This is a genomic window from Candidatus Krumholzibacteriia bacterium, from assembly GCA_029865265.1.
Lineage (GTDB): Bacteria > Krumholzibacteriota > Krumholzibacteriia > WVZY01 > JAKEHA01 > JAKEHA01.
This window is the reverse complement of sequence record JAOUHG010000002.1, coordinates 1-57,671: the sequence shown is the minus strand read 5'-3', so window position 1 is coordinate 57,671 and position 57,671 is coordinate 1. Positions and strand designations below refer to the sequence as shown.

The window sequence follows — 57,671 nt, the reverse complement described above, 5'->3', positions numbered from 1 at the left end:
ACGCCGAATTCTCGTGGAACTTCGACGGCCGCGCACCCCGCATGCACGGGATGCACCGCCAGCCGGGCGCGATGTACGAGTTCCGCATGCCGCGGCAGGACCGCGACACGCTGCGAGACGAACTCGACGAGCTGCGTGAAGAATTGAAGGAGTTGAAGGAGGAGCTGCGGAGCGCCGACTAGGCGCGCGAAACCCAATTGATCGTTGGCAACATTCCAAGCACCCGGATCGGGCGCGTCACACACCGGTGGGCGCGCCCGATTCGTTTGTGATGTGCGTGTACACGGCGAGCAGGGCGTCGCGTGCGCGCTCCGCCGAAAAGCGTTCCGCCACCAGGCGCGGGCCCTGTATCCGCGCGGAATCGTGCAGGCGCGCGTCTGCCAGTGCGCGCACAATGGCGCCGGCCAGCGCATCCGGCGCGGCGCCCGCGCTGAAGCAGCCGGTGACCCCATCCTCGATGAGGCCGGGGAGATCGCCCGCCCGCACCGCCACCACCGGCACGCCCGCCGCCATCGCCTCCAGTGCCGCGTTGGGGAGGCCTTCGTATTCGGACGCCACCACCACGCAGCCGAAACCGCCAACCAGCCCCGCGGCGTTTTCCACCTCGCCGGTGAAGGTCACCGCGTCGCCCAGCGGGGCGGCGCGTTCGCGCAACGCGTGCATGTCCGGCCCCTCACCCACAATGGTGAGGCGCGCGTCCGGAATTTGCGCGCGCACAATCGGCAGCGCGTCGATCACCTTCGCGAAGCGTTTGAGGGGCACCAGCCGTCCCACGCACCCGATCATGTGAAGGTCCCGGGGGGCGCCGGGTAACGCCGGCGGGATGATATTGGGAAGGCCGTGTACCCGCGAGGGTGCCACACCCACGGAACGGAGCAGGTACTCCCGGCCCGCATGGGAGTTCACCACAACCGCGTCGGCGCGGCGGAACATGATGCGCACGATGGCCGCGCGCGGCCCGGTGACGGTGAGCCGGTCGCTGCGCAGCGACATGACGACCGGCGCACGCAGCCTGCGTGCGGCGATGAACGCATAGGCATTGGATGCGTCGAGAAAACCGTGGATGACGTCCGGAGAGAAGACGCGCAGCGCGGCGGAAAGGGCCCGCAGGCGCGCCAGCTCGAAGCCGGCGCGGCGCGGCAGGTGGATGACCTCCGCGCCGGCGTTCAGCAGGCGGGTGCCGTAGGGCTCGCGCACGCCGGAGAGAACAACCACGCGCAGGATCGCGCGGCCGCGCAATGCTTCCGCGATGAGCGCGAGCTGGCGTTGTGCGCCGCCGTGGCCGAGGTCGTCGATGACAAAGCCGATGCGCAGCATGCACGCATTGTAGCGCGTACCCGCTGTCGCCCCCCACATAAAACCCGTTGGGGGGGTGATCGGGGCGTGCTAGAGTGCCTGCGGGATGCGTGCGCCGCGGCAACGCTTCAAGAATAATGCAAATCATCTGGCTGGCCGAGATCAAGTGGGACTACCTGCGTACGCGCAAGCAGCAGCTCATCGAGCGCCGCCCGCGGGACGTGGACGTGGTCTTCTTCGAGCCCTTCGTGCGCAACCGCGAAAACCACTATGAGCTGCGCGACGCCGCCGGCGTGCGCGTGGCCACCATTCCCTTCGTAAAGAACGTGCCCGGCGGACCGGCGCGTCCGCTCATGGAGCGCGCCTTCGTGCGCCGCGCGCTGGATGTCTCCGCGCTGCGCCGCGTGCGTGCCCGCCTGCAGGAAGCGGCCGTCGACCCGCGCGAGAGCGTGTGCGTGATCTCCAATGTGTATGCCGTGCACGTGGCGGTGGCGCTGGGCGCGCGTGCCATCGTGTACGATTGCAACGACGCGCACGCCGAGTTCCCGGGTATGCCGGCGTGGACGCGCGGTTACCAGGCCGAGACGCTGCAACGCGCGGACACGGTGATCGTGAGTTCGAAGGGACTGCTGCCGATCGCCGAAGAGACGCGTGGCTCGCTGGAGCGCGTGCACCTGGTGGGAAACGGCGTGGACGTCGCGCTTTTCTCCGCCGTGGCCGGCGCCGCGGCCGCGCCGCCCGAACCGGTGCGCGTGGGCTACGTGGGCGCGGTGGCGCCGTGGTTCGACTTCGATCTGGCGACGGCCATGGTGAAATCGCGCCCCGGCTGGCAGTTCGAGATTGTCGGACCGGTGCTGGGCGGGGTGGAAGAAAAACTCGCCGCACTCGCCGCGCATCCCAACGTGGCGGTGGGGGGAGCGGTGCCGCACGCGGAGGTTCCCGGCGTGCTGGCGCGTTTCACGGTGGGGATGATCCCGTTCGTGCGCAACGCGCTCACCGCCGGTGTCAATCCCAACAAGCTGTACGAATACCTGGCCGCGGGGCTGCCGGTGGTGGCGACGCCGTTCTCACCGGATGTCGAGGCCGAGACCGACGTGATTGCGCTCGCCGGGGATGCGGCGGCCTTCGAATCCGCCTGCGGGCTGCTGGCGGCGGCGCGTCAGGACCCGCAGCGCTCGGCCTTGATGCAAGCGCGCGCGGCGCAGATTGCGCGCGCCCACGACTGGGACGCCATTGCCGCCGAGTTCTGGTCGCGCGTTGCGGCCGCACAGCCTTCGCCGTGACGCCGGTGCGCCGGGGTGGTACACTGCCGGCGCGTATCCGAGAGGAGGAAGCATGACCTTCATCAACCGATTTGTCTCCATGCTCACCGCGCCGTCGCGCGTGTTCGACGACATCCGCGAGAGCCGCGTGGGTTGGAAGCAGCCCTGGCTGATCATCTCCGTGATGTACATGGTCCTCACCTTTCTCAGCCTGCCCATCCAGGTGGCGCTGCTGGAGTTGAACCCGCAGGACGTCTCGCCCGAGATACTGGACCAGCAGATCCGCATGGTGGACTCGTTCGGCTGGGTCTGGGTGGTGCTGACGCCGCTGGGTGTGCTGGTAATGCAACTCATCGTGGCCGGGCTCACCTACATCCTGGTGACGATCATGTCGCAGCGTGCGACCTTCAAGCAGTACCTCTCGCTGAACTTCTTTGCCGGCATCCCGGCCATGATCGGTCAGTTGCTTTCCGTGGTTCTCATCCGCACGCGCGGTCTGGAGCGGATCATGGGACCCGAGGATGCGCGCATGTCCTTCAGCCTGCGCGCCCTCGCGCCGCCCGACAGCGCCGCCCTGAAGGGACTCTACGGCGGTGTGGAGTTCTTTACCATCTGGAGCCTGGTGCTGCTGGCGATGGGCCTGTCGCGCGTGTTCGGCATGAGCCGGGCGCAGGCCATCGGGGTTGTGATCCCGCTGTGGCTGATCATGGTGGTGATGCTGATCCTCGGCGAGATTTTCGGCGGGATGGGCGGCTAGCGCAGCTCGCCTTCGCCCGCCCGCAGCATCGGCGCCAGCGCGTCCGCGCACGCCTCGCCTGCCAGCCGGTTGCCGCGCCGGGTGAAGTGCCCGTCCACGCGGAAGTAGAGATCTTCGCCGTTGGCGCGGTAGTCCGCGACCAGCGCGGGGAGCACGTCGATCCACGGAAAACCGTTCTCCGCCGCCACCGCGCCGAGCCGCGCGTCGATGACGGTGGGGTCGATTCCCTCGAAGTGGTAACCGTGCGCGATGGTGAGCACCGCAAACTGCTGCGGGATGGAAACCACCGCGAAGCCGGTGTTGCGAACCTCACAATACGCGTTCATTTCTCCCAGGAGTTGTGCGGTCAGCTGGATCTGCCGCTGCACGTTCTCGTCGGGCGGGGTGGCGTAGTACTCCCTGCGCGAGGTGAGCATGAACAGGCGCGCGTAGGCGCGATCGTTGCCCATGAGCAAGCGCCGGGCCAGCGCCAGCGTGTGCAACCCGCCGCGACGGCCGCGGTGCTCGCGCATGGACTGCGGGGCGGGCGCGTCCAGGGGCGTGTTGGTGTACACGTCGTTGGCCAGAAATCCCAGCAGCACCAGGTCGGGCCGCACCTCGGAGAGAATCCGCGACAGGTAGTGCAGTTCGGCGCGCGTGTCGTAGCCCTCCACCCCCGCGTTCACCACCACAACGTCCAGGCCGCGTGCGCGCAGCGCCTGTTGCATCACCTCGGTCCACACGTAGGGCGCGTCGGTGGCGCACCCGAAGGTGAACGAGTCGCCCAGCACCAGGATGCGCACCGCCGCGGAGTCGGCCTCGGGTTGCGGAAACAGGCGCCGTCCGTCGGCGCCGATCTCGTAGCGCACGGTGAATTCGGGTGAGTGGTAGACGGAACTCGCCCCCGGGCGGTAGCGGTGCCCCAACACGCTGTCGGGTACGGCCCGCGAGAAGGCGGAGAGGTTCTCGGTGCGCGGAACCTGGGGGTTGAGGGCGCGCAGCAGCCCCTCGCAGACCAGCAACGCCACCATCGCCACCGCGGCGCTCACCGCGGCGTCCTTCACAAAACGCCGCAGGCGCGGCCAGAAGGGTCCGGTTCCCGGCATGCCGGCAACCTTACGGCCCGGGGCCGAACGGCGTCCACAGCGGCCTTGCGGGCCGGGGCGCCGCATTGACAGCGCCGCGACCCCGGTGCTAGAATGGCAAATTCCAACTCCAAGTCTGCATTGAGGTTGCGGCGATGCCGCGACATCCACCGGTTCGAGAAGGAGGCACATCGTGAAGCAGTTTCCCGCGGCCAACATCCGCAACATTGCCGTGGTGGGGCACCAGGAATCGGGCAAGACCATGCTGTCCGAGTCGTTGCTCTACACCGCGGGTGCGATAACCCGCCTGGGCCGCGTCGAAGACAAGAACACCACGATGGATTACCACCCGGAGGAGATGGCCCGCGGTATTTCCATCCACTCCGGGGTGGCGCACTGCGAGTACAACGACACCAAGATCAACCTGGTCGACACGCCCGGATACGAGGACTTCGTGGGCGACGCGCTCATGGGCCTCGACGTGGTGGAGGGAGCCATCGTGACCCTGCGCGCCGACGCCGGTGTCGAGGTGGGAACCGACCGCGTGTGGGGCTTCCTGCGCGAGCGCAACCTCCCGGCGATATTCGTCGCCAACCGCATGGACAAGGAGCACGCCAACTTCGACACCTGCATCGAGCACCTCCACGAGCACTTCGGCGCCGGCGTGCACGCGATGCAGGTTCCCATCGGCACCGGCGATTCCTTCCGCGGCATCATCGACCTGGTGGACATGAAGGCCTACGAACTGGAGCGCGACGGCAACGCGGTGAAGCCCATCGACATCGACATTCCCGCCGACCTCAAGGCGCGCGTGTTGGAACTGCGCAAGGAACTCATGGAGGCGGCAGCCGAGTCCGACGAAGCGCTCATGGAGAAGTACCTCGAGGCCGAGTCGCTCTCCGAGGAGGATTTCCGCACCGGCCTCACCGAAGGAATCCGTGCCGCCGAACTCTTCCCGGTGCTGTGCGCCTCGCCGGTGCACAACATGGGCGGCGCGCTCATCCTGGATGCCATCGTGCGCTTCATGCCCGCCGCGGATACCGGCGTGGGGCACACCACCGACGACAAGGAGATCAAGTGCGGGGACAAGGGCGCGCCGGTGGCGTACGTGTTCAAGAACATCTCGGACCCGCACGTGGGCGACATGCTGGTGGCGCGGGTATACCGCGGCACCATCACACCCGGGCTCGATGTGCACAACACCACGCGCAACACGGCCGAACGCACGGGGCAGCTGTTCCTGGTCAACGGCAAGGCGCGCGAGGAGGTCCAGCAACTGGTGGCGGGTGACATCGGCGCGCTGGTGAAGCTCAGGGCCACCAAGGTGCTGGACACGCTCGCCGACAAGGCCAGCGGCACCGTCATCCGGCCCACCCAGCTGCCCAAACCCTCCATCAACTCGGCCATCGCGCCGGTCGCCAAGGCGGACGACGAGAAGATGGGTTCCGGTCTGCACCGCCTGATGGACGAGGATCCCACCTTCGAGGTGGAGATGAACGCGGAGACGCATCAGACCCTCATCGCGGGCCAGGGAGAGCTGCACCTGGAGATCCTCGTGCACCAGCTCAAGGAACGCTACGGTGTGGAGGTGACGCTGGACAAGCCGCGCATCCCCTACAAGGAAACCATCCGCAAGGCCGCCCAGGCGCAGGGCCGCCACAAGAAGCAGACCGGCGGCCGCGGCCAGTTCGGCGACGTGTGGCTCAAGATCGAGCCGCTGCCGCGCGGGCAGCAGTTCGAGTTCGTCGACGCGGTGGTGGGTGGCAACGTGCCGGGCAAGTTCATCCCCGCGGTGGAGAAGGGTGTCGTCGCCACCATGGAAATGGGGGTCATCGCCGGCTACCGCATGGTGGATATCAAGGCCACCATCTACGACGGCAGTTATCACACGGTGGATTCGTCCGAGCAGGCCTTCAAGACCGCCGGTTCGCTGGCCTTCAAGGCCGCGGTCGAAAAGGCGAGCCCGGTGCTGCTGGAGCCCATCGTGAATCTGCGCGTCAAGGTGCCCGACGAGTACATGGGCGACGTGATGGGCGACCTGAGCGGCCGCCGCGGCAAGATCCAGGGCACCGAGAACCAGGGCAAGTTTGCCATCATTAATGCGCAGGTTCCCATGGCGGAGCTGTACAAGTATTCCACGCACCTGCGCTCGATGACGCAGGGGCGCGGGTCGCACACGCGCGAGATTTCGCACTACGAAGAAGTGCCGCGCGACCAGACCGAGAAGATCATCGCCGAGTACAAGGCGCAGCAAGAGGCCCTTCACAAGTAACGCACCAGGAGAGTCGAGCGCAGTATGTCCGGACATTCCAAGTGGTCAACCATCAAGCACAAGAAGGCGAAGACCGACGCCGTGCGCGGCCGGGTATTCACCAAGCTGATTCGGGAAATCACCATCGCCTCGCGCGAGGGCGGCGGCGACCCCGGCGGCAATCCGCGGCTGCGCCTGGCCATCCAGGCGGCGAAAGAGAACAACATGCCGGCGGAGAACATCGAGCGCGCCATCAAGAAGGGCACCGGTGAGCTGGAGGGGCAGATCCTCGAGGAGTTCTCCTACGAGGGATACGGGCCGGCGGGGGTGGCGTTGATCATCGACGTGGTGAGCGACAACCGCAACCGCACCACCGGCGAGGTGCGCCACGCGCTCACCAAGCACGGCGGCAGCCTGGGCGAGAACGGGTGCGTGTCGTGGAACTTCGAGACGCGCGGCGTGATCACCATCGACAAGAAGGGCGTCGACGAGGACCGCCTCATGGCGGCGGCACTCGACGCCGGCGCGGCCGACGTGAGCGACGAGGAGGACGTCTTCGAGGTCTACACCGAACCGGTGGATTTGTCCGCCGTGAGCGAGGGGCTCAAGTCGGCCAAGTTCTCGTTCGACGCGGCCGAGGTTCGCAAGGTGCCCAAGACCTACGTCAAGCTCGACGGCGAGGACGCGCGCAAGGTGATCCGGCTGGTCGAGGCGCTGGAAGACCTGGACGACGTGCAGCGCGTGAGCGCCAACTTCGACATTCCCGACGAAATCCTGCAGGGGTAGGGACGGCCGGACCATGCCTGGCGCCGGGAGGATCGGGGAAGAGGGAGCGGAAGCGGCGCGCGCGGCACGGGCCCGCAGCGTGGTCGGCTGGCGCATCCTCGGCGTCGACCCGGGCAGCACCTGCACCGGCTTCGGGCTGGTGCAGGGCAGCGGCGACGACGTCACCTACCTGGCCTCCGGCACCATCCTCGCGCCCCGCGGCGCTACCCGCTACCAGCGCCTGCGCGGCATCTACACCGGCATCGAGCGCGTCATCCGCGAGCACCGGCCCACCCACTTCGCCATCGAGGACGTCTTCTACAGCAAGAACCCCAGGAGCGCCCTGGTGCTGGGCGAGGCGCGTGGCGCGGCGATCCTTGCGGCTTCCCTCGCGGAAATCCCCATCTTCGAGTATTCTGCGCGTGAGGTGAAGCAGTCGGTGACCGGCAACGGTGCGGCCGACAAGAGCCAGGTGAGCTACATGCTGGGCAAGATACTCAAGCTCGCGCAACTACCAGAGCGCGCGGACGAGTCCGACGCCATCGCCATCGCCATGTGCCACGCCTTCAAGCGTCGCGACTGGAGTGCGAAGTGATTGCGCGCCTGCGCGGCCGCGTGGTCTCCGCACACCCGGCGTGTGTCGTCGAGGTGGGCGGGGTGGGCTTCGAAGTCGCCATCCCGGAGAAGGACCGCGAAACGCTCTCGCCCATGGAGGGCGAGGTGGTGTTCCACACCCACATGGTGGTGCGTGAGGACCGCATGAGCCTGTTCGGTTTCCTGCACCGCGTGGACCGCGACCTGTTCTTGAAACTGATCGAGGTGTCGGGCGTGGGCCCCAAGGTCGGGCTGGCGGTTCTCTCCAACCACCCGGCCGCGCGCGTGGCGGGTGCGATCAAGTCGGGCGACACCGTGTTCCTGTCCAAGATACCGGGCATTGGCAAGAAGACCGCCGAGCGCATCGCCATGGAGCTCAAGGACAAGCTGGACGCGTTCGACACGCCCGCGGAGCGCAAGGCCCCGAAGATCGCCGTGCGCGAGGAGGTGCTGCTGGCGCTGACCTCGCTGGGCATGACGCGGGGTGCGGCCGAAAGCGCGCTGGACCGCATGGAGTGGAACGCCGACGAGACACCCAACGTGGAGGACGTGGTGCGGCGCGCGCTGCGCTACGCCAGCGGTGGATAGGAACGCATGACCAGTCACGACGACGAACGCATCACCAGCCCGGCCGATCTTCCCGAGGAGGCGCGCAGCGACGCGCTGCTGCGCCCGAAGCGGCTGGACGAGTTCGTGGGGCAGACCGAGCTCAAGCAGAACCTGCGCGTGTTCATCGACGCGGCGCGCCAGCGCGGCGAACCGCTGGACCACGTGCTGCTGTACGGCCCGCCCGGGCTGGGCAAGACCACGCTGGCGCACATCATCGCCGGCGAGCTCGAGGTGCCCATCAAGACCACGTCGGGGCCCGCGTTCCAGAACGCGGCCGAACTGCTGGGCGTGCTGAGCCACCTGGAGCACAACCACCTCGTGTTCATCGACGAGATCCACCGCCTGCCGCGCATCCTCGAGGAGCACATGTACCAGGCCATGGACTCGCTCAAGTGCGAGCTCATCGTGGACAAGGGACCCAACGCGCGCCACTACACGCTCAACATCGAACCGTTCACGCTGGTGGGTGCGACCACGCGCGCGGGCATGATCACCGCCCCGTTGCGCGACCGCTTCGGCGTGGTGATGCGCCTGGACTTCTACTCGCCGGAAGAACTGTGCACCATCATCAAGCGCTCGGCGGGGATTTTGGGCATCGAGGTGTCCGAGGACGGCGCGGAGGAAATCGCGCGCCGCTCGCGCGGCACGCCGCGCATCGCCAACCGCTTGCTCAAACGCACGCGCGACTTCGCGCAGGTGCAGGGCAAGAACACCATCGACCGCGAGGCGGCGGACTTTGCACTGGGGCGCTTGCGCGTGGACCAGCGCGGGCTGGACGAGATGGACCGGCGCATCCTGCAGATGATCGTCACCCACTTCGGTGGCGGCCCGGTGGGCATCCAGAGTCTGGCGGTGGCGGTGAGCGAGGAGCAGGAGACGCTGGAGGACGTGTACGAGCCGTTCTTGATCCAGCAGGGCTTCCTGCAGCGCACGCCGCGCGGGCGCATCGCCACCCCGCTCGCACTCACCCACCTGGGCCTCACGGCGACCTCGCAGGACGGTGAATCGCAGCGGTTGTTGTAAGGCCGGGCCGCGCGCTGCGCCGCGACTCGTGATGCCGCTCCTCCGCTCAGGGTCCTCGGCTTACGACCGTATGCGTCTCGACGAACTCGATTATCACCTTCCCGATGAACTGATCGCGCAGGGACCGGCGCGCGAGCGCGGCGCGAGCCGTCTGCTGGTGCGCGCGCGCGACGGGTCGCGCGAGACGGTGCATACCACGTTCGATCATCTCCCCGAGTTTCTGCGCGCGGGGGACGTGCTGGTGCTCAATCGCACGCGCGTGGTGCCGGCGCGCCTGCTGGCGCGGCGCGACGACGGGCTGGACGTCGAGGTGCTGTTCATCCGCGAGGCTGGCGACGGCCGCTTTGCGGGGTGGGTGCGCCCTTTGAAGAAACTCAAGCCGGGTGATGAGCTGCGGCTGTCGGATACCGCGGCTATCCGGTTTGTCGGGCGTGGAGAAGAGCGCGAAGGGATTTTCGAGGTGCTTGATGCCGGCGTGCGTGTGTTGGACCTGCTCGACGCGCACGGCCACGTGCCCCTGCCTCCCTACATTCGCCGGGGTGATGAGGGAGCGGATCGTGATCGTTATCAGACCGTCTATGCGAAGGAGCCGGGTTCGGTGGCGGCACCCACCGCGGGGCTGCACTTCAACGACCTGATGCTTCGGCGTGTTTTGGACATGGGCGTCGACGTGCAGACGCTGGTGCTGCACGTGGGCCCCGGCACCTTTCAGCCGCTGGATCACGACGTGCTGGAGGAGAACCGCCTGCACGCGGAACCGTTCACGATCGATGCGAGTACACTCGCGTCGATCGCAGCAGCCAGGAGCGAGAAGCGGCGCGTGATCGCCGTGGGAACGACCGTCGCGCGCACACTCGAGACCATCGCCGCACGCGGATGGATTGCGGAACCTGCCGTCGACCGCAGCGGCGAGACCGACCTCTTCGTATACCCCGGGTATTCGTTCCAGGTGGTGGACGCGCTGCTCACCAACTTCCACCTGCCGAAATCCTCGCTGCTGGCCCTGGTGTGCGCCTTCGCGGGAACGCGGCCCACCCTCGCGCTGTACCAGGATGCGGTGGCGCGCGGCTACCGCTTCTTCAGCTACGGCGACGCCATGTTCATCGCATGAGGACGCCCCGAACGCTTGTGCTTGGCGGCTGACGCGTTTCCCTGCTACCGTATCCACGCGGGCGACGTGCGCCGTTTCAACCGCCCCGGAAGGTCTTTCCATGAAGAAGAAAATACTGGTTTCGCTTGGGGTCGTGCTTGGGGTTGTCGTCATCGCGGTGGTGGTGCTGGTCGCCAACCTGGGCCGTATCGTCAACAGCAAGAAGGACGTGCTGCTTGCGCAGGCCGAGAAGCAGATCGGCCGTGACGTCTCCGTGGGGGACGTGGGCGTCGCGTTGTGGCCGGAGATCGGCGTGCGCGTGCGCGACGTCACCGTGTCGGAAGATCCGGACTACGGCACCGAACCGTTCGTGCGCGTGGCCGACCTGCGCGTGAACGTGGCGCTGATGCCGCTGTTGAAGAAGCGCGTCGACATCAAGCGCTTCGTCTTGAACGACCCCGTCATTAATGTGATCAAGGGCGAGGGCAACCGGTTCAACTTCACCAGCATGGTGGAGGCGGCGGGCGGCGGTGCGGCGGGCGCGGGCGGCACCGGCGCATCAGGATCGAGCGCGGCTGCGGTGCCGTTCGTGCTGGCGGTGGCCGACATCGAGAACGGCGTGGTTCGTTATGTCGACCCGGCGCAGGCGATGGATCGCACCATCCGCGACATCGACTTCTCCGCCCAGAACGTGAGCCTGGACTCGAAGATCACCGCCACCCTGGCGGCGGCGGTGTTCGGTGAGACCCAGGATGTGCGCATCGAGGCCGTCATCGGCCCGCTGGGTGCCGGGGCCAACCCCGCCGACCTCGCGGACAAGCCGCTCGGTGCCACCGTGTCCATGGGACCGGTGAAGCTCTCCACCCTGGCGGCGCAGAAGCCCGGCGCAAAGCCCCTCGACCCCGCGCAGGACGGCACGCTCACGGTGGACGCGACGCTCTCCGGCACCTTCGGTGCCGCGGTGTTTGACGAAGTATCCTTGGAGATGATGGTGCTGGGTGCCACCGAACCCAACGTCGAGATCACCTCCACCGCGGGCCCCTTCAACCTGCTGGCCGAATCCACGCTGGTGTTCAGCGGCGCGCGCGTGAAGGGCGACCTCAAGACGGCGCCGATTTCGCTGGCGTCACTTCCCATGAAACCCACCGCGCCTGGGAAACCGGCGCCGAAGCTCGGCGGCGAGATCACCGCTACGGCGGCCTTCGAAGGCGAGGCGACGGCACTCGCGTTCACGTCGCGCGTCGACGCCACCCAGGCGACCTATGAAGTCGAGGGCGCATTCGCCAAGCCGGCGGGCATTCCGGCCGTGTTCGAGGCGCAGGGCACGTTCCACCCCGAGGGCACGCCCAACGAAGGCGTCGAATTCACATCTATCGACGCCACCGTGCACGCGCTCAAGGCGCGCGGATCCGGCACACTGGTGCCGTTCAAGGGCAGGGAGGCGATGCGCTTTTCCTTCGACGCCACCACCGCCATCGCCCCGTGGAAGGATCTCATGCCGTCGCTGGCGCCGTTCGCGCCGTCGGGCGACGCCACCGTGAAGCTCGTCGTCAGCGGCGCGCCCAAACCGGGCGTGGAACCCGGAATCACCGGCACCGCGACGTTCGCCAACGTGAGTGCCACCCTTCCCAATGTTCCCAACCCGCTCAAGGACGGCAAGGGTAGCGCGTCGTTCACCGCCAAGAGCGCGCGCGTCGAAGACGCCACCTTCACCATCGGCAAGAGCGCGTTTCGCGCGAAGGCGGACATCCCGTCGTTCGAGCCGATGGCGGCGACGTACAGCGTCGTTTCCAAAGAGGTGTGGCGCGCGGACGTGCAGGCGGCGGCGCCCAACGCGCCCCAGCTGCCGCGCCCCGAGGTGTTCCGCGACGTCACCGTCACCGGCAAGTCGACGGAGATTCCCGGTGCGGCGAAGCCGGCGCCGGGTGCGCCCAAGCCGCTGCAGAACGACCTCGAGATCGCCTCGAAAAGCGGCATCGCCTCCAACATCGACTACACCGACGCCACCGCGTCGGTGCGCGCCACGACCGAGAAGGTCATCATCGACCGCTTCAGCGCGAAGGCGATGGCGGGGACCATCAGCGGCAGCGGCACCATGGAGCCGCTCACCGCGACGTTCGACGTCACCTCCAAGGTTGAGAACGTGAATCTCGCCGAGTACTTCCGCTTCAAGTCGCCAGCACTGGCCGATGCGGTGGCGGGACGCATCAGCGCCGATTTCAACATTTCCGGATCCGGCAGGACGTGGGAGGACATCCAGAAGACGCTGGCCGGCAGCGGCGGTGCGGTGGTCATCGAGGGCGCGCTGCTCAATGTCAACGTGGTCAAGCAGCTGTTCGCGTCCATCCAGGGCATGCCCATGGTGCCGGCGGACCTGACCGCGAAGATGGCGGCCAGGAACCCCAAGCTCTTCGCCAGCAACACCACGGTGTTCAAGAACCTGGCCGGCAAGGTGACCATCGCCGACGGCAAGCTGCAGGTGCCCGACCTGAAGATCGCGTCGGCCGACTTCGCGCTCAACGGAACGGGCTGGTTCGGGCTGAACAAGGACATGAACATGAGCGGCACCTTCACGCTGTCCGACGCGCTCACGCGCGACCTGCTCGCACAGGTGCCGATGGCGAGGTACCTGCTGACGCCGGGTGGCAAGCTGGACGTGCCGCTGACGTTCTCGGGCGCGGTCATGAAGCCAAACGTCGCGGTGGACATGACGGCGCTCACCGCGCGCGCGCAGCAGTCGCTGGTCGACGAGGGCAAGCAGAACCTGAACTCGGAAGTGAAGGGGCTGCTGGACAAGCTCAAGAAGAAGGACTAGCCCGGAGGACGACGGGCGGGCGGCGGGCGCGATACCGATCCGACGCGATTTCCGCAGCGCGATTTCAAATGTTTCGCGCGAGGACCATGAGCGGAGGAGCGGTATCGCGCCCGCCTCGTGTGTGCCGAAGTCCCTAGCCGCCCGTGGCCCGCGCGCGGTCGCCCAGGAACAGCCTGAGCATGTACCACACCGTGCCGATCGCCACCACGAAGCACACCAGGAAGATTCCGAACACCGACCACTGCGGCGACACCGGAGTGGTGGCCGGGTCGAATTCGCCGCGCAGCACGATGAGCCGCAGCACGTGGCGGATCACCACCATCGACAGCAGCGAGACGAACAGCATGGCGCCGGCGCCAAGGAACTTCTTCTTGAAGAAGAAGTGCAGCGACCCCAGCGACAGCACCAGCGACACCAGGATGAGCCAGATGGCAATGGAACGCATTAGCGGCAGCAGCGCCTCTCCCAGTGTCATCATGTACGCCAGCCCCAGCACAATCGACACCGCCATGCCCCACAGGTAGAAGCCGCGCCCCAGTTTGTAGACGTTCTCGTCGTTGCGCCCCAGCAGTCCCACGCAAAACGCACCCACGGTGACCGCGCCGGAGAGCATGTGCAGCCAGCGGAAGCCCCACGCGCCCGCGTCGGGATTGGCCACGGCGCCGGACTGGTTGGCGGCGTACAGCAGACGGTAGAGGTCCGGCCGCTCCGCCATGGCGAAGACGGTGCTGTACACCCACGACACGTAAGCCAGCAGCAGCAGCGAAATGCCCAGGAACAGCGGCACGCGCCTGCCGCCGCCGCGGGATGAGAAGGCCGCGCCGTACAGGAAGTAGTACGCCACGATCACTGCCACCACGATGAACAGCCACAGCCAGCCGCTCACGATGGAGGCGGCGTAGGCCTGCTTGTGGTAGACCAGTTGCAGGAACAGCAGCGGCGCCACGCCCAGTGTCACCGTGGCCGCGAGTGCGGTGGGGAAGAGCTGCACGAAGCGGCGCACCACCGGGTTCTGCCACTTGTCGTCCAGCTTTCCGAACAGCAGCACGAACATCCCGCCAAACAGGAAGTTCATGGCCACGAAGTGCAGCGTCAGGGTCACGATGTGTAGAATCGTGACCAGCCACAGCGGGGCGGACAGGAAGTTGTAGTCGGGGAGATTCATTACTCCGCACCCCCTTCCGGCAGGCTCTTGAACCAGGCGATGAGCGCGGCCCGCTCGGCGTCGCTGCCCGTGAAGTCGGGCATCCCCTCCCCGTAATCCTCGCCGTTGTCGAAGATGTCGTTGTAGTCGGCATCATCCAGCCCGGTGACCGAGTCCAGGTTTTCGCGGTAGCCGCCGATCACGTGGCAGCGCCCGCAGCGCACCTCGTACACCTGGCGGCCCAGCGCGGCACCGGCGAGGCCGTGTATCTCCTCGAAGGGGCGCTGGTCGACGCGCTCCCAGATGTGGTCCGCAATCATGCGCGCCTCCTCCTCGGTGCCGAGAAACGGCGGCATGTTGCCGTGCAGGAGTTCGGTGCCCATCACGATGCCGGCAATGAACTCCGGATCGGTACCATTAAAGACGGGCGCCAGCGGCTTGTAGCCGTCGATGGTGTGGCAGCTGCGGCAGGCGCGGCGGAACAGGTCCGCGCCGTCGTCGCCGGTGCGGAAGGCGATGTGCGGCAGCAGGCCGTCGGAACGGTAGCTATCCGCCATGGAGACTTCCGTCGCGTTGCCGTACATGAAGCCGTAGATCACGTACGGCTTGCGGATCGATTCGCGCATCCACTCGAAGCCGCCGAAGAAGCCCAGCCCCAGCGCCATCATCACCACGGCGACCGCCGTGGTCATGCGCTTCGGAATCAGCAGGCCGAACACCACCGTCACCGCGGTGAGCGCGCCCAGGAACCACAGCGCCGCGTCGATGGCGGTAAACGGCGTGCGCATGCGCTCCACCGCCGCGGCCATGAGGTCGTCCGGAATCGCGCCGAGGAACCAGAACCACGACGGCACCATCACCGCGACACCGGCCAGTATCCACAGCGCGTTGTCGCGCACCAGGCGGCCGCGGAAGTCGCGGTCGCGCTCGCGCGACGCCACCAGCATGGCGTATACACCCGCCAGCGTAATGCAAAGGCCGGTGCGGAACACCAGCGAAGAGAAATAGGTGGGATTGAGGAAGCCGTGCCAGAAGCTCCCCGTTTCCAGCCAGCGGCCGGGGGTGAGCATGAAGCTGATGATGCCGTCGATGACCACCAGCGACAGCCACGCCGCGATGAAGTAGATCCAGCCCACCACCACGTGGTTGCGCGCGGACATGGTCTTCCAGCCGTAGAAATAGATGATGGCCGCGGCAATCTCGATGACGAAGAAGGTCCACTCGATGGCCCATCCCCACACGAAGTTGTGGATGAGGACCTCGGTGGCAGCGGGGTTGAGCAGCCCAATGATGAACCAGATGCCCACCCCGGTCAGCGCGCCGAAGACCACGCTGACCAGCACGAAGAACTTGCTGAGCGACCGCAGGTAGGTGAGCCGGCGCGCGTCGTTGTGGCGGCGGGCGGAGATTTCTACGAGGACAAGATAGAGGCCGCCGCCGATGGCGAAGTGCGAAACGAACACGTGGACGACGGCGATCACGGCCATCAGCACGCCGTACCCGATGCCGACATCCCAGAACGGATAATTCACGTGACATGCTCCCGGTGCGCGGCCAAATCTGGCTATTTGCGCCCATGCAACCACACCCGGCCCGCACCGGGCAACGGGAAATGCGGCGTGGGCGCCGGCGGTCTCCCGTCCGCCATGAAGCCACCCCAACCGCAGGGATGGCGCGAATGCCCCGGACCGTGGTACATTGTTGCCCACATGCCGTTTGCCTTTCGATTGGAAGCGACCTCGCACGGCGCGAGGGCGGGAACCCTGATCACCGATCACTGCGAGTTGCCCACGCCGGTGTTCATGCCGGTGGGGACCCAGGGAACCGTCAAGGGCATCGCCGTCGAGGGCATCCGCGCCACGGGGGCGCGCATCATCCTGGGCAACACGTACCACCTCGTGATGCGCCCCGGAGTCGAGTTGATCGAGTCCGCGGGGGGGTTGCACCGCTTCATCGGCTGGGACGGCGCCATCCTCACCGACAGCGGCGGCTACCAGGTGTTCAGCCTGCCGAGCCTGCGCCGGGTGAGCGGCGAGGCGGTGACCTTCCGGTCGCACATCGACGGGTCGCTGCACGTGTTCAGCCCCGAAGCGGTGATGGAAGCGCAGGCGCGCATCGGCGCCGATATAATGATGAGCTTCGACTATTTCAGCGGCATCCCCAGCAGCCGCGCCGAAGCGGAGAACAGCGTGCGCCTCACCACCGCCTGGGCGCGGCGCGGGCGCGACGTCAACGGCGCGCGCTTCAACCGCAACGGCTACGAGCAGGTGGTGTTCGGCATCGTGCAGGGCGCGGAGTATCCCGATCTTCGGGAGCGCTCTGCCAATGAAATCGCCGAACTGGATTTTCCCGGTTACGCGGTGGGCGGGCTGTCGGTGGGGGAGAGCAAGGACGAGACCTGGGACATGGCGGAGACGGTTACCGGGCGGCTGCCGGCCGACCGGCCCCGCTACCTGATGGGAATGGGCACGCCGCTGGATCTGGTGGAAGGCGTGGCGCGCGGGGTGGACATGTTCGACTGCGTGCTGCCCACGCGCAACGCGCGCAACGGAACCGTGTTCACGCGCGACGGCAAAGTGGTATTGAAGAACAGCGTGCACGCGCGCGACCTTTCCCCGCTGGACGCGGAGTGCGCGTGCGACACCTGCCGCAACCACTCGCGCGCATACCTGCGGCACTTGTTTCAGGCGGGCGAGATGCTGGGGCCCATGCTGGCCACGCGGCACAACCTGCACTTCTACGCCGACACCATGCGCGCCGCGCGGGCGGCCATCGTGGACGGCACGTTCGATTCATGGAAGCGGTCCTTCACGGACCGGTTCACGCGCGGCGGCAACGGTTCCGTCGACGCAGGCAGTGAGAACCAAAGGAGGACCTCTTGAATTTCACCTTCAACCATCCCATCTTTGCCATGATGCCCGCGGACCCCAGTGGGGCCGGCCCCAGCCCCGTCTCCATGCTGCTGCCCATCGTGGGCATGCTGGCGATCTTCTACTTCCTGCTCATCCGCCCCCAGCAGAAGCGCCAGAAGGAAATGCAGAAGATGGTGGAGGCGCTGCGCAAGGGCGACCGCGTGGTCACCGCCAGCGGCATCGTGGGCACCATTGCCGGGCTGCGCGACGACATCATCGTGCTGCAGGTGTCCGACAACGTGAAGATCGAGATGCTCAAGAGCTCGGTGACGGCGGTGACGGCGCACGACAAGGACTAGTATTACAACGGGAATCATGGAACTGACGCTTCGATACTACGGCGATCCCATCCTGCGCCGGCAGATGCCGGACGTCGATGCCTTCGACGCGCAGCTGCGCGCAGAGGCGGAGGCCATGATCGACACCATGGAGCGCGAGAGCGGCGTGGGGCTGGCGGCACCCCAGGTGGGTCTGGAGAAGCGGCTGCTCATCGCGTTGCAGATGGTGGACCCCGACGACAGCGACGCCGCGCCCATCGTGATGGTCAACCCGGACATCCTCTCGCGCTCGCGCGAGACGTGGATCTTCGAGGAGGGCTGCCTCTCCATTCCGGGCATCCGCGGCGACGTCACCCGTCCCGACCGCATCGATGTGCGCTACCAGGATGTCGACGGCGCCACCCATACCATCACCGCCGAGGGGATGTTTGCGCGTGTGTTGCAGCACGAGATCGATCATCTCGATGGCCGCCTGTTCGTGGACTACCTCTCGCCCGGGGAGAAGACGCTGCTCAAGCCGAAGCTCAAGAAACTCGCCGAGCGCCTGACGGGTTGAGTGACCCCGTGTCCGGCGAACGCATGAGGGCGGTGTTCATGGGGAGCCCGGACTTCGCGGTGCCCTCACTGGACGCGCTGGTCGAGTCCGGCCGCTATCGTCCCACCCTCGTCGTGAGCCAGCCCGACCGGCCCCGCGGCCGCGGCCAGACCGTGTCTCCCACGCCGGTCCGCGCGCGGGCAGTCGAGCTGCACATTCCGACCATAACCATGGAGAAGAGCTCGTACGCCGAAGGCGTGCGCGCCATCGCCGCCGAAAAGCCCGACGTCATCGTCGTGGTCGCTTTCGGGATGATCCTCAAGAGCGATCTGCTCGACATGCCGCCGCGCGGCTGTGTCAACGTGCACGCATCATTGCTGCCAAAGCACCGCGGTGTCTCTCCCATCCAGGCGGCGATCCTCGCCGGCGACGAAGTTACCGGCTGCACCACCATGTTGATCGACGAAGGCGTCGACACCGGCGATATTCTGCTCCAGCAGGAAACGCCGGTGAACACGAGTGACACGGCGGGCACGCTGTTCGACCGGCTCGCGCACATCGGCGCCGAACTGCTGGTGAAAACCCTCGACGGCATTTCAGACGGAAGTGTCAAACCGAAGAAGCAGGACGACGCCCTCGCCACCCACACCAGGAAAATAAAAAAGACGCACGGCGAGATCGACTGGACGAAGGACGCCGTGCACCTCGCGCGCCTCGTGCGCGCCATGACCCCCTGGCCCAGCGCCTACACCACCCACAACGGCAAACGCCTCATCATCGAACAGGCGAGCCCGCAGCAAACCACCATTCCGCATCCCCCGGGAACCATCGTGTCAACCGACCCGCTGCTCGTGTCGTGCGGAAACGGCACCCTCGAAATCCACCGCGTTCGCCCCGAAGGCCGCAAGTCCATGACCACCCGCGACTACGTCGCGGGGCACCCAATTGCTGCGGGGGATCGCTTTGGCGCAAGCGATTGACGCGCATGGCGGCGCGGGACTAGAGTAGCCGCTGTGAGAGCCCGGCGCATTCTGATCCGCATCCTCATCCTTGCCGCCCTGTTTACCGCGGGCGTGTTTGCCTTCAATTTTGTCATCATGCCCATGCTGGTGCACCAGAGCGGGGCGGTCATCGTGCCCGACCTGCGCAACGACAGCGAGGCGCAGGCCACGCAGACCCTGGCGCGGCTGGGCCTGAAGCTGCGGGTGCTGCGCTCCGAGCACAGCTCGCAGACCCCGGAAGGCTTCGTCATCTCGCAGAGCCCGCGCGCCAACGACAACCTCAAGCCCGGGCGCACCGTGACGGTGGTGACGAGCCTCGGCCCCGAGATGCACCGCGTGCCCGAGCTGCGCAACATGAGCCTGCGCCAGGCGCGTAGCCTGCTGGAGCAGGCCGGCCTCACCCTGGGGCGCGTGTCGCGGGTGACGCACGAGGGCAACGAGCGCGAGCACATCGTGGCCACCAGTCCGCCGGTGGGCGACGAGGTGCTCGACGGGGAAGCGGTGGAGGTGGTGCTCGCGGTGGTGGGGGGCGGGCGCACGTACATGATGCCGGACCTGTCCGGCGAAGACCTGTTCTTCATCCGCGAGAAACTCGAGAAGATGGGTTTCCGCGTGGCGTCGGTGCGTTACGAAGCGCGCGAGGGCGTGTTTCCCAACACCATCGTCGATCAGCGCCCGCAGGCCGGGGCGCGCATCCGGGAAGGAGAGTCGGTTGAGCTGGTCGCATCTAGTTCGCGCTGACGCGCCGCACGGCAACGCGCCCGTCGCGGTGGCGCCGAGCCTGCTGGCGTGCGACTTCGCCCGCCTGGAGAACGAGATCAAGGGGGTGGAGCGCGCCGGGGCGGAGTTCCTGCACCTGGACGTGATGGACGGGCACTTCGTCAACAACATCACCTTCGGGCCTGTGCTGGTGGAGGCCATCCGCCGGGTGTCCACGGTGGCGCTGGACACGCACCTCATGATCGAGCGCCCCGACAGGTACATCGACGCCTTCCTGGACGCCGGGGCCGACATCCTCACCATCCACATCGAGACCAGCGCCGACGCCCGCCGCGACCTGCGCGCCATCCGCGACCGGGGCCACAAGAGCGGGCTTGCCCTGAATCCGGACCGGGCCTTCCCGGACGTGATCAAGGCGGTGCCGGAGGCGGATCTCCTGCTGGTCATGAGCGTTTTCCCCGGTTTCGGGGGCCAGAGCTTCATCGAATCGACCCTCAGGACCATCGAGGACGCGGCCCGCTTCCGGGAGCGGGAGGGGCTCTCCTACGCCATCGAGATCGACGGGGGGATCAACCCCCAGACCGCCCGCCGCGCCCGCGAGGCCGGGGTGGACATCCTGGTGGCCGGGACGGCCATTTTCCGCACCCCCGACTACGCCACCGCCATCGACGCCATCCGGGGAACCTGAACCGAACCGGGAATCGGGAAATGGCTTTCGCCCCCGCCGCGGTCTCGCAAGGCCGCAAAGACCGGGTTTCCGCCGACGATTTCAGAACTCACGGTCGGGTCAGTAACTGCAAGCGTTCAGGGTCTGGCCAGTTTCACAGGAATTGACGACCCGGCAATACTTCGGGTATCCCTCGACGACCTCACCGTTCAAAATGACGCAGTGCACCGATGACTTTGGATTCCATTTGATGCCATCCCTGCTTTCGGCCAGGATCTCGACCGTTGCATGCTGAATCACCGTACAAATGTTGCAGTCGGGATTTGAACGGTCGCAACAAGGAAGGTCGCAGGGACGAGGGGGGCCGTTGAAGAAGGGCTTCTGGATGCTGCCACATTGGTCCGGCGCCAGATCAAACGTCCTCTCGGCAGTTTCCGTACACCTCGGGTCGCTGTGAAGGCTAGCCAACACGGTAGCTTCGACACGCACCCTGTAGTACGTATCCGACAGGTTTGTTACCTGGATAAACCACTCGGCCGGCGTATCGCACGCAGATCGCTGCTCGACCGCCGCTACTTCAATCATGGGGACCTTGTGTCCCGGTGGTTGGTCGGCCTGGGCCAGGGGCGGAAGGACCGCCATCACGAACAGGAAAGCGCAAACCGGGAGAATCTGAAGTGACTTGATCATCATGGGTGGCCTCCACTGGGCTTTGGCGTCTTAAAACGGCATGCAGCCTGGCGTGAGTCAAACCAGGCGGCTCTCGCGCACCCACGATACTAGGTGAATGGACTATCTGAGTCCAGACTCATGGCCAATTGCCTGCCTCCAGTCTCGCTCGCTTCGATGATACTGACCTGCGTTCCGTGATTGTGCCACTTGGGCCTGTCCGCCATGCCCGTCCAGGCCAGCCCGGGAGCGGCAGCCCCCGACTACGCCACCGCCATCGACGCCATCCGGGGGCCCGGGACGCCCTAACGCCCCCTCATTTTGGGACTTGCCGCCCCCGGCGGGGTCTGGTACCTTTGCCAGCTTACGAGCGAAAGAACGCCTGTAGCGGCCGCCGGGCAATCGCGAGGCCCGGTCCAAGCCCTCCCGTTCCGAATCATCTCGAGAAAAAACGGGTCCGCCGGCGGGGTGCCACGCACTCGCAGGAGTGCGCGCACGGTTCTGGTGCGAGGGCGCAATCGCGGTTGCAGGCGTATGTTCACGAGTCTCACCGAGAAGTTCGAGAAGGTTTTCGCCGCCATCCGTGCGCGGGGGAAGCTCTCCGAGGACGACATCCGCGACACCATGCGCGAGGTGAGGCGTGCGCTGCTGGAAGCGGACGTGAACTTCCGTGTCGTGAAGGACTTCGTGGCGCGCGTGGAAGCGCGCCTGATCGGCGAAGAAGTCCACAAGAGCTTCACCCCCGACCAGCAGATCGTCCGGGTGGTGAACGAGGAACTGACCGAACTGCTCGGCGGGACGGCGGCGCCGTTCCTGCTGAGGCAGGCGACCAGCGTGGTCATGGTGGTCGGCCTGCAGGGCTCGGGCAAGACGACGTTCTGCGCCAAGCTGGCGGCGACGCTGCGCAAGCGCGGACGCAGACCGCTGCTGGTGGGTCTCGACGTCTACCGCCCTGCGGCGATGGACCAGCTGGAGATCCTGGGCAAACAGATCGCGGTGCCGGTGGCGCGCGGCGAAGCCGGCGACACCGACGTGGTGGTCCTGTTCGAACGCGCACAAAGGGTCGCGCGCGACCGGTTGTGCGACACGCTCATCCTCGACACGGCGGGACGCCTGCACGTGGACGAAGAGATGATGCAGGAGATCGAACGCCTGCGCGCGGCCGCGGCACCGGAAGCGACGCTGCTGGTGCTGGACAGCATGACCGGCCAGGAAGCGGTCAACGTGGCCACTGCGTTCCAGGAACGCCTCCAGGTGAGCGGCGTGGTGCTCTCCAAGCTCGACGGCGACGCGCGCGGCGGTGCCGCACTGTCGCTACGGGCCGTCACCGGAACGCCCATCGTCTTTGCGGGCACCGGCGAGAAGCTTTCGGACCTGGAGCCGTTCCATCCCGACCGGATGGCGTCGCGGATCCTGGGGATGGGCGACGTGCTGTCGCTCATCGAGAAGACGCAGCAGTCGATCGACGTCGACGAGGCAAGAGCGCTCGAAGGGCGCATGCGCGCGCAGACCTTCGACCTCTCCGACTTTCTCGGTGAGCTGCGTCGGCTGAAGAAAATGGGGCCGCTGGAGGACATCCTCAAGATGATTCCGGGGATGTCGAAGGTGGCCGCACAGGGAGTCTCGGTGGACCCGCGCCAGATGGGGCGCACCGAGGCCATCATCTGTTCGATGACACCGGGCGAGCGGGCGCGGCCCAACCTCATCGATGGCAGCCGCCGCAAGCGCATCGCGCGTGGCAGCGGCACCACGGTGCAGGACGTCAACGCGCTCCTGCGGCAGTTCGAGCAGATGAAAAAGATGATGAAGACGATGGGACGGATGCAGAAGCAGAAGCGGCGTTTTTCGCCCTTCTGATGGACTGAGCGGTTGCAGGAGTGCGCGGCGGGCTTCCGACGCGATTTCCGCAGCGCGCTTTCAAATGTCGTTCGCGCGAGGACCTGAGCGGAGGAAGCCGACGCGCACGACTCAATGTTGGTTCTGGAGGTGTCTGATTTGCCAGTTTCAATCAGAATGAAGCGGATGGGCAGCAAGGGTCGCCCGTTCTATCGCATCGTGGCCACCGACTCGCGCAATCGCCGTGACGGGCGGTTCATCGAGGAGATCGGCTACTACGATCCACTCACCAATCCTCCCAACGTGAAAATCGAGGAGGAGTTGTTCTTCAAGTGGATGAAGAATGGCGCGATTCCGTCGGAGAACGTGGAGAGCCTCATGCGCCGCACCGGCGTCATGAAGCGGTGGCTGCTCGTGAAAGAGGGCGTCGCCGTCGACCAGCTCGACGCGAAGGCTGAGGAACTCAAGGCCAAAGAGACCCAGGGGGCAACCCCCGACGAGCGTCGCAAGAAGGCGGTCGCCAAGCGCGTCTCCAAGAAGGCCGCGGCCGCGGCCGCCGCGGCGGCCAAGGCGGAAGCAGCTGCCGCACCCGCGGAGGGTGCATAGGCGCTCGCGGTACCGCCCCTGCGGGGCGGTGCGCGGTGAAGCATGGCTGAAGCGACGCGGGCGTCCATCCAGGCGTTGATCGAGTACGTGGCGGCGTCACTCGTCGGCGACCCGAAGTCCGTGAAGGTGGAGCAGGCCGAGAAGGAAAGCTACATCGTCATGGAGCTGACCGTGCGCCCCGACGAACTGGGCAAGGTAATCGGCAAGAACGGGCAGACCGCGCGCGCCATCCGCACCCTCGTCAACGCCGCGGCGAGCAAGGCGGGCGAGAAGATTATTTTCGAGATTCGCGAATGACCGATTCGTCAGCAATGGAGTCCCTGTACCTGGGACGGTTCGTCAAGGCGCAGGGAATTCGCGGCGAGCTCAAGCTGTACGCGTCGGAGGATTTCTGGTTTGAAGTGCTCCAGTCGCAGGAGCTCTACGTGGAACGCGACGCGGGCGACGACGTGGAACGCTACCCGGTGCGTGTGGTGGCGGCCCGGCCCCAGGGCGCGCAGTTCGTGCTGAAGATCGAGGGTATCGACGACCGGACCGACGCGCAGAAGGAAGTGGGCGCGGAGTTGTATGTGGATCTGGCGCGCCTCGACGTCGAACTGCCGGAACGCGAACTGCCGTTCCAGGTGATCGGGATGAACGTGGTGACCGACGAGGGACGCGATGTCGGCACCGTCACCTCGGTGCTGGATTCGCCCGGACAGCGCGTGTACGAAGTAACCGGGGAGGACGGGGTGGTGTTGATTCCGGCGGTGCCGGCGTTCGTGGTGGCGCGCGACGAAGAACGCGGCCAGATCACGATCAAGCCGATTCCCGGCCTGCTGGACGGATGAGCGATGCGCGTCAACGTCGTCTCGATCTTTCCGGAGATGATGGAGGCCGTGTTCGCCACCGGCATGATGGCGGTGGCGGCCAAGAAGGGGATCGTGCAGTACCGGGTGGTGAGCCCGCGCGAGTTCACGGAGGACTTCCACCGCACCGTGGACGATGCGCCCTTCGGCGGCGGCGCGGGCATGGTGATGATGGCGCCGCCCATCGTGGCGGCGGTGGAGAGCATCGCGCCGGCGCCGGGAAGCCCGGTGATCCTGATGGGACCGGGCGGCAGGCGCTTCGACCAGCGCACCGCGCGGCGCCTCGCGGGTGAGAACGAGCTGACGTTCATCTGCGGGCGCTACAAGGGCGTCGACGAGCGGGTGCGGGAACTGGTGGTGACCGAGGAGATTTCCGTCGGCGACTTCGTCCTCTCGGGGGGCGAAATCGCCGCCGCCGCCGTGATTGAGGCGACGGTCCGGCTCCTCGACGATGTGCTGGGCAACGACGAGTCCGCGGCCAGCGACTCGTTCGAGCGCGAGCGCGAGGGCGGACTGGACTGCGCGTGGTACACGCGCCCGGCCGAGTACCGGGGACTGGGTGTTCCCGCGGTGCTGATGTCGGGACACCACGCCGAGATCGAAAAGTGGAGGCGGGAGTCGTCGCGCGAACGGACGCGGCGCCTGCGACCGGACCTGATCGACGACGAGACGTCGTCCGAGGAGTGAAGGAGAGTAGTCATGAACATCATCGATCGCATTGAGCAGCGCATGCTGACCGACAAGGTGCGGGACTTCCGCGTGGGCGACACGGTAAAGGTCATGGTTCGCGTCGTCGAGGGCGCCAAGGAGCGCGAACAGGCGTTCCAGGGCGTTGTCATCAAGCAGAACGGCAAGGGCATCACGGAGACGTTCACCGTCCGCAAGGTGAGCTCGGGGATCGGCGTGGAGCGCGTGTTCCCCATCCACTCGCCCAACGTCACCAAGATCGAAGTGCTGCGCCGGGGACGCGTGCGCCGCGCGAAACTCTACTACCTGAGGGATCGCGTTGGAAAAGCCGCCCGCATCAAGGAGAAGAAGGAAGACAGAAGGCGCGACTAGCCCGCGCAAAGGCGCGCGCGCCAAAGCCGGTGGTCCCGGTGCGGCCGAGGCGGCGCTACGCGAGCGGTTCGACGCGCTCCTGGCCCACGACGCCGCACTCGCCGCGCGTGGTTTCGCCACCATCGCGGGCGTCGACGAGGCGGGGCGCGGTGCGCTCGCCGGGCCGGTGGTGTCCGCGGCCGTGGTGCTGCGCGACGGCTGCGACCTGATCCGCATCTACGACTCCAAGTCCATAACCGAGACCGACCGCGAGTCGCTCTTCGACCAGATCATCGCCGCCTCGGTTTCGGTTGGAATCGGCGTGGCCCAGCCCGCGACCATCGATCGTGACAATATCCTGCGCGCCACCCTGGGCACCATGCACCGGGCCGTGGACGCCCTGCGGGTGCGGCCCGACCTGGTGCTCATCGACGGCCGCGAGACCATCAACTGGAGTGGGACGGTGGTGCCCCTGGTGAAGGGCGACGCCCGCAGCCTGTGTGTCGCGGCCGCGTCCATCGTGGCCAAGGTGACCCGGGACCGGGTCATGCGCCGCCTCCACCGCCGTTTTCCCGGCTATCACTTTGACAGCAACAAGGGTTACGGCACCCGCGACCACCTGGAGGCGCTGGCGGCGCAGGGCGCGGCGGAGGTGCACCGGAGATCGTTTCTGGGGAAAATCGTTGAAAACAACCTCTCGATGTTCTAAATAGAGAAGGGGTTGCGAGGGGAGGTGGGGTGGTGAGCACGAGAGAAACCGGCAGTATCGGCGAGCGCATCGCGGCGGAGTTCCTCCGCCTCAAGGGCTTCGAATTGATCGACGCCAACGTGCGTTTCGCGCGGCGCGAGGTGGACATCCTGGCGCGCGACGGCGGCTGGCTGGTGGCGGTCGAGGTGAAGCTTCGCCGCGGCCGGGGATTCGGAGCGGCCGCCGAGGCCATCGACGCGCGCAAGCTGGCGCGGGTGCAGACGGCGCTGCTCGGGTTCGCGCGCGAATCGCGGTTGTCGCCGCGGGTGGACGTGATCACGATCGACGTGGAGGAGTCCGGCGACCGCATGGTGGTCGAGCACTTCGTCGGCGTGACGTAAAATCGATGAAACGCCCCTCAGGCGGCCGGACGTTCCGGTCCGCCACGGATCAAGCAAATGTGCGAGGTGGTTTCGTGAGAAGGTTGGTCTGGATGCTGGCGCTGGTCGTTGCCGTTGCGGCCTGTTCGTCGGTCAAGAATGTCGTCGTAAAGGACATCCCGCTGGAGGACCAGCAGGCGGTCCTCGAGAAGTACAAGGACCGGATCGTGTGGACGCGCGTGGTGCTGCAGGATCTGGGCGAGGGCGGTTCCATCGCGCGGGACCAGAAGGTCAGGGTCATCGACGTGTCCATGGTCTACGAGGGCTCGGTGACCGTGCAGACGCTGCAGAAAAAGAACAAGGTCCGCCAGGGGCTCAACCTGGAACGCCCCCTCACCCCGGAGAAGATCGATGTGGCGATGGACCAGTTGTTCTTCTACGAGGACCCGGTGCTGCGCCAGGTTGGATACATCCGCAAGTACGGCAAGAAGACGGCGCGCGCCATCATGGACCACGAGGTGTTCGTGGGCATGCCGTCCGACGCCGCGCTGGAGTCGTGGGGAAGCCCGGCCAAGAAGAACACCAGCGAGATCAACGGACGCATCAACGAGCAGTGGATCTACCCGTCGCCGGAGTCGAACAAGAACCGCTACATCTACCTTGCCGACGGCAAGGTGCTCCGCTGGGACGAGTAGCCCGCGCGCACGCACATCGCAGGCAAAGGGACGCCCCCGCGGCGTCCCTTTTTTTTGCGCCTACCAGGCGGTGGGGATGACGCGGAGAATCTCGTCCGGCGTGGTGCGCCCCTCCAGCAGCTTGCGGATGGCGTTGGACATGAGCGGCTCGGCGCCGTCCTGGCGCGCGGCGCGCACCACGTCGTTTTCGTCCGCGCCGTCGCGGATCATCACGCGGATACGGTCGCTCACCTCCAGCACCTCGAAGGCCGCCGTGCGGCCGAAGTATCCGGTCTTGCGGCACTTGTCGCATCCGGCGCCGCGGCGCAGCAACGAGCGGTCGATGGCATCGTCGAGCCCGATCAACTCGAGGGCGTCGTCGGAGATGTCGGCCGCGTCGGCGCAGGACGGGCACACCATGCGCAGCAGGCGCTGCGCCACCAGGCCGATCACGGTGGATGCCACCAGGAAGCGCTCGATGCCCAGGTCGACCAGGCGCGTCACCGCCCCCACCGCGGTGTTGGTGTGCAGGGTGGAAAACACCAGGTGCCCGGTGAGTGCCGCCTGCACTGCGTACTGCGCGGTCTCGGGGTCGCGGATCTCGCCCACCATCACGATGTCGGGGTCCTGGCGCAGCACGCTGCGCAGCGCGGTGGCAAAGGTGACCCCCGCCGCCTCCTGCACCGCAATCTGGTTGAAGGGATCGTGCACCATCTCGATGGGATCCTCGATGGTGACGATGTTCACCGCCGGCGTGGCCAGCGCCTGCAGCGACGAGTAGAGCGTGGTCGTCTTGCCGCTGCCGGTGGGTCCGGTGACCAGGATGATCCCGTGCGGACGCTGCAGAAGACGCTCGTACACGGGCCGCTGCTCGGCGGTGAAGCCCAGCGCGCCGATGTCCTGCAGGAGGATGGTGGGGTCGAATATGCGGATCACCACCTTCTCTCCAAATGCCACCGGCACCGTGGAAACGCGCAGTTCGATCTCGTTCTCCTTGTACGCGGACTTGATGCGGCCATCCTGCGGCCGCCGCTTCTCGGCGATATCCAGGCGGGCCATGATCTTGATGCGCGACACAAAACCCGGGAAGACCTGTTTGGGAATGGTGTGCGTGTTGTGCAGGCGGCCGTCGATGCGCAGGCGCACCAGCGCGCGCTCGCGCTTGGGTTCGATGTGGATGTCACTGGCGCGCTGCTCGAAGGCGTACTGCAGCAGCAGGTCGACCGCGCGCACCACGTGCTGGTCCGAGCTGTCCAGCTCCGCGTCGGTGCCGATGTCCACCAGCTGTTCGAGGTTGCCGACGTCCAGCGTCGCGCTGCGCATGCGCTCCGCCTTCTGCAGGCTGCGTTCGAAGGCGAAGATCTCGTTGATGGTCTTGAGGATCTCGGTGCGCAGGCCCAGCACCGGCTCCACGATGTACCCGGTGGCGTGCTCCAGGTTGTTGAGCGCACCCTTGTCGAAGGGGTTCACCATGGCCACGGTCATCCGCCGCCCGTCGAGGCGCACCGGCACCAGCAGGTGTTTGCGCGCGAACGGCTTGGACACGATGGCGGCCAGGGTGCGGGCGTCGAGCTTGAGCGGGTCGATGCGCATGAAGGCGGTGCCGGTGGCCTCGCCATACAGCGCCCCCAGTTCCGCCTCGTCCACGTGTTCGTGCCGGGGCAGGCGGCTGGGCAGGTGGAAGGACGCGATGAGTTCCAGCGGCGAGACGTAACCCTCGTCCTCGTCCGGGCCGGAGCGGGCGCGCTGGGCCAGGGCCTGGGTGCGCGCCTTTGCGTTGGCGCGAATTGTCTCCGCCTGCGCGGCGGAAATCAGGTTGCGCTCCTCGAGCAGGGCCAGGATGCGCGGCAGTGTGAAGGTATCGTCCACCCGAACGCTCCGCGGCCGTACGGGCGGCGGGCTGGTGGGCTTCGATCCGGTGGTCATCGTCTGGTCGCTCGCATCGGGTTATGTGGTGGAAAAGCAGCCACGGCACAACGTCCAAAACCGGTAACGCAATGCGCGTGCCACATACACATGTTGCGACGCGCCGCGCGGGTTCTGCGAACCCGCGCGGAGATGCACACATCTGTTCCAGAATTTTGCGCGCAACGCGCGTGAAATTAACTTCGGAATTGACACTGACACGAACCGGCAGGCATACTTCTCAGTGGAACAGGGGCAAAGGGTTATGAAACGCGATCGCAGTCAGCGCGTCCCGCGTGAAATAGTCCCTTTCAATCTAAACAGAGTCACAACACCCCACCGGTTGTGCAGGCCGACCACCTTGCCGACCGACTGTCTGCGCCCGTGGCGTACCCGACGACACGCGCCGGGGGTTTGCAGCAGTCCACCGATCGATCCGATGGCGACGCCGGAGGTGATGCCAGTCTAGTTCGCCAGCGGAGAAGGCTCTCTGGGAGCGTAGTGCTCCGGTGAAGTTGCGGCCGGAGGTTTCCGGAGAGTCACGTTGATAGTGCCTGCCCTTGCTCCCGTAAATACGGGCGGTCCCGGCGACGTGCCGCGGATCGTCGAATGCATCCAGCAACGCAATCGGGAGATCAAGCAACATGAAAAAAACTTTTCTTATCGCGCTGTGTGCGTGTCTGTGTGCGTCACTGGTCGTGACGAGCGCCGATGCCCGCAACGTGAAGAAAGCGGCTCCGCGCTTCATGATGGATACGGGCATGAAGGCGCCGGTTTCGACCAACGGCAACGCGGCGTTCAACGCCGTGGCCGCGGCGAACACGACGTACCTTGCCACGTACAACTTCCAGACCGGCGCGAGCTGTCTCACCCAGGGCTGGGTCAGCCACGACCTCACCGTGCAGACCGGCGACTACGTCCACGTGGACGACTTCGCGGGTCTCGCGGGTGGTACGTTCGGCCTGCTCAATCCGATCCAGGGGGCGAAATCCCTGTGGATCGGTGCGCGCGCCAACGCGGCCGACCCGGATCTGTGTGGTTACGGTTCGCTCCCCGGCTACGGCAACGCGTGGCAGCAGATTCTCTGCTCCAAGTGCTTCACCCTGACCGGTGACGCGACCCTGACCTACGACGCGGTGTGGGACTCCGAGCCTGGCTACGACTTCACCAACGTGGAGCTGGACGCCGGCTGCGGGGACCTGTGGTCGCCGCTGACCACGGCCAACACCCCGTATAACGGACAGGGAAGCGCCTCCGAGTCGATCACCATCACCGCCGCCGAGCACGGGGGCAGTGCCCGCGTCCGCTTCAATTTCGGGGCGGATACGGCGTGGTCGGACTCCGACGGCCTGTGGGACACCGACGGTGCCTTCATCGTCGACAACCTGAAGATCGTCGACGGTGCCGGCACCCAGACCAACCAGACCTTCGAGGCCGAGGCGGTCGGCGCCCACGGCACCCTGGACGGTCACTGGGCCAGCTGCAACCTGCCGGGCTACGGCGACTTTGCAACGCTGCTGCCGGGTGCGGCGCAGCTGCAGCAGGATCCCTGCGCGCGGGACCTCTCGTGCCTGTGGACCTTCTTCACCGGTTCCACCGCCAACTATGCGTGCGGCGGATTCCCGGGTGTTACCGCCATCCCGTTCGGCAACGCCGCGGGCCAGTACCTGACCAACGAAGTCTGGTCTCCCCAGATCGCCTGGACGGGTGCGGGAACGCAGGCGCAGCTGCAGTTCGCGGTGTATCGTGACCTTCCGCTGGACAACCTGGTGTTCTACGTCTGGCAGGTTCGATCCATCGTGGGCGGCTGCCCGCAGTCGTGGCTCAACGACAACCTGGTGAACTACGGCGACGACAAGGACTGGCTCGAATCGATCAACGAGTTCGGGAGCCTGATCGACCCGGCCGCCAGCCACATTCAGATTTCCCTGGCCGCGTGGGATATGTGCGGCGTCTGGTGTGGCACGGTGGGCTCCGGTGCCTGCCACAGCCACTCGCCCATGATCGACAACGTCAAGGTCAAGCGCATCGAGGTCAACGGTCCGCAGTGGCAGATCAACTCGTTCCGCTTGTTCCAGGACAACTTTGCCACCGACGGAACCGTCACCGGTACCGTGCGTGCCGACATGGCGCAGGACCTCCTGCCCGCGGCGAATCTCGGCATCCTGCCGGGTGACTCGGCAGCGGCGACGGTGGTTGACCCGGTGCTCGGCCTGGCCACCGATCCTGGCTTTGGCGGTGCGGCGGTGTACGCCTTCGTCAAGGTGTCGCCCACGCAGCCGGCCAAGTCGGGCGCTGCGCTCAGCGACGACCCCTCGCGCTGGCCGGTGGTGGGTAGCACCGTCGGACCGGACGGGGATACCTGGACCATCGTTCGCTTCGACACGGCCTACACGCAGAACAACCAGACGCCTTCGCCTGACAACTACTGCGTGGATCTGAACGACAACCTGTTCACCCCGGGTGACACGGTTGAGTACTTCTTCTGCGCCGAGTCGAACGGTGGTTCGCGGTCGTACTTCTTCAACCAGTTGCGGGCGCTCGACAACGCGGATGCCTCGGGTGCCATTCAGACATCCGTCGACATCAACGTCGCCTACGCCAACGCCATGGAGATGACCTGTCTCCCGGCGGCGGCCCTCAACAACGGCGGCGACATCCTGTATGTCGACGACGGTGACGGCCGTGCCGTGCAGCCGTTCTTCGACCAGGCGTTCCAGTTCCTGGGCATCCTGGACAAGGTGGATCGCTTCGACGTGATTGCACCCTCGTCCAGCGTTGCCAACAGTCCTGGATCGCGCGTGGTCAACGTGTCCCAGCAGATCCTTCCGTACTACAAGAAGATCATCTGGAACTCGGAGGAACTGGAGGACGGAACCATCGCCGACGGTACCGGCACGCCGGACAAGGCGGACGACTTCGCCCTGCTGTTTGCGTTCCTCGACCAGTCGGACAAGGATCCGGGCCTCTATATCAGCGGCGACGGCATCCCCAACGACTGGGTCACCTCGCCGGCACCGTCGGCCGTGAACGTGCGTTCTGCGTACCTGAGCTTCAACGTGCTGACGCCGGACCACAAGACGGTCGGGCTGGGGATCAACCCCCTGGCAATCGGCACCCCGGGAAGCGCCTTCTCGAGTGTGGCGGGACCGGACACGATCGTGACCTTCGGTGGCTGCCTGGCCATCAACAAGTTCGACGTGCTCCAGCCCACCGGTGCCGCGGTTGCGCAGATGTTGTATGCCAACAATCCGCAGTACGCGGCGACGATCTCGCAGACGACGCTGAACGGCGCTGGCCGGACGGCGCGGGTGATGATGGAGGGCTTCTCCTATGATCTCATCCGCGACGACCGTGCGGGCGCCAACGGCGGCGTCATGGACCGCATCGATCACCTCTATGACGTGATCACGTGGCTCCAGAACACGCTGGATCAGCCCACGGGTACCGCGCCCACGGCGTACAAGACGTCGCTGGCGCAGAACTACCCGAACCCGTTCAACCCGTCGACCACCATCGAGTTCACCGTGCGGGAACGCTCGCGCGTGAGCCTGAAGGTCTACAACGTGGCGGGCCAGCTGGTCCGTACGCTGGTCAACGATGACCGGGCGCCGGGTTCGGTGCACCAGGTGGCGTGGGACGGCCGTAACGACGCGGGTCAGTCCGTGTCGAGCGGTGTCTACTTCTACAAGCTGGTGACGAGCGACATGACGCAGACCAAGAAGATGGTCCTGCTGAAGTAAGCTCTCCGACGGCTTCGTAGCCTGGGACCCCCGGGGTTCCGCCTTCGGGCGGGACCCCGGGGTCTTTTTCCGGGGTGGGGGAAACCGGGTGGAGACACCGCGGGGGGTGTGATATACTGCCGCCACGGCCCGGGCCCCGCCCGTGCCACCCCTTTTGGGGCCTGCTTGTCTTCCGCCTGTTGCCCCTGTTCCAACTTCAGCGACAGACACGGCGAGCGGCCCCAATTTCTTTTCCCGCACCCGCCCCGCCGGTCCCTTTCGACCCCCCATGCCCCCGTCCGGTCCACCCCGGGGAAGTGGCATCCCTCACAGACCCCGGCTTGCCCCCACCCGCCTCAATGTGATACAATAAGTCACAACCATAAATGCCCTGCATCAATTGCTTTAGCGTCTTAAGGAGTAAGGGCTATGATCAAGCGCATCGGCATCTTCTGCCTGATGCTTCTGTTTGCGGCCCCGGTGGTGGCGGAAGAGATTTACTACGCGCCGCAGGTCACCGGAAAGCGCGAGCGGAAGAATCTCCGTCACTTCCTGTACCTCCGGAACCTCTCCGGCGACATGAAGGCCGTGTACGACGAGTACGGCTACACGCCGCACCGGATCCGCCTCAACGAGTACGGAAAGATCCGGCAGCAGTGGACCTATCTGGAGGTGGGGAAGGTGTTCGTGTTCGACCAGTGCAGCAACCTGGTCGACGAGCGCACCGTCAACATCGAGCACCGCCGGGCGTGGGCATACCAGCGTGACGTCCGCGGCTACCAGGAGGACATCCCCTGCGACGACTAGATTCTCGCGTGCGGCGATGAGACTGCCCGTCCGGTGACCACTGGGCGGGTTGGGACAAGGGGGCCTTCACACTCGGCGGGCCCCCTTGTTTTTTTTGCCACTTTTGCGGTGTGCCCGGCCGGCCGATGCCGCTAGGATAGCGGAATGTCCACCACCGTATTTGCAGGGGCCCGGGTCTGGGTCGACGAGGTGCGCTTCGAAGAGCGCACCCTCTGGGTGAGCGACGGCCGCGTGGCCGCGCTGGGTGGCAAGTCCAGCGCGGTGGACGCCGGGGGGCGCGACGACGTGCGCGTGATCGACTGCGCCGGCAAGTACATCATCCCCTCGTTCGTCGACGCCCATTTCCATCTGCTGGCGCTGGCCGGAAAGCAGCTGCGCTGCGATCTTTCGGGCGCGCGCAACGCGGGCGATGTCGTGGCGCGCCTGGCCGCGTGGGCCGCCGCCCACCCGGGACGCGAACCCGTGGTGGGGGTCGACTTCGACGAGAGCGGCTGGGACGACCCCGCGTTGCCCACGCGCGCGCTCCTCGACGCCATCGCCACCGACCGGCCGGTCTACGCGCGTCGCATCTGCGGGCACGTGGGCGTGGCGAACCAGGCGCTGCTGTCAGCACTCACCACCCGGCGCTTCGTCGATGCATCCTCGGGACGCATTGCCGAGGACGCCGTGTTCGAGGCCAACCGCGCGAGCCGTCCGCCGCGCGCCGCCATGGTGGATGCCATCGACGGCGCCATCGCCGCGCTGCACGCGCTCGGCATCACCGCCATCCACGACATCGTCGACCCCAGCACCATCGACGTCTACGTCGAGGGCCTGGAGGCGAGCGGCCGGCCGTTGCGGCTGGGTGCGCTCGTGCACGTGCCAGCGGCCGATTTCGACGACGCGCGTGATCGCCTGGAGGAGGCGAGCGGCGTCAACGCGCTGGGCATCAAGATATTCACCGACGGTTCGCTGGGCGCGCGAACCGCGGCGCTGCACGCTCCCTACGCGGACGCCCCCGGCGACGGGGAACTGCTGGTGGGGCGCGACGAGCTCATGGAGGAACTGGCCGCGTGCCGCGAGGCGGACATCGCCTGCGCGGTGCACGCCATCGGCGACCGGGCGCTGGCCACCGTGCTGGCCGCCATGGAGAAGACCGGCGTGGAGGACGCCCGCTTCCGCATCGAGCATGCGGAGATCATGGGCGACGAGGAACTGGCAGTTTGCAAGCGGCTGCGGGTGCCGCTGGTCATGCAGCCCAACTTCGTGCGCAACTGGGCCGGAGAGGGCGGCCTGTACGAAACCCGCCTGGGGGCAGAGCGCTGTCGGCACGGCAACCGTTTTGCGAGCCTGCTGCGCGCGGGGGTGCCCTTCGTGTTCAGTTCCGACGGTATGCCGGCCGGGCCGTTGTACGGCATGCGCGGCGCCACCCACCACCCGGTGGCCGAGGAGCGCATTGGTCCGGCGGAGGCGCTGCGGCGCTACACCACCGCGGCCCACGCGCTGGGCGGCGACGAGGACGCGTACGGCATTGAGATCGGCTCGCCCGGCGACCTGGTGGTTCTGTCGGGGAATCCGCTGCTCGCCGATCTGGACGAAATCGCCGTGGAGGCGACGTACGTGGGCGGTTGGGAAGTGCACCGGTCGGCCGCGGCTGCGGGGCCGAGGTCCGGTCTGAAGCGACGCCGATAACCTGTTTGCAATAAACAGGTTCTGCTGCCGCTCCCCGGGCGGTGTGTCTCCTTGACACGCACGCGTGCCGTCCGTTAGCTTTCGATGGACCGGGGCTGACCGTTGGGACGGGGGGCGGCCGCTCAAGGCTCTTGGATTATCCCAGTCACATCCTGAAGGAGAACGAATCATGGCGCACATCACCGGGGCCGGAAGCGACATCCACGTCGAGCCCAAACAGGTTCTGGACACCATCGGACGCCACATGCTGGTGGACGGATTCCCCATCGTCGTCGATCTCGAGAACAGCCAGGGCGTCCGGCTCAAGGACAAGCGCGATGGACGCACCTACCTGGACTTCTTCCAGTTCTTTGCCTCGCTGCCCGTCGGCATCAACCACCCCAAGCTCACCGACCCCGTCTTCCGCGCGAAGATCGCGGCGGCGGCGGTGAACAAGCCCTCCAACTCGGACTTCTACAGCCAGCAGATGGCGGAGTTCGTGGAGGCGATGGACCGCTTTGCCATCCCCGGGGAACTGCCGCACATGTTCCTCATCGAGGGCGGCGCGCTGGCGGTGGAGAACGCGCTCAAGGCCGCGTTCGACTGGAAGGTGCAGAAGAACTACCAGCGCGGTGCAACAAAGGACACCGGGCAGCAGGTGATTCACTTCCGCGAGGCGTTCCACGGCCGCTCCGGCTACACCATGTCGCTCACCAACACCGACCCGGTGAAGATCAAGTACTACCCCAAGTTTAACTGGCCGCGGATCACCAATCCCAGGGTCATCTTCCCGCTCGATAAGCACATGGATGAGGTGCTCGCCGCGGAGGAGAAGGCAAAGCGCGAGATCAAGGAGGCCATCCAGAAGCACCGCAACGACATTGCCGCGCTCATCATCGAGCCGGTGCAGGGTGAGGGCGGCGACAACCACTTCCGGCCGGAGTTCCTGCGCTTCCTGCGCGAGATCACCGAGGAGAACGAGATCATCTTCGTGGCCGACGAGGTGCAGACCGGCGCGGGGCTGACCGGCAAGTTCTGGGCGATCGAGCATGCCGGGGTGATGCCCGACGTGATCGCCTTCGGCAAGAAGCTGCAGGTGTGCGGCATCCTGGCCTCGAAGAAGTTCGACGACGTCGACAGCGTGTTCAAGGTGCCGAGCCGGATCAACTCCACCTGGGGCGGCAACCTGACCGACATGGTTCGCTCCACGCGCTACCTGCAGGTGACCGACGAGGACGGTCTGGTGGAGAACGCGCGCGAGACGGGCGGCTATCTGCAGGAGCGGTTGCACGGGCTGCGCGACAAGTACCCCGCCAAGGTCACCAACTCGCGCGGCGCCGGGCTGATGTGCGCATTCGATCTCCCCGATGCGGAAACACGATCCAAGGTGCTGGGCAAGGCGCGGGAGCTGGGACTGCTCATCGTGGGATGCGGCGAGCGCTCGGTGCGCTTCCGGCCGCCACTCAACCTGACCCGGGCCGAAGTCGACGAGGGCATCGAGATTCTGGACCGCGCGCTGGGCGCGGCGCTGTAGGCGCGGGAGCCGGCGCGACGTACGTGCACACAGGCGTGGATGCGGCGCCTCCGGACGCCCGGGGGCGCCGTCGTCGTTGTGAAGGCGCGCCCGGAGACCCTTTGCGATTGCGCCTCCTTTCATCACTGCCGTACCCTCGACACCCGTCATGGCCGACCTGATCTTCAAGAGTGTTCGCAAGGAGTTCGCCGGTGGTGTGGTGGCGGTGGAGGACTTCAACCTCACCGTCCCCAGCCCGCGCATGGTGGTGCTGGTGGGGCCGTCCGGCTGCGGAAAGACCACCCTCCTGCGCATGATCGCCGGGCTGGAGCAGCCCACCTCGGGCAGCATCCACCTGGGCGATGCCCGCCTCGACACCATGCAACCCCGGCACCGGGACATCGCGATGGTGTTTCAGAGTTATGCGCTCTACCCCCATATGACCGTGGCCCAGAACCTCTCCTTCGGGCTGCGCGTTCGCAAGATGCCGCGCGCCGAGGTCGAGCGGCGCGTGGTGGAGATTGCAAAGACGCTGGAACTCGACGCGTTGCTGCGTCGCAAGCCCGCGGAACTCTCGGGCGGACAGCGCCAGCGCGTGGCGCTGGGAAGGGCCATCGTGCGGGAGCCCCGCGTGTTCCTGTTCGACGAGCCGCTGTCGAACCTCGACGCACGGCTGCGCACGGAGATGCGCGGCACCATCCGCCGGCTCTACGACCGCCTGCGGGTGACGTCGGTGTACGTGACGCACGACCAGGTGGAGGCGATGACCATCGGGGACCTGCTGGTGATCATGAACCAGGGGCGGATCCACCAGGTGGGCGGACCGGAGGCGTGCTACCGGCGGCCGCTGGACACGTTCGTGGCCTCGTTCCTGGGCAGCCCGGCCATGAACTTCGCGGACGGACGCGGGGAGGGCGGTGACGTGGTCATACGCGGCGGCACCCGCTTCGGCGTGGCCGCACCATTGGAGCCGGTGCTCGCGTCGCGTCCCGGCGCCGAACTGCGCATCGGCATCCGGCCGGAGGACATCCATCCCGCCGCGGCCGGCCTGGCGGCGCCGGTTGCGCTGCGCGCGCGCGTCGTGCTGCGCGAGCCGCTGGGGCACGAAACCCTGACCCACCTGGAGGTGGGCGGAGTGGAACTGGTGGCGCGGGGTGCGCGCGAGTTCGTTCCCGCGGCGGATGAAAGCACGGAGATCTTTGTCGATGCCGGGCGCGTCCATATCTTCTGGAAGGAGAACGGCCGGCGCATCGACGCCGCCCCGGAGCCGGCGGCGGCGGGGGTGGCGTGAGCGGGGACGGAACGCGCGCATGACGGGTTTGATCGTCGGGTTGAACCGCGTGTTCCGGCGCCCCAACGTGGGCGGGCGCGAGTCCCAGGAGGCGTACTCGCGCTGGGAGCACCACTGGGGACGCGAGTTCGCGCGCACGTACATGGACCCGCGCCACGATCTCCGCGGCAAGCGGGTGCTCGACGTGGGGTGCGGCCTGGGGGGAAAGACGGTGGCGTACGCGGAGTCGGGTGCCCGCGCAGTCGGCATCGACCTCGCGGCCGACAACGTGGAGCAGAGCCGGCGTTACGCGCAAGCCAACGCGGCGGCGGTGGACTTCGTGGTGGCGGATGCAGCGGCGCTGCCGGTGCCCGATGGCACCTTCGACACCGTGGTGGCGAACGATGCCATGGAACACTTTGCGGATCCGGTGGGCGCGCTGGGCGAGATGGCGCGCAGTGTGAGCGGTGGCGGCGCCATATGGATTTTCTTTACGCCGCATTACTCGCCGCTGGGTTCGCACCTGTACGACTACGTGTACACGCCGTGGTGCCACCTGCTGTTTTCGCGGGCGCAACTGGCGGGTGCCATCCGGCGCGTGCTGATGGAGCGCGGGCCGGCGGAAAGCAACGAGGCAATCGACGCGCGCGTGAAGAAGATAATGCAATCATACGATCAGGATCTCAATCACATGAGCGTGAAGCGCTTCCTGGGGATCGTGCGCGGGGTCCCCTCGCTGCGCGTTTCTCTTCTGGAACTGCGACCGGCGCGTTACGCGTGGTTGCGGCCGCTGACGCGCGTGCCGGGGCTGCGCGAACTGGTGAGCGCCTTCGTGATATGCCGCCTCGAGGTGGCGCGGGGTGACGCATGAGCGCCATGACGGCAGGCAGGATTCCGGATCGCCGCGATCGCGCCCTCATGTGGGGCATCGCGGTGTCGGTCCTGCTGCACGCGTTGCTGCTGCTGCCGGGACTGCGCAATGCGGTGCAGTCGCTGGATATCGACATGAAGCCGGAACCGAGGGTGGAGCCGCTGGAGTTCACGCTGGTCTCGCCGCCGGAAACGCCCACGCCCACCGACCAGCAGAGCCGCTTTCTCTCCACGGTCTCTTCGGCCGCGAGCGATCTGGACCGCCGCGACACGGACTCCGACCTGCCGCGCAGCGAAGGACGCATTCCGGTTCCCGACAACCCGTCGCGCACCCCGGGGGAGGAGGGGGGCGGCCAGAGCGAACTGCCGCCGTTGCCGGTGGAGCAGGGCGGCCTCAGCGAGGCCATCCAGCGCTCCAAGTTCACCGAGCAGATCAGCCCGCGCCGCGAGCCGTCGCTGCCCGACGAGACTCACGACTTCGAGCACGAGGGCTCGGCCAGTGCCACCATCGGTGGCATTTCGCTCAACACGACCGAGTGGGACTTCGCGCCCTACCTGCTGGACCTCAAGCGGCGCATCAAGCAGAAGTGGATTCCACCCATCGCGTTCACCACCCTGGGTGCGGTGCACGGCTACACGTGGGTGTTGTTTCGTATCTACCCGGACGGGCACATGGAGGGAATGGAGGTGGTGGAGACGGAGGGGCACGACTCTCTGCACCGCTCCAGCAGCAACGCGGTGAAGGGCGCCGCGCCCTTCAGACCCCTGCCCGCGGATTTCCCGGAGCCCTACCTGGAGATCACGTTCGGGTTCTATTACCTGCTCCCGGGCGACGAGGAGCGTTACTTCAGGAACGGGCGTTTCATCCGCAAGGACGATGAAAGGAGCGAGCCATAAATGTGGGCGATATTCGTAAAGGGTGGGCCGGTGATGATCCCGCTTGCCGTGCTCTCGATGATCGCGGTGGCGGTGACCATTGAGAAGCTGATTGCGCTGCGCGGCCCCCGCGTGATCCAGGGGGAGATCGTCAGTTGCATCGAGTCCATCCAGACACCGGCCGACATACCGCTCGCCATGAAGATCTGCGAACGGTTCGACACCCCGTTTGCCAACATCGTGCACGCGGGGCTCGAGGTGGCGAGCAAGCCGGTGCACATCGTGCGCCAGGCCATGGAGGACACGGGGCGGCGCGAGGTCAAGCGGCTCGACCGCTACATGGTGCTGCTGGAAACGGCCGCGGCGGCGGGACCACTGCTGGGGCTGCTGGGCACGGTGACGGGCATGATCCAGGTGTTCTCGGTGATCAGCGTGTCGGGCGTGGGCCAGACCGGGGTGCTCTCCGGGGGCATCGCGCAGGCGCTGATCACGACCGTGTTCGGGCTCGTCATCGGTATTCCGGCGCTGATCGCCTACAACCTGCTCGACGCGCGCATCGACGGACTGGTCATCCGCATCGACACCTACTCGCACACCCTGCTGCGCCAGCTGGCCGTGATGGAAGCGGACGCGCAGGCGGCGAAGGGAGCGCGGTAAACCGGGCCCGGCCCGGTGAGCGATGGAACTTCGACGCGCGAGAAAACGATCGGTCATCATCAACCTCACGTCGCTCATCGACGTGCTGTTCCTGCTGCTCATCTTCTTCATCGTGTCCACCACCTTCGTGAGCCAGCCGGCCATCAGCCTGCAGCTCCCCGAGGCCCGCAACGCGGAGGCGGTGCGCCAGAGCCCGATCGTGGTGTACATGGACGAGTCGGGGGCGGTGTTCGTGAACGACGAGCCCATCGAACCCGCGTTGCTGGAACAGGCGCTCATCAACCGCCTGGCGGACCAGGACGAGAAGGCGGTCGTGCTCAAGGCGGACTCGCGGGTGTCGCACGGAGCGGTGATTCACGTGCTGGATCTCATCAAGGGTGCGGGCGTGAAGAAGCTCACCGTGGCCACGGAGCCAGAGAAGTGAGCCGCGGTTGTCTTGACCGCCCGGCGGCCGTGTGCTACAAGGTGCCGATGCTCTCTGCCAACCCTCGCGCGCGCCGGAGGCGCATGCTCCTGGCCGCGCTCGCCGCCACCGCGCTCGCCGTGGCGCTCGCGTGTTCGTCTGATCCAGACGGACCGGTGGGTTCGGATTCCGACCTGCTGGGCAGCAAACCCGGGACGGTCTTCCAGGACACCATCGCGGTCTACGCGGACACGGTTCTGCAGTACCACTCGCTCATCTGGAACGACTCCACGCTGGAGCTCGGCACCCTGGACGGCTACACCCGCGCGATGATCATCAACATCTCGTACTCCGGGTCCAGCGCGGACGCGGGCCGCGTGGTGGAAAGCGCGAACCTGCGCCTGGTGGCGCGCGACCTCACCGGGACGTTCCCGGCCCGCTTCTACCGCCTGACCTTCCAGTATGCCAACGGCGACTCGGTGCCCACGCTGGACACGCTGGCCGTGATCCCGGACCCGGTGACGGGTTCGGTGGACCGCATGTTGCAGACGTTTCCCGTCAGCTATCCGCTGCCGGCCGACCTGGTGCAGGGTTGGGTGCGCAATGACACCACCCGCACCGCGATCGCCATCGTCTACACCGACACCAGCGAGCGCCTCGCCACCTTCAAGTCGCGCGAGTCGGCCCAGGACAAGCCGCAGCTCCAGGTAAACTACGTGGGCGGTTTCCAGAGCCGCTACTACGCCAGTGCGGACGCCATCTTCGTGCGCCCCGAGGTGGCAACGAACAACCTCATCATCTCGGACGGCCACCTGCGCCGGATCTATTTCCGCGTGCGTCTGGACGAACTGGCCGAGGAGTCCGCCGTGCACACGGCGCGCGTGCGTTTCCACCTGGTGCCCGGATCCGTGCTGGGCACCAACACCCGCGCGGTGATCTTCGTGCCCAACTCGTCCGACCCGGCCAGCGCGGATTTCACCTCCGGCCAGCTGGTGACCAACGTGGAGATTCTGGAGGGGGACGGGGTGGTCGACTTCAAGCTGACCAACTCGATCTTTCTCACCCTGCAGGGCACGCTGGAGGACAACGGCTTCACCCTGCGCCTGGTGGCGGACAACTCCGCGGTGCGCCAGATTGAGTTCTACGGCACGGCGGCGCAGGACACACTGCGCCCGCGTGTGTACATCACCTCATCCACGCCGGCCGAGTTCGACAGATGAACCGGGCGGCCACGCGCATCCTCCTCGCCGCCCTGCTGGGTGCCGCGGCGTTGTGCGCGCCGCGCAGTGGCGTGGCGGAATCGGTGTTCGGGCTCAACCTGCTGGGCGAGCACATGGACGTGGGCGATGCGCGCACCGCGGCGCTGGGTGGCTTCGTGCAGCTCATGGACGACTCGCTCGGTGTCCTGCAGCAAAACCCGGCCACCATGGCGTGGGCAAAGCGCGTGACGTTCTGCGTGGCCGGCTACGTGACCAGCGACGATAACAAGTCGGCCGATGCGCAGGAGAAGAGTGTCTCCACCAAGATCAGCGGATTCAACTTTGCGTTTCCCATTTACAAGAAGAGGCTGAGCGTGTCGCTGGGGTACCGCGGGCGCTATGATCCCGACGGCAGTTTCAGCGTGGAGCAGGTGACCAGCGAGGGCGACGTCTACTTCGATCGTTTCGAGCGCAGCGGCGGCCTGTGGTCCGTGCCTTTCGTGCTGGCGGCGGACCTGGGACGCTACCTCAAGCTGGGTGGTTCGTACTCGCTGGAGCGCGGGACCATCCAGGATCGCTGGATCATCGACTTCGTGGGTGCCTCCACCGCGGACGCGGTCAGCAACCAGTACCGGGAGTTCAGCGGCGGCAGCTGGGGGGGCGGTGTGGTGCTGCGCCCGGTGAACCGGGTGTCGCTGGGCCTGGTCTACGAGGGGGTTGTCGACTACGACGTGTCGGTGGACGAGACCCATACCAACGCCAGTGCGAACAGCAGCTACCAGGAAACGGTGTCGTTGCCGGCGCGCTGGACGGCGTCGGCGGTGGTGCGCCTGGGCGCGGGCTTCACCGCGTACGCGGGCGGCGCGGTTCGCGACTTCGAGAACTTCAGCGGCCTGTCGGTTCCCCCCGAACGGCTGGTCCGTGAAGAGGTGGCGTCGATCGGGGTCGAGTACCGCGAGGGGAACGCGTTGCTGCCCATCCGCGCCTCGGCGCGATGGGAGCAACTGCCCTACACCATGCCCGACGGCGAGCCCATCAAGAAGGTGGCGTTCACGCTCGGCACCGGCTTGCTGTTTCGCAGCAAGACCGGTAAGCTGGATCTGGCGCTCCAGTTCGGCAAGACCGGTTCGGTGGAGACCAATAATTACGAGGATCAGTTCGTTCGCTTTTTCCTGAGCATTGCGGGGTCGGAAGAATGGAAACGAAAACGGGGAGCGCGCTACTAGCCGCGCTGGCGCTGGCCGCGTGTTGCGCGCTGGCGCCGGGAGTGGCCGGCTGCGGCAAGCACGCCTCCACGCGCGAGCCCGCTCCGCCGCCGTCGCTTGCCGACCGGCTGGGAGCGATGACGCCGCAGGCGCAGCTCGACACCCTGCGTGTTCTGACCGCCGCGCAACCCGCCGACGCCCGGCTGGCCTTTCATACCGGCAACGCCTGGTATGCGCTGGCCATGGAGGTTCCACCCGAGCACGGCGCCGAAGCGACCGCGTACCTCGATTCCGCCACCACGCAGTACCTGCGCGCCATCACCATCGATCCCGATTACTCGCGCGCCTTCGTCAACATGGGGCTCGCCTACGACGCCGGCCGCAAGAGCAACGAGGCGCGCAGCGCCTTCAAGCGTGCCATCGCCATCGACCCCGACGACGTCCTCGCGTACTGCCACCTCGGGTTTCTCGAGTACACCGCGGGCAACAGGTCCGAGGCCATGGACCTCTACCAGCGTGCGCTGCAGGTCGACCCCGGGAGCCCGCAGGCGCACTACAACCTGGGCCTCGCGTTCGCGGAGGCGAAGATCTTCGTCGAGGCGCTCGTCGAATGGGAGCAGGTGGCGAAACTGGACCCGGACGGCGAACTGGGCCGTACCGCCGCGGAGAACGTGCGCATCATCCGCCAGTACCTGGCCGAAACACCGTAAGATCAATCAAAATATACACTTGACACAACGACTCGCCTCCGCTACCTTTGATGACAGATCGGCGGGCCGAGCGGGCCCGTTTCCCCTATCTTCGCCCTGTTCAAGCGGTTCGCCCCCTGCGAACCAGCTCAAGCCCTACGGAGGATCGGAACGATGAGAGCTTTCGCGCGAGTTTCCGCACTAACCGCGGCGTTGTGCCTGGCCGCGTGGGCAGGTTCGGCCACCGCCCAGGAAGTGCTCGACAAGACCAAGGACGAGCACGGGTTCGAGCGGCAGCTCACCACCGTCGACATGATGCACCAGACCGCCTCCCAGCTGATGACGGCGAAGCAGTTCGACAAGGCCGCGGAGGAACTGGAGAAGGTCGTGCAGCAGGAGCCCGCGCGCATCGCCGCGTGGCAGGACCTGGGCGCGTGCTACCGCGAGTTGAAGAACTATCCCCGGGCCGCGGAGGCCTACGCCGCGGCGCACAAGCTGGAGCCGCAGCGCCTGGACCTGCTCTCCAACCTGGGCCACACGCAGATCCTCGCCGCCGAGCAGGCCGCCAAGGCGGATCAGAATGACGCGGCGGACGCCCAGTACGCCGGCGCGGTGGTGTCGTACGACGCCATGCTCGCCATCGACCCGGCCAGTTACGACGCCGCGGTTCACCTGGGCTTCCTCTACCAGAAGCAGGGGAAACTGGACAAGGCGGCCGAGTTCTACGAGATGGCCGTCACCAGCAATCCCGAGGACGCGCAGTCACTGGGCTCGCTGGCGCAGATCTACGCGGAGCAGAAGGACAGCGCCAAGGCCATCGACACCTTCGAGCGTGCCATTGCCGCCACCACCGGCGACACGCGCGTGCGCTTCCAGTCGCAACTGGGCAAGATCCTCATCAACGAGCAGCAGTTCGAGAAGTCGGCGGCGGTGTACACGGAACTCGTTGCGGAGAAGCCCGACAACGCGTCCTACCAGTACAACCTGGGCGCTTCGCTCAAGGCTCAGAAGAAGTTCAAGGAAGCGACGCCCTACCTGGAGAAGGCCATCGAGATCAAGCCGGACTTCGCGCTGGCCTACCAGGAACTGGCGGCGTGCTACAACGAGCAGGGCCGCTACGGCGACGCCATCAACATGTCCAAGAAGGGCCTGGAGCACACCGACAAGAAGGCCGGCCTGTACGTGGCGTGGGGTGAGGCGCTGGAGAAGGTGGGCTCGTACGACGAAGCCATCTCCGTATTCCAGCGTGCCACCGGCGACCCGCAGTGGGGCGCCTACGCCAAGGCCAAGATCACGCGCCAGGAGAATCTCAAGAAGCGCCAGCAGGCGGCGGCGGGACAGTAGTTCCGGCCCGGATCTGCGGCGTGAACGTCGTCTACGAGAATCCTCTCCGCCGCGACCGGCGGGGAGGATTCTTCGTTGTGGGGGAAGTGGAATCGCGAGCGGCCACACGAACGTGGTGACCATGCAGGGAAGTTATCTATCCATCGATTCGCGCCCCGGTGACGGGCGCAGCGTTCTGCTCGCCATGAGTGGCGGGGTGGACTCCGCCGTGTCCGCGCTGGCGCTGGTGGAGGCCGGCTACCGCGTGGTGGGCGTGACCATGAAGAACTACTGCTACGGCGACAGCGCCACGATTCCCGAGCGGAGCTGCTGCTCCACCGACGCCATCGACGACGCGCGCGGCGTGTGCCAGCGCATCGGCATCCGCCACCTGGTGGTAAGCACCGAGGAGATGTTCGGGCGCCAGGTGTACGACGACTTCCTCGCCGAGTACGCGCGCGGCCGCACCCCCAACCCGTGCGTGCGCTGCAATTCGATTGTCCGTTTCGACACGCTGGTGAACTGGGCGGAACAGATGGATTTCGAGTTCGTCGCCACCGGGCACTACGCGCGCGTGTTCCGCTCCCATGCGGGACGTCACTACGTGGCACGCGCCGCGCACGCCGCCAAGGACCAGGCGTACTTTCTCTCCGCGGTGAATCCCGCCATTCTGGACCGCGTGCTGTTTCCGCTCGGCGACCGCGAGAAACCGTCGGTGCGCGGCCACGCGCGCGACGCGGGCCTGTCCATCGCCGAGAAGCCGGACAGCCAGGAGGTGTGCTTCGTCTCCACACGGTCACTGCGCGAGTTCCTGGACGGCCGCGTGCCGCTGGCCGCGGGGCCCATCGAAAACACGCGCGGCGAGGTCATCGGCGAGCACGACGGCGTTGCCGCCTTCACCGTGGGCCAGCGGCGCGGGCTGGGCGTGTCGGCGGCGAAGCCGCAGTACGTGGTGGCGCTGGACGCCGAGCGCAACGCGGTGGTGCTGGGCGACGAAGAGAATCTGCTGCGTTGCGAACTCGAGTGCAGCCTGGCGTGGATCGACGCCGACGCGGTCGCAGACCCGTCCGCGCTGACCGCGCAGATCCGTTCGCGTCATCCCGCCGAAGCCATCGCCGGGCTGTCCGTGCGGGGGAGCCGTGCGCGTGTGACCTTTGCGAACGCCCAGCGCGCGGTCGCACCCGGCCAGACCATCGCCTTCTTCGACGGCGACGTTGTGGTGGGTGCGGGCGTGATCGAGGCGGCCGGTGTTCGCTGAGCGCGGTGTTGTGATGAGCCGGCTGTTTCGCGCTGCGCGCGTACTGGCGCTGGCGCTGGCGGCACTCGCCCCGGCGTCCCCCGCGGGCGCGCAGGACCCCGCGACGGGCGGCCTGGTGCGCGATCTCGCCCCGCTTCCCGTCACCATCCGTTACGAGAACCGCTATGGCCGCGTGGCGGACAAGGTGACCGACATCTGCCGCGCCGAGATTCCGCGCATCGCCGCGGAACTGGGCCTCGCGCACATCACCCCCATCGATATCGTGGTGACCTCCGACGCGCGCGGTTACGACCGCACCCTGGAGGAAGGCCTGCCCACGTGGGGTGTCGCATTCGCGGTGCTCGAGGAGCAGCGCATCCTGGTGGACGTCAACAAGGCCACGCGCGCGTACAACTCGCTCGAGGAAGTGGTGCCGCACGAGCTCTCGCACCTGCTGCTCTACCAGCGCGTGCCGCGCGTTCGTTTTCCCATCTGGTTTCTGGAGGGACTGGCGCAGTGGCAGGCGCGCGAGTGGTCCATGGTGGACGGCTGGCAGCTGGCGACCAGCGTATGGAACGGGTCGGCGCCGCCGCTGCGCGACATGACATACAGTTATCCTGCGGAGGAGTCGCGCGCGCAGGGGGCGTACCGGGTGTCGTACGCGGCGTTCCGCGAGCTGTTCACCGCGGGCGGTTTCGAACGCCTGCCCGCGTTCCTGGCCGAGGTGGACCGGCGGCGCAACTTCGAGGGTGCGTTCCAGGACTTCTGGGGCTTCAGCCTGGCCGACTACGGCGCCTACTTCCAGGACGACCTCGAGCGCCGCTATCGCTCGCGGCTGTTCGCGCTGCAGGAAGGTCCCCTGTTCGGTTTCGCCGCGCTGCTGTTCATCGCCGTGATCGCGCGTCACCTGATCCGAAGCCGGCGCAAGTTCCGGCAACTGGAAGAGTGAGGCCGTGAAGGTCTGCATCGTATCCCCACGTCTGACCTCCTATTACGGTGTGACCGGGCGCGTGCATTTCGGGGGCGCCGAGGTGCAGGCGGCGTTCGTGGCCGACGCGTTGCGCGCGGCGGGGCAGGAGGTGGTGCTGGTGGTTACCGACCTGCCCAATGGCACGTCGCTGCCGCTTCCCGCCGAGAACGCGTTCTACTCGGCCGACGGCCTTCCCGGGCTGCGCTTCTTCCACCCGCGCTGGAGCGGTGTCATGGCGGCTCTGGAACGCGCGAATGCCGACGTGTACTACCAGCGCAACGCGGGTATGATCACCGGGTTGGTGGCCATGCATTGCCGGCGCCGGCGCCGCCCGTTCGTCTACGGCGCGGGCAGTGACGGCGACTTCGATCCGCGCGCGGTGACCGTCGGCGGATTTCGCGACCGCATGTTGTTCCGGTACGGTCTCAATCGCTGTGCGGGTATCGTTGTGCAGAACGAGACACAGCGCGCGGCCGCGGAGACGCTGGGCAGGCCGGTACGGCTGATTCCCAACGGCATCGCGCCTGCGCCGCCGCAGGAGGCGGGCACGCGCGACATCATCGTGTGGATCGGCTCGCTGTGGTCGGTGAAGCGCCCCGACCTGCTTCTCGAGCTGGCGCGACGCGTACCCGAGCGGGAGTTTGTGGTCCTGGGCGGTGACTTCCCGAGCGAGCCCGAGTTCTCGGCGCGCGTTCGCGAGGAGGCGGCGAAACTTCCCAACGTGACCATGATGGGGCGCCGCCCGCACGACGAGGTGGCCACGGTACTGTCGCGTGCGGCGCTGCTGGTCAACACTTCCGCGGTCGAGGGGTTCCCCAACGCCTACCTCGAGGCGTGGAACCAGGGCGTCCCGGTGGTCACCTTCAACGATATCGACGGCCTCATTCGTGAGGCGGGTGTGGGCGTGGTGACAGACTCACTCGACGGCATGGTGGCGGCGGTGCGGGACCTGGTCGACGAGACGGCGCGGCGTGCGCTGGGCGATGCCGCCCGTGGTTACATCCGGGATCGCTTCTCGCCGGAACGCCTGGGCGCCGCCTACACGGAGTACTTTTCCTCGCTGCGGCAGGGCGCGGCGTCGGCTCGCTGAATCTCCCATGTGTGGAATAACCGGCTTCGTTACCAGTGACCCCTCCCTCGCGCTGGAGGGCGGGCTGCGGCGCGCCGTGGCCAGCCTGGAACACCGTGGCCCCGACGACGCCGGTTGCTGGCTGGACGGTGACGGCGTCGGCCTGGGGCATCGCAGGCTCTCCGTCCTGGATCTATCCGACGCGGCCCATCAGCCCATGCATGCCGGAGACGGGCGCTTCACGATCACCTACAACGGCGAGATCTACAACTTTGCCGACGTGCGCAGGGAACTCGTGGCGCGCGGGCACGCCTTTCGCGGTACCGGCGACACCGAGGTGATACTCGCCGCGTTCCTGGAGTGGGGTCCGGACGCGGTGCAACGGTTCGTTGGCATGTTCGCCATTGCACTGTGGGACGCGCGCGAACAGGAACTGCTGCTGGTGCGCGATCGCGTCGGGGTGAAGCCGCTCTACTACGGATGGGACGGGAAGACGCTGTGGTTCGGCTCCGAGATGAAGGCGCTGCGCGCGTACCCGCACTGGACGCCCGAACTCGACATGACCGCGCTGGGCGAGTACCTGCAGTACGGATACATTGCCGCCCCGCGCAGCATATACAGGTCGGTGCGCAAGCTGGAACCCGGTTGCCGCCTGCGACTGGTGCGCGGCGAACAGCCGCGCGTGGATCGTTACTGGAGCGTGGTGGATCCGGCGCGCCCGCCGCTGGCCGGTGACGACGCGGCGCTCGAGGCGCAACTGGAGGAACTGCTCGTCGACGCCTTCAAGCTGCGCATGGTGTCGGATGTTCCGGTGGGCGTGTATCTCTCCGGCGGCATCGATTCGTCGCTGGTTACGTCGTTGCTCGCAAAGCACACCAGCGCACGGCTGAGCACATTCACCATCGGGTTCGACTCCGCGCGCCACGACGAGTCCGGGTTCGCCGCCGAGGTGGCGAAGCACGTCGGCACCGACCACACCGGCTACATCCTGACCGTGGGGGAGGCGCTGCAGATTGCGCGCGGCTGGGGCGATCTGTTCGACGAACCTTTTGGCGATCCGTCGGGCATTCCCACGCTGCTGGTGTCGCGCCTGGCGCGCGAGAAGGTGAAGGTGGTGCTCTCCGCGGATGGCGGCGACGAGCTGTTCTCCGGGTACAGCGTGTACGACGACGCCCTCGCGCGCATCGAGCGCTTCGCCAATATTCCCGCCGGACCGGCCTCGCTGATCTCGGCCGGGCTGGACGTGGTGAACGTGGACGGGGTGCGCTCCCTGCTGGGGGACATGGGGCTCTCGCCGCGCAATCGCGGTCTCATCACGCGGCGCATCCGGCGCTCGCGCGCGATTCTCAAGAACCATTCGCCGGCGGGCATCTACGACGCCGCCATCTCCTACTGGCTCCCCGAGGAGGTGGCCGCGCTGCTGGGGAACTACCAGAACCCGCGCGCGCTCATGGACGCGTACCCCGGCACGCCGGCGGAACAGATGTGCCAGTGGGATTTCGACAACTACCTGCCCGAGGACGTGCTGACCAAGGTGGACCGCACCACCATGGCGGTGAGTCTCGAGGGCCGCGAACCCATGCTCGACCACCGCGTGGCTGAGTTTGCCTTCCGGCTGCCGCTGCGCCTGCGCCGCGGACCCCTGGGGCCGAAGCACATTCTGAAGCGCATCCTCTACCGCCACGTGCCGCGCCAGCTGGTGGACCGGCCCAAGCAGGGCTTCACCATTCCGCTGGAGGCCTGGTTGCGCGGGGAACTGGGCGACCTGGTGCAGGATCACCTCTCCGACGAGCGCGTGCGCGCGGCGGGCATATTCAACCCGGTGGTGGTGAGGCACCGGGTGGAGGACTTCTACGCCGGGGACGGAAAGCTCACCGTGATGCTCTGGTACCTGCTGGCCTTCGAAATGTGGCGGGACGCGGGGTCGGGGACGGCCGGGGGCCCGGAGGTCTAACCCGAACTCCCGGCTTTTTTTAGGCGCGCTTGACCCCCCGGGGTGCCGGTGCTATAGTGCGCGTTCCGGTCAACGGACCGGAGGGCTAGCCTAATTGGTAAGGCAACGGTCTTGAAAACCGTCGGGCTTAACCGCCCTTGGGGGTTCGAGTCCCTCGCCCTCCGCCAGTTCCTTTTGACATCGATATTGGAGAGGTGGCCGAGTTGGCTGAAGGCAACGGTTTGCTAAACCGTCGTACGGGCTTAAACCCGTACCGAGGGTTCGAATCCCTCCCTCTCCGCCATGAAATGAGGGCCGACATAACATGAACGCCCGTCTCAAGCGCGTCGACGTAGGGTCGATCTTCAAGGTCGCCTTCATCCTCTACGCAGTGCTCGGCCTGATCGCCGGGCTCTTCTACGCGTTCGTTTTTGCCGTTGTCGGACAGTTCGGCGGGTTGCTCGCGGACGCGGATTTCCCCGGGCTGGGGGTGCTGACCGGCGCGCTGGGCATTCTGGCGGCGCCGGTGCTCGCGGTGCTGTACGGGGTGTTCGGCGCGATGGTGGTGGCGGTGGGTGCCGCGCTCTACAATCTCGCCGCGCGCTGGGTGGGCGGCGTCGGTCTCGACCTGGAAGTGGTCGAGCGTCCGCAGGTACCACCGTCTTCGACGCCGGTATCATAAAGACTCTGGGTGCGCCGGTAGCTCAACTGGATAGAGCGTGTGGCTACGGACCACAAGGTTAGGGGTTCAAGTCCTCTCCGGCGCACCATTCTCTCCTTCTTTTTCCGCCACTTGAGACAGCTCAAGATTCGTGGTCGAAGCATTGGCACTACTGACGCGTGAGATCGTATGCCTCCACGATGATCTCGTCTTCGAATTGCACCACGGGCTCTCCCGGCTTGGTTCGAAATGAGGCGAGTAACGCGGATCTGCCGCTCTTGATGATAACGATGATGCCGCCTCGCTGGAACAGCGTGTCCTGGTCAGGATCGTAGTCACAGACGATGGTACGGCGGCCCAGCGATGAGCCTGTCGTATCAAAGAGCTCAACGATTCCAGTCTGCTGAATCTCGACTCCGGGGTCCGCGGCAACCGGCTTGATGAGGAAACGGTCGCTTCCAATCCACTGTACGTCTGCGATACGGGGGTACGAATCGGGTGAGCGATTCTCGGCCCTCGCCCGCCTTGCAATTCCTTCTTCGTCTCCACTGACGGCCGGCAGATCCAGGACCTCGACAGGCCCGTCAGCGGGATGGCCGATCAGAACTCTGCTGCGGCCCTCAGGGTCCGCATAGATCAGCCGTCCAGTCGGATGAACGTCCCACGATCGGATCGGATAGAAGCCGATGTTCCCAAACCTCACCGTGCGTTCATCTCCGAGGCTCTGAGAATTGGTGAAAAGGACTGTTGCCTGTTTTTCGCCAGGCTGGACACGGAAGACGGACGTGGCGCTGCCCAGGTCGGCGGCGGGGTGGGTCTTGTCATAGGGAATCTCGGTTGTGGTTGCCACCACCAGCAAGCGACCCTTTTCATCACTTCGAGCGGTTGCCATGAACAGGGTTGTGCCAAAAAGGTCCCGAATTAGAGCGAGGTCCGGAGCAGGGCACGGGTGACCGGCTGGCAGCAAGCATACCGCGGGTGCATAGAAGTCCTGCACAACAACACAGCCGCCTGATGGGACACCGGAGACAAGGGCGGGGTGCATGAACTCTCCTGGGCCCTCGCCTTCGCGTCCCAGGGGTGGTAACTCGTCCCCATCCGCCGTGATGCGACGGACTTCCTTGACCTGTCTGTCGAGGAGATACACCGTCATGTCGCCGTCGACACCGACGTCAGTAATCGCGCCTAGCGGAAACTCAAGCTCCTCATCTGTTATCCGCCACATCAGGTGCGGGAAACGGTCGGAGCGCGCATCAGTGGCAACACAAAGGCAAATACACGCAGCGGCCACCACCAGGGCAATCAGCGGCTTCTGCGTCGACGATCGTAAGTCACGCTTCATTCTGATGAGAAGTTACACCAAATGTCCACTTGCTCCTGAGCTTGATGTACATATGATGCTTGCGTAGCGCATAGAAGTGGAGAAGAGGCGGAGCCCAAACACGTGGTTAAATCAAATCTGGCTTGGGCAAGCAGATTGACCGACGCTGGGCAAAAACCGGCGGTGGGATCATATGGCACTGCTGAGACGCCAACTGGTTTCGCACCGATCGAGCACACCAACCACAAACGCCGCCAGAGCGATTGGACGAGTGCTTCTCATGTCTTCCTCTTTTCGCTATAGTTCGCTATCGGCTATGGTTCGCTATAGACAGTCAAGGCATGCTAGAAGCACTGAAGAAATGGTCGCGCGGGGGCCATGCGGTGTCAAGTGATCTTTACAGATAAGTCGCGGGCGTCGCGCTCTGGACTGACGATTCAATGCCGTCGACGACCCTCGGGTTGGGCCTGGGCCGCTGGAATGACCGGCATCATTAGGCGGGTGGCGTTGCGATGGATCTCGGCTGCCAGATGATGGGGGGCAATCGCTGGGACGGGCCAAAACCCGGCCAGGAGTCGAGAAAGCTCCTCCGAGCAGGCGGGAAGAGCTTGGGTCTCTACCCGAGCCTTCCCCGCGCAAAAGATGCCCCAAATCATGGCAAGGTCCAGACACCCCGGCCAACGCGCAATCGACTGGCGTAGGATTCCGTGCCACATCCAAAAAATCTGAAACTTTCGCGTCCCTGGCACAGTCCCAGCCAGTGACGCCCGGGCCGCGCAAACCCGCCTGAAACATCCGGATGCGGGGGCGCGTAGACAGGACCAGGCGCCGCCCGGTGCGCAGGTTCCCAGAAATCGTCAGCGAGTACGGAGACCCCATGAAGAAGCTTTCCCGCCGAAGTCTCGTCATTCTCCTCTGCAGTATTGTGGCCGTGCTGGTGGTTGCCGTGGTGGTGGTTCGCCCGCGCCTGGGTGGCAGCGGCAGCGACGCGCTGGCGTCGGATACGACACTCGCAGGGGATTCCACCGCCGTGGCGAAGTCCGGCGAGAAGAAGAAGGGTGACAAGAAGGGGAAGAAGGACAAGGACAAGAAGAAGCAGGACACGCGCGTCCCGGTGGAGGTCACCACCGTCTCGCCGCGCTCCATCTCCACCTACTACCAGACCACCGCCACCCTCGAGTCCGAGAAGCGCGTGGACATCCTCTCCAAGATCTCCGGCGAGGTGAAGCAAATCGTCGTGGAAGAGGGCGACCGGGTGAAGGAGGGCGCGCTGCTGTGCAGCCTGGACGACGCCGAGGCGGCGGTGGCGCTGGAGCAGGCGCGCATCAACCGCGACAAGCAGCAGGTGGAGCTCGAGCGCCTGGAGGCCATGCACGAGCAGAATCTCATTTCGGACAAGGAATACCTCGACGTCAAGTACCAGTACGAGCTGGCGGCCAACTCCTATGAGTCCGCGCGCGTGAAGTACGAGTACACGCAGATCCGCGCGCCGTTTGACGGCGTGGTCACCAGCCGGCTGGTGGACCCGGGCGAGAACATCGCCATGGGCACGCGGCTGTTCGTGGTGACCGACAACACGCCGCTGTTGCTCTCCATGTATCTGCCCGAGGGTGAGGCGCGCCGCGTCCACCCCGGGCAGCGGGTGTTCATCCGTCCCGACACCGATCCCGATGCGCAGTTCGTCGGCGAAATTCTTCGCATCGCCCCCGAAGTCGACCTGCGCACCGGGACGGTGAAGGTGACGGCGCAGACCACCGGCGGCGGCGTGCCGGGCAGCTTTGTGCGCGTGAGCATTCTCATGGACACCCACGACGGCGTGCTCGCCGTGCCGCGCCGCGCGGTGGTGGCGGATGCGGGCGACCACTTCGTGTACGTGGCCGCGGCGGACACCGTGCGCAAGGCGCCGGTGGACGTGGGCTACGAGGACGAGACCCACGCCGAGATCACCAGCGGTCTCGCCAGCGGCGACACCGTGGTGACGGCCGGGGTGGGTGGCATCCGCGAGGGCAGCAAGGTCAAGCTGGTGCCGCCCGAGAACCTCGCCGCGGACAAGAACGCCACCGGCGACAAGCAGTAGCGCGACGCCATGCGCATCGTCGACTTCTCCATCAAGCGCCCCGTCACCGTCACCATGATCTTCGTGGCGACGGTGGTGTTCGGGTTCGTGGCACTCTCGCGCCTGCAGCTGCGGCTGCTGCCCGAGATCTCCTACCCCTCCCTCACCATCCAGACCGACTACCCCGACGCCGCGCCCGCCGAGGTGGAGAACTTCGTCACCCGCCCGCTGGAAGAGGCGGTGGGTGTCATCAGCGGGCTGCGCTCGGTGCGCTCGGTGTCCAAGCCGGGGATGTCCGAGATCATCCTCGAGTTCACCTGGAAGACGTCCATGCAGTACGCGGCCCTCGACGTGCGCGACAAGATCGACCTGGTGCGGCTGCCACGCGAGTGCAAGGCGCCGGTGATCCTGCGCTACGACCCGTCGCTGGACCCGGTGATCCGCATGGGTGTCTCCGGCTCCGACAACCTGGTGCGCCTGCGCAACCTGGCCGACTACAGCATCAAGAAGGAACTGGAGGCGCTGGACGGCGTGGCCAGCGCCAAGGTGCTGGGCGGTCTGGAGGAAGAGATCCAGGTCGAACTGGACGAACGCCGCCTCTCCAGCTACGGCATCCCCATCGCCACCGTGGCCGCGCGCCTCGCCCAGGACAACGTGAACCAGTCCGGCGGCCGCCTGCGCGACAAGGGCAGCGAGTTCCTGCTGCGCACCGAGAACGAATTCAAGAGCGTCGATGATATTGCCAATACAATCGTGCGCGAGGACGCGGGGCGCCGTGTGATCCTGGCCGACCTGGGGTCGGTGACGCGCGGCCACGTGGAGCGCGAGGTCATCACGCGCCTCAACGGCCGGGAAGTGGTGGAGATTGCGGTCTACAAGGAGGGCGACGCCAACACGGTGACGGTGGCGGACGCCATCAAGCGCCGCGTGGACATGATGCGGCACCAGCTGCCGGACGACGTTAAGATCGACGTCCTGTTCGACCAGTCCCGCTTCATCAAGAGCGCCATCAACGAGGTGCGCCTCAACGCCATCCAGGGCGCGCTGCTCTCGGTGCTCATTCTGTACATCTTCCTGCGCGACTTCCGCAGCACCATGATCATCGGGCTCTCTATTCCCATTTCCATCATGTTCACCTTCGTGATCATGCAGCAGCTCGGTGTGTCGCTGAACCTGATGTCTCTGGGCGGGCTCGCGCTGGGGGTGGGCATGCTGGTGGACAACTCCATCGTGGTGCTGGAGAGCATCTCGCGCCACAAGGAGACCAGCCCGGACCGCAAGCAGGCCACCGGCCGCGGCGCCAGCGAGGTTGCCTCCGCGGTCACCGGCGCCACCCTCACCACGGTGGCCGTGTTCCTGCCCATCATCTTCGTCGAGGGGCTGGCGGGCCAGGTGTTCAAGGACCAGGCGCTCACCGTGTCCATCTCGCTGCTGGCGTCACTGGTGGTGTCGCTGATGCTGATTCCCATGGCGTCGTCGCTCGAGTTCAAGGCGCGCCCGCTGGCCGGCGCGCCGGCGGGCGCGGCGAAGCCGCTCCCGCGCCGGCGCATCGGGCGCTGGATGCGGGCGGTGACGGGCGTGCTCGTCATTACGGTGCCGGTGTTCGTCTTGAAGATGGTGCGCATTGTGTCGGGCTGGCTGGTGCGCGGACTGACGTTCATCTCGCGCCCGCTGCGCGGGGCCTACGGGCGCTTCTATCCGCGCCTGGAGACGTCTTACACCGCCGCCCTGGACCGCGCCCTCGCGCACCGCGGGTTGTTCCTCACCGGGATGCTGACGCTGTTCGGGGCGGCCATCCTGGTGTCGCCGTTCATCGGCAAGGAGGTCATCCCGCAGTTCTCGCAGGGCGAGTTCAGCTTTGCGGTGCAGATGCCGGAGGGGACTCCGCTGGAGAACACCGACGCGCGCCTGGCGCGCATGGAGGAGTTCGTGGACGCCGAGCCCGGCGTGGAGTCGTACTTCACCAGCGTGGGGACGGCCACGCGCCTGGGCAGCAACATCAAGAACAAGGACGAGAACCTCGGCCAGCTCAACGTGGTCATGGAGAACAAGGGCGACCCGGTTGCGGAGGAGAGGCTGGTTAACTCTCTGCGCGCGAAGTTCGCGGGGATCGCCGGCGCCGACATCAACTTTGCGCGGCCGTCATACTTCACCTTCCAGACGCCGCTCGAGGTGCACGTCTTCGGTTACGATCTGGACGAGCTCAAGCAGTTCTCCGACGAGCTGGTGCTGCGCGTGGCCGAGATTCCCGGCGTGAAGGACGTCAAGTCGTCGCTCGAGTTCGGCAACCCGGAGCTCGACGTGCAGTTCGACCGCGTGCGCATGTCGTCCATGGGTCTCGCGGTGGAAGAGGTGGCCAACACGGTCCGCACCAAGATCGCTGGTGACGTCCCGACCCAGTTCAAGGAGCGCGACAAGCAGATCGACATCCGCGTGCGCACTAGCGCCTGGCGCGCCCAGGACATCGACGCCATGCGCTCGCTGGTGGTGGCCGAACGCGACGGCACCCCCATCCTGCTGGGGACCATCGCCGACGTGGAGGTGGCGCGGGGCGTCAACCAGATTTCGCGCGTCTCGCAGCAGCGCGCCGCGGTGGTCTCGGGCAACGTGTCCGGGCGCGACCTGGGCAACGTCGCCGACGAGGTCACCGCCATGCTGGCGTCGCTCAGTATCCCGCAGGGAATCACGGTGGAACTGGGCGGCGAGAACGAGGAGCTGCAGCGTTCCTACCGCAGCCTCATCCTGGCGCTCATCCTGGCCGTGTTCCTGGTCTACCTGGTGATGGCGGCGCAGTTCGAGAGCTTCGTGCACCC

The 57,671-nt window shown here is 66.4% G+C and carries 51 protein-coding genes, 3 tRNA genes and 1 pseudogene (1 of these 55 running past the window's edge); 48 read left to right on the top strand and 7 right to left on the bottom strand.

Annotated elements, in window-relative coordinates:
- Positions 1 to 182, top strand: the 3' portion of a protein-coding gene (locus OEX18_01490; protein ID MDH4335936.1) for a PDZ domain-containing protein. 781 nt of this gene lie to the left of the window's left edge; the window shows 182 of its 963 coding nt (coding positions 782–963); its start codon lies beyond the left edge, outside the window; its stop codon occupies positions 180 to 182.
- A gap of 55 nt (positions 183 to 237) precedes the next feature.
- On the opposite strand, the gene OEX18_01485 is transcribed toward OEX18_01490, so the two are convergent.
- Positions 238 to 1,317 carry a glycosyltransferase family 4 protein gene (locus tag OEX18_01485; GenBank protein ID MDH4335935.1) on the bottom strand — a complete coding sequence of 360 codons (1,080 nt, stop codon included), beginning with the start codon at positions 1,315 to 1,317 and terminating at the stop codon, positions 238 to 240.
- 116 nt (positions 1,318 to 1,433) lie between these two features.
- On the opposite strand from OEX18_01485, the gene OEX18_01480 reads away from it, so the two are divergent.
- A complete protein-coding gene (locus tag OEX18_01480; protein ID MDH4335934.1) occupies positions 1,434 to 2,579 on the top strand; it encodes a glycosyltransferase in 1,146 nt (381 codons plus the stop codon).
- A gap of 52 nt (positions 2,580 to 2,631) precedes the next feature.
- Positions 2,632 to 3,315, top strand: coding sequence for a YIP1 family protein (locus OEX18_01475; protein MDH4335933.1), 684 nt, complete (start codon positions 2,632 to 2,634; stop codon positions 3,313 to 3,315).
- Here the strand turns inward: OEX18_01475 and OEX18_01470 are convergent.
- The gene (locus OEX18_01470; GenBank protein MDH4335932.1) at positions 3,312 to 4,400 is read right to left on the bottom strand and encodes a GDSL-type esterase/lipase family protein; all 1,089 of its coding nucleotides are present in this window, start codon (positions 4,398 to 4,400) and stop codon (positions 3,312 to 3,314) included. The genes OEX18_01475 and OEX18_01470 overlap by 4 nt on opposite strands.
- Positions 4,401 to 4,572: 172 nt before the next feature.
- On the opposite strand from OEX18_01470, the gene fusA reads away from it, so the two are divergent.
- From fusA to OEX18_01435, 7 genes are all read left to right on the top strand, one after another.
- Positions 4,573 to 6,651, top strand: a complete 2,079-nt coding sequence (fusA, locus tag OEX18_01465; GenBank protein MDH4335931.1) for an elongation factor G — start codon at positions 4,573 to 4,575, stop codon at positions 6,649 to 6,651.
- Between the two features lie 24 nt (positions 6,652 to 6,675).
- The gene (locus OEX18_01460) at positions 6,676 to 7,416 is read left to right on the top strand and encodes a YebC/PmpR family DNA-binding transcriptional regulator (protein MDH4335930.1); all 741 of its coding nucleotides are present in this window, start codon (positions 6,676 to 6,678) and stop codon (positions 7,414 to 7,416) included.
- A gap of 13 nt (positions 7,417 to 7,429) precedes the next feature.
- On the top strand, positions 7,430 to 7,990 hold the full coding sequence (gene ruvC, locus OEX18_01455; GenBank protein ID MDH4335929.1) for a crossover junction endodeoxyribonuclease RuvC: 561 nt from the start codon (positions 7,430 to 7,432) through the stop codon (positions 7,988 to 7,990).
- Positions 7,987 to 8,577 carry a Holliday junction branch migration protein RuvA gene (gene ruvA, locus OEX18_01450; GenBank protein ID MDH4335928.1) on the top strand — a complete coding sequence of 197 codons (591 nt, stop codon included), beginning with the start codon at positions 7,987 to 7,989 and terminating at the stop codon, positions 8,575 to 8,577. The genes ruvC and ruvA overlap by 4 nt, the downstream gene beginning before the upstream one ends.
- A gap of 6 nt (positions 8,578 to 8,583) precedes the next feature.
- A complete protein-coding gene (gene ruvB, locus OEX18_01445; protein MDH4335927.1) occupies positions 8,584 to 9,621 on the top strand; it encodes a Holliday junction branch migration DNA helicase RuvB in 1,038 nt (345 codons plus the stop codon).
- A 70-nt stretch (positions 9,622 to 9,691) separates the two neighbouring features.
- Positions 9,692 to 10,732: a tRNA preQ1(34) S-adenosylmethionine ribosyltransferase-isomerase QueA gene (queA, locus tag OEX18_01440; GenBank protein MDH4335926.1), complete on the top strand. Its 1,041-nt coding sequence runs from the start codon at positions 9,692 to 9,694 to the stop codon at positions 10,730 to 10,732.
- A gap of 100 nt (positions 10,733 to 10,832) precedes the next feature.
- Positions 10,833 to 13,526, top strand: a complete 2,694-nt coding sequence (locus OEX18_01435) for an AsmA family protein (GenBank protein MDH4335925.1) — start codon at positions 10,833 to 10,835, stop codon at positions 13,524 to 13,526.
- A gap of 133 nt (positions 13,527 to 13,659) precedes the next feature.
- Here the strand turns inward: OEX18_01435 and OEX18_01430 are convergent, their stop codons facing one another.
- Positions 13,660 to 14,691 (bottom strand): hypothetical protein, encoded by a 1,032-nt coding sequence (locus OEX18_01430; GenBank protein ID MDH4335924.1) that lies wholly within the window; start codon positions 14,689 to 14,691, stop codon positions 13,660 to 13,662.
- Positions 14,691 to 16,202: a c-type cytochrome gene (locus tag OEX18_01425; GenBank protein MDH4335923.1), complete on the bottom strand. Its 1,512-nt coding sequence runs from the start codon at positions 16,200 to 16,202 to the stop codon at positions 14,691 to 14,693. The genes OEX18_01430 and OEX18_01425 overlap by 1 nt, the downstream gene beginning before the upstream one ends.
- Positions 16,203 to 16,379: 177 nt before the next feature.
- Between OEX18_01425 and tgt the strand changes: the two genes are divergently transcribed.
- Genes tgt through rpe form a run of 6 tightly spaced genes read left to right on the top strand, consistent with a single transcriptional unit; the run spans position 16,380 to position 20,804 of the window.
- Positions 16,380 to 17,552 carry a tRNA guanosine(34) transglycosylase Tgt gene (gene tgt / locus OEX18_01420; GenBank protein ID MDH4335922.1) on the top strand — a complete coding sequence of 391 codons (1,173 nt, stop codon included), beginning with the start codon at positions 16,380 to 16,382 and terminating at the stop codon, positions 17,550 to 17,552.
- Entirely contained in the window at positions 17,549 to 17,881 is a 333-nt protein-coding gene (yajC, locus tag OEX18_01415) for a preprotein translocase subunit YajC (GenBank protein ID MDH4335921.1), read from the top strand. Before tgt ends, yajC begins: the two co-directional genes overlap by 4 nt.
- 16 nt (positions 17,882 to 17,897) lie before the next feature.
- The gene (gene def / locus OEX18_01410) at positions 17,898 to 18,416 is read left to right on the top strand and encodes a peptide deformylase (GenBank protein MDH4335920.1); all 519 of its coding nucleotides are present in this window, start codon (positions 17,898 to 17,900) and stop codon (positions 18,414 to 18,416) included.
- Positions 18,417 to 18,424: 8 nt separating this feature from the next.
- Entirely contained in the window at positions 18,425 to 19,375 is a 951-nt protein-coding gene (gene fmt / locus OEX18_01405) for a methionyl-tRNA formyltransferase (protein MDH4335919.1), read from the top strand.
- Between the two features lie 33 nt (positions 19,376 to 19,408).
- Complete coding sequence (locus tag OEX18_01400) at positions 19,409 to 20,137, top strand: PASTA domain-containing protein (protein MDH4335918.1); 729 nt, start codon at positions 19,409 to 19,411, stop codon at positions 20,135 to 20,137.
- Entirely contained in the window at positions 20,109 to 20,804 is a 696-nt protein-coding gene (gene rpe, locus OEX18_01395) for a ribulose-phosphate 3-epimerase (GenBank protein ID MDH4335917.1), read from the top strand. Before OEX18_01400 ends, rpe begins: the two co-directional genes overlap by 29 nt.
- Positions 20,805 to 20,903: 99 nt before the next feature.
- On the opposite strand, the gene OEX18_01390 is transcribed toward rpe, so the two are convergent.
- On the bottom strand, positions 20,904 to 21,476 hold the full coding sequence (locus OEX18_01390) for a hypothetical protein (GenBank protein MDH4335916.1): 573 nt from the start codon (positions 21,474 to 21,476) through the stop codon (positions 20,904 to 20,906).
- A 510-nt stretch (positions 21,477 to 21,986) separates the two neighbouring features.
- On the opposite strand from OEX18_01390, the gene ffh reads away from it, so the two are divergent.
- The 9 genes and pseudogenes from ffh (at position 21,987) to OEX18_01345 (ending at position 27,543) form a co-directional block, all read left to right on the top strand.
- The gene (gene ffh, locus OEX18_01385; GenBank protein MDH4335915.1) at positions 21,987 to 23,309 is read left to right on the top strand and encodes a signal recognition particle protein; all 1,323 of its coding nucleotides are present in this window, start codon (positions 21,987 to 21,989) and stop codon (positions 23,307 to 23,309) included.
- Between the two features lie 138 nt (positions 23,310 to 23,447).
- Positions 23,448 to 23,714: pseudogene (rpsP, locus tag OEX18_01380) on the top strand (30S ribosomal protein S16).
- A 222-nt stretch (positions 23,715 to 23,936) separates the two neighbouring features.
- Positions 23,937 to 24,191, top strand: a complete 255-nt coding sequence (locus tag OEX18_01375; GenBank protein ID MDH4335914.1) for a KH domain-containing protein — start codon at positions 23,937 to 23,939, stop codon at positions 24,189 to 24,191.
- A complete protein-coding gene (gene rimM / locus OEX18_01370; protein ID MDH4335913.1) occupies positions 24,188 to 24,724 on the top strand; it encodes a ribosome maturation factor RimM in 537 nt (178 codons plus the stop codon). Before OEX18_01375 ends, rimM begins: the two co-directional genes overlap by 4 nt.
- Positions 24,725 to 24,727: 3 nt before the next feature.
- Positions 24,728 to 25,429 (top strand): tRNA (guanosine(37)-N1)-methyltransferase TrmD, encoded by a 702-nt coding sequence (gene trmD / locus OEX18_01365; GenBank protein MDH4335912.1) that lies wholly within the window; start codon positions 24,728 to 24,730, stop codon positions 25,427 to 25,429.
- A gap of 12 nt (positions 25,430 to 25,441) precedes the next feature.
- Positions 25,442 to 25,801: a 50S ribosomal protein L19 gene (rplS, locus tag OEX18_01360; GenBank protein MDH4335911.1), complete on the top strand. Its 360-nt coding sequence runs from the start codon at positions 25,442 to 25,444 to the stop codon at positions 25,799 to 25,801.
- Positions 25,749 to 26,489, top strand: coding sequence for a ribonuclease HII (locus tag OEX18_01355; protein ID MDH4335910.1), 741 nt, complete (start codon positions 25,749 to 25,751; stop codon positions 26,487 to 26,489). The genes rplS and OEX18_01355 overlap by 53 nt, the downstream gene beginning before the upstream one ends.
- Before the next feature lie 32 nt (positions 26,490 to 26,521).
- A complete protein-coding gene (locus OEX18_01350) occupies positions 26,522 to 26,869 on the top strand; it encodes a YraN family protein (GenBank protein ID MDH4335909.1) in 348 nt (115 codons plus the stop codon).
- 74 nt (positions 26,870 to 26,943) lie between these two features.
- Entirely contained in the window at positions 26,944 to 27,543 is a 600-nt protein-coding gene (locus OEX18_01345; GenBank protein ID MDH4335908.1) for a hypothetical protein, read from the top strand.
- A gap of 60 nt (positions 27,544 to 27,603) precedes the next feature.
- Here OEX18_01345 and OEX18_01340 read toward each other — a convergent pair whose 3' ends face one another.
- Positions 27,604 to 29,391 carry a GspE/PulE family protein gene (locus tag OEX18_01340; protein ID MDH4335907.1) on the bottom strand — a complete coding sequence of 596 codons (1,788 nt, stop codon included), beginning with the start codon at positions 29,389 to 29,391 and terminating at the stop codon, positions 27,604 to 27,606.
- Positions 29,392 to 30,071: 680 nt separating this feature from the next.
- Between OEX18_01340 and OEX18_01335 the strand changes: the two genes are divergently transcribed.
- From OEX18_01335 to OEX18_01235, 21 genes are all read left to right on the top strand, one after another.
- On the top strand, positions 30,072 to 33,170 hold the full coding sequence (locus OEX18_01335) for a T9SS type A sorting domain-containing protein (protein ID MDH4335906.1): 3,099 nt from the start codon (positions 30,072 to 30,074) through the stop codon (positions 33,168 to 33,170).
- A 408-nt stretch (positions 33,171 to 33,578) separates the two neighbouring features.
- Positions 33,579 to 33,956, top strand: a complete 378-nt coding sequence (locus OEX18_01330; GenBank protein ID MDH4335905.1) for a hypothetical protein — start codon at positions 33,579 to 33,581, stop codon at positions 33,954 to 33,956.
- Positions 33,957 to 34,100: 144 nt separating this feature from the next.
- On the top strand, positions 34,101 to 35,627 hold the full coding sequence (locus OEX18_01325) for an amidohydrolase family protein (GenBank protein ID MDH4335904.1): 1,527 nt from the start codon (positions 34,101 to 34,103) through the stop codon (positions 35,625 to 35,627).
- Positions 35,628 to 35,796: 169 nt separating this feature from the next.
- Complete coding sequence (lat, locus tag OEX18_01320) at positions 35,797 to 37,140, top strand: L-lysine 6-transaminase (protein ID MDH4335903.1); 1,344 nt, start codon at positions 35,797 to 35,799, stop codon at positions 37,138 to 37,140.
- 148 nt (positions 37,141 to 37,288) lie between these two features.
- Complete coding sequence (gene ugpC, locus OEX18_01315) at positions 37,289 to 38,410, top strand: sn-glycerol-3-phosphate ABC transporter ATP-binding protein UgpC (protein MDH4335902.1); 1,122 nt, start codon at positions 37,289 to 37,291, stop codon at positions 38,408 to 38,410.
- A 19-nt stretch (positions 38,411 to 38,429) separates the two neighbouring features.
- The gene (locus OEX18_01310) at positions 38,430 to 39,260 is read left to right on the top strand and encodes a class I SAM-dependent methyltransferase (GenBank protein ID MDH4335901.1); all 831 of its coding nucleotides are present in this window, start codon (positions 38,430 to 38,432) and stop codon (positions 39,258 to 39,260) included.
- Positions 39,257 to 40,156, top strand: coding sequence for an energy transducer TonB (locus OEX18_01305; GenBank protein MDH4335900.1), 900 nt, complete (start codon positions 39,257 to 39,259; stop codon positions 40,154 to 40,156). Before OEX18_01310 ends, OEX18_01305 begins: the two co-directional genes overlap by 4 nt.
- Positions 40,157 to 40,792, top strand: a complete 636-nt coding sequence (locus OEX18_01300; protein ID MDH4335899.1) for a MotA/TolQ/ExbB proton channel family protein — start codon at positions 40,157 to 40,159, stop codon at positions 40,790 to 40,792.
- A 22-nt stretch (positions 40,793 to 40,814) separates the two neighbouring features.
- Positions 40,815 to 41,216 (top strand): biopolymer transporter ExbD, encoded by a 402-nt coding sequence (locus tag OEX18_01295; protein MDH4335898.1) that lies wholly within the window; start codon positions 40,815 to 40,817, stop codon positions 41,214 to 41,216.
- An 83-nt stretch (positions 41,217 to 41,299) separates the two neighbouring features.
- The gene (locus tag OEX18_01290; GenBank protein ID MDH4335897.1) at positions 41,300 to 42,415 is read left to right on the top strand and encodes a hypothetical protein; all 1,116 of its coding nucleotides are present in this window, start codon (positions 41,300 to 41,302) and stop codon (positions 42,413 to 42,415) included.
- Positions 42,412 to 43,620, top strand: a complete 1,209-nt coding sequence (locus OEX18_01285; GenBank protein ID MDH4335896.1) for a hypothetical protein — start codon at positions 42,412 to 42,414, stop codon at positions 43,618 to 43,620. The genes OEX18_01290 and OEX18_01285 overlap by 4 nt, the downstream gene beginning before the upstream one ends.
- Positions 43,590 to 44,309 carry a tetratricopeptide repeat protein gene (locus tag OEX18_01280; GenBank protein ID MDH4335895.1) on the top strand — a complete coding sequence of 240 codons (720 nt, stop codon included), beginning with the start codon at positions 43,590 to 43,592 and terminating at the stop codon, positions 44,307 to 44,309. Before OEX18_01285 ends, OEX18_01280 begins: the two co-directional genes overlap by 31 nt.
- 153 nt (positions 44,310 to 44,462) lie before the next feature.
- Positions 44,463 to 45,632 carry a tetratricopeptide repeat protein gene (locus tag OEX18_01275; protein MDH4335894.1) on the top strand — a complete coding sequence of 390 codons (1,170 nt, stop codon included), beginning with the start codon at positions 44,463 to 44,465 and terminating at the stop codon, positions 45,630 to 45,632.
- A 121-nt stretch (positions 45,633 to 45,753) separates the two neighbouring features.
- Positions 45,754 to 46,869 (top strand): tRNA 2-thiouridine(34) synthase MnmA, encoded by a 1,116-nt coding sequence (mnmA, locus tag OEX18_01270; GenBank protein MDH4335893.1) that lies wholly within the window; start codon positions 45,754 to 45,756, stop codon positions 46,867 to 46,869.
- A gap of 13 nt (positions 46,870 to 46,882) precedes the next feature.
- Positions 46,883 to 47,797, top strand: coding sequence for a hypothetical protein (locus tag OEX18_01265; GenBank protein ID MDH4335892.1), 915 nt, complete (start codon positions 46,883 to 46,885; stop codon positions 47,795 to 47,797).
- A gap of 4 nt (positions 47,798 to 47,801) precedes the next feature.
- Complete coding sequence (locus OEX18_01260) at positions 47,802 to 48,908, top strand: glycosyltransferase family 4 protein (GenBank protein MDH4335891.1); 1,107 nt, start codon at positions 47,802 to 47,804, stop codon at positions 48,906 to 48,908.
- A 7-nt stretch (positions 48,909 to 48,915) separates the two neighbouring features.
- Positions 48,916 to 50,841 (top strand): asparagine synthase (glutamine-hydrolyzing), encoded by a 1,926-nt coding sequence (asnB, locus tag OEX18_01255; protein ID MDH4335890.1) that lies wholly within the window; start codon positions 48,916 to 48,918, stop codon positions 50,839 to 50,841.
- A gap of 79 nt (positions 50,842 to 50,920) precedes the next feature.
- Positions 50,921 to 51,008, top strand: a tRNA-Ser gene (locus tag OEX18_01250).
- Positions 51,009 to 51,029: 21 nt separating this feature from the next.
- A tRNA-Ser gene (locus tag OEX18_01245) sits at positions 51,030 to 51,124 on the top strand.
- A gap of 21 nt (positions 51,125 to 51,145) precedes the next feature.
- On the top strand, positions 51,146 to 51,502 hold the full coding sequence (locus tag OEX18_01240) for a DUF3566 domain-containing protein (GenBank protein ID MDH4335889.1): 357 nt from the start codon (positions 51,146 to 51,148) through the stop codon (positions 51,500 to 51,502).
- Positions 51,503 to 51,513: 11 nt separating this feature from the next.
- Positions 51,514 to 51,590, top strand: a tRNA-Arg gene (locus OEX18_01235).
- A 60-nt stretch (positions 51,591 to 51,650) separates the two neighbouring features.
- On the opposite strand, the gene OEX18_01230 is transcribed toward OEX18_01235, so the two are convergent.
- A complete protein-coding gene (locus OEX18_01230) occupies positions 51,651 to 52,823 on the bottom strand; it encodes a hypothetical protein (protein MDH4335888.1) in 1,173 nt (390 codons plus the stop codon).
- An 856-nt stretch (positions 52,824 to 53,679) separates the two neighbouring features.
- On the opposite strand from OEX18_01230, the gene OEX18_01225 reads away from it, so the two are divergent.
- The gene (locus OEX18_01225; protein MDH4335887.1) at positions 53,680 to 54,879 is read left to right on the top strand and encodes an efflux RND transporter periplasmic adaptor subunit; all 1,200 of its coding nucleotides are present in this window, start codon (positions 53,680 to 53,682) and stop codon (positions 54,877 to 54,879) included.
- A 9-nt stretch (positions 54,880 to 54,888) separates the two neighbouring features.
- Positions 54,889 to 57,671: efflux RND transporter permease subunit (locus OEX18_01220; protein ID MDH4335886.1), on the top strand; the 2,783-nt coding region annotated here is incomplete at its 3' end.

Bases quoted from the DNA above. Each gene is read 5' to 3' on its own strand.
- OEX18_01430 (MDH4335924.1), bottom strand. From the start codon at position 14,691: ATGAATCTCCCCGACTACAACTTCCTGTCCGCCCCGCTGTGGCTGGTC.
- OEX18_01460 (MDH4335930.1), top strand. From the start codon at position 6,676: ATGTCCGGACATTCCAAGTGGTCAACCATCAAGCACAAGAAGGCGAAG.
- OEX18_01290 (MDH4335897.1), top strand. From the start codon at position 41,300: ATGCTCCTGGCCGCGCTCGCCGCCACCGCGCTCGCCGTGGCGCTCGCG.
- ruvC (MDH4335929.1), top strand. From the start codon at position 7,430: ATGCCTGGCGCCGGGAGGATCGGGGAAGAGGGAGCGGAAGCGGCGCGC.
- OEX18_01300 (MDH4335899.1), top strand. From the start codon at position 40,157: ATGTGGGCGATATTCGTAAAGGGTGGGCCGGTGATGATCCCGCTTGCC.
- OEX18_01310 (MDH4335901.1), top strand. From the start codon at position 38,430: ATGACGGGTTTGATCGTCGGGTTGAACCGCGTGTTCCGGCGCCCCAAC.
- rplS (MDH4335911.1), top strand. From the start codon at position 25,442: ATGAACATCATCGATCGCATTGAGCAGCGCATGCTGACCGACAAGGTG.
- queA (MDH4335926.1), top strand. From the start codon at position 9,692: ATGCGTCTCGACGAACTCGATTATCACCTTCCCGATGAACTGATCGCG.
- ffh (MDH4335915.1), top strand. From the start codon at position 21,987: ATGTTCACGAGTCTCACCGAGAAGTTCGAGAAGGTTTTCGCCGCCATC.
- trmD (MDH4335912.1), top strand. From the start codon at position 24,728: ATGCGCGTCAACGTCGTCTCGATCTTTCCGGAGATGATGGAGGCCGTG.
- def (MDH4335920.1), top strand. From the start codon at position 17,898: ATGGAACTGACGCTTCGATACTACGGCGATCCCATCCTGCGCCGGCAG.
- OEX18_01285 (MDH4335896.1), top strand. From the start codon at position 42,412: ATGAACCGGGCGGCCACGCGCATCCTCCTCGCCGCCCTGCTGGGTGCC.
- ugpC (MDH4335902.1), top strand. From the start codon at position 37,289: ATGGCCGACCTGATCTTCAAGAGTGTTCGCAAGGAGTTCGCCGGTGGT.
- OEX18_01475 (MDH4335933.1), top strand. From the start codon at position 2,632: ATGACCTTCATCAACCGATTTGTCTCCATGCTCACCGCGCCGTCGCGC.
- OEX18_01390 (MDH4335916.1), bottom strand. From the start codon at position 21,476: ATGATGATCAAGTCACTTCAGATTCTCCCGGTTTGCGCTTTCCTGTTC.
- OEX18_01330 (MDH4335905.1), top strand. From the start codon at position 33,579: ATGATCAAGCGCATCGGCATCTTCTGCCTGATGCTTCTGTTTGCGGCC.
- mnmA (MDH4335893.1), top strand. From the start codon at position 45,754: ATGCAGGGAAGTTATCTATCCATCGATTCGCGCCCCGGTGACGGGCGC.
- rimM (MDH4335913.1), top strand. From the start codon at position 24,188: ATGACCGATTCGTCAGCAATGGAGTCCCTGTACCTGGGACGGTTCGTC.
- OEX18_01275 (MDH4335894.1), top strand. From the start codon at position 44,463: ATGAGAGCTTTCGCGCGAGTTTCCGCACTAACCGCGGCGTTGTGCCTG.
- OEX18_01295 (MDH4335898.1), top strand. From the start codon at position 40,815: ATGGAACTTCGACGCGCGAGAAAACGATCGGTCATCATCAACCTCACG.
- OEX18_01240 (MDH4335889.1), top strand. From the start codon at position 51,146: ATGAACGCCCGTCTCAAGCGCGTCGACGTAGGGTCGATCTTCAAGGTC.
- ruvB (MDH4335927.1), top strand. From the start codon at position 8,584: ATGACCAGTCACGACGACGAACGCATCACCAGCCCGGCCGATCTTCCC.
- OEX18_01435 (MDH4335925.1), top strand. From the start codon at position 10,833: ATGAAGAAGAAAATACTGGTTTCGCTTGGGGTCGTGCTTGGGGTTGTC.
- asnB (MDH4335890.1), top strand. From the start codon at position 48,916: ATGTGTGGAATAACCGGCTTCGTTACCAGTGACCCCTCCCTCGCGCTG.
- OEX18_01485 (MDH4335935.1), bottom strand. From the start codon at position 1,317: ATGCTGCGCATCGGCTTTGTCATCGACGACCTCGGCCACGGCGGCGCA.
- OEX18_01480 (MDH4335934.1), top strand. From the start codon at position 1,434: ATGCAAATCATCTGGCTGGCCGAGATCAAGTGGGACTACCTGCGTACG.
- OEX18_01230 (MDH4335888.1), bottom strand. From the start codon at position 52,823: ATGAAGCGTGACTTACGATCGTCGACGCAGAAGCCGCTGATTGCCCTG.
- OEX18_01335 (MDH4335906.1), top strand. From the start codon at position 30,072: ATGAAAAAAACTTTTCTTATCGCGCTGTGTGCGTGTCTGTGTGCGTCA.
- OEX18_01265 (MDH4335892.1), top strand. From the start codon at position 46,883: ATGAGCCGGCTGTTTCGCGCTGCGCGCGTACTGGCGCTGGCGCTGGCG.
- OEX18_01325 (MDH4335904.1), top strand. From the start codon at position 34,101: ATGTCCACCACCGTATTTGCAGGGGCCCGGGTCTGGGTCGACGAGGTG.
- OEX18_01280 (MDH4335895.1), top strand. From the start codon at position 43,590: ATGGAAACGAAAACGGGGAGCGCGCTACTAGCCGCGCTGGCGCTGGCC.
- OEX18_01375 (MDH4335914.1), top strand. From the start codon at position 23,937: ATGGCTGAAGCGACGCGGGCGTCCATCCAGGCGTTGATCGAGTACGTG.
- lat (MDH4335903.1), top strand. From the start codon at position 35,797: ATGGCGCACATCACCGGGGCCGGAAGCGACATCCACGTCGAGCCCAAA.
- OEX18_01305 (MDH4335900.1), top strand. From the start codon at position 39,257: ATGAGCGCCATGACGGCAGGCAGGATTCCGGATCGCCGCGATCGCGCC.
- OEX18_01470 (MDH4335932.1), bottom strand. From the start codon at position 4,400: ATGCCGGGAACCGGACCCTTCTGGCCGCGCCTGCGGCGTTTTGTGAAG.
- OEX18_01225 (MDH4335887.1), top strand. From the start codon at position 53,680: ATGAAGAAGCTTTCCCGCCGAAGTCTCGTCATTCTCCTCTGCAGTATT.
- tgt (MDH4335922.1), top strand. From the start codon at position 16,380: ATGCCGTTTGCCTTTCGATTGGAAGCGACCTCGCACGGCGCGAGGGCG.